The 53,155-nt window shown below is 64.6% G+C and carries 50 protein-coding genes and 2 tRNA genes; 26 read left to right on the top strand and 26 right to left on the bottom strand.

What is annotated here, in order from left to right:
* The coding region (locus WBG82_RS05485) for an aminotransferase class III-fold pyridoxal phosphate-dependent enzyme (protein ID WP_424422344.1) at positions 1–565 on the bottom strand (565 nt) is incomplete at its 3' end.
* A gap of 211 nt (positions 566–776) precedes the next feature.
* On the opposite strand from WBG82_RS05485, the gene WBG82_RS05480 reads away from it, so the two are divergent.
* A complete protein-coding gene (locus tag WBG82_RS05480; protein ID WP_424422342.1) occupies positions 777–1,616 on the top strand; it encodes a helix-turn-helix transcriptional regulator in 840 nt (279 codons plus the stop codon).
* 100 nt (positions 1,617–1,716) lie between these two features.
* Entirely contained in the window at positions 1,717–2,751 is a 1,035-nt protein-coding gene (locus tag WBG82_RS05475; protein ID WP_424422340.1) for an aromatic ring-hydroxylating oxygenase subunit alpha, read from the top strand.
* A 26-nt stretch (positions 2,752–2,777) separates the two neighbouring features.
* Here the strand turns inward: WBG82_RS05475 and WBG82_RS05470 are convergent.
* The 6 genes from WBG82_RS05470 to WBG82_RS05445 all read right to left on the bottom strand — a co-directional run bounded on the left by WBG82_RS05470 (position 2,778) and on the right by WBG82_RS05445 (position 7,282).
* Positions 2,778–2,847: transfer RNA gene (locus WBG82_RS05470), tRNA-Gln, on the bottom strand.
* Positions 2,809–3,639, bottom strand: a complete 831-nt coding sequence (locus tag WBG82_RS05465; RefSeq protein WP_424422346.1) for an SDR family NAD(P)-dependent oxidoreductase — start codon at positions 3,637–3,639, stop codon at positions 2,809–2,811. The genes WBG82_RS05470 and WBG82_RS05465 overlap by 39 nt, the downstream gene beginning before the upstream one ends.
* Positions 3,640–3,643: 4 nt before the next feature.
* Positions 3,644–4,066 (bottom strand): MaoC family dehydratase, encoded by a 423-nt coding sequence (locus WBG82_RS05460; protein ID WP_424422338.1) that lies wholly within the window; start codon positions 4,064–4,066, stop codon positions 3,644–3,646.
* Between the two features lie 10 nt (positions 4,067–4,076).
* A complete protein-coding gene (locus WBG82_RS05455; protein WP_424422335.1) occupies positions 4,077–4,520 on the bottom strand; it encodes a MaoC family dehydratase N-terminal domain-containing protein in 444 nt (147 codons plus the stop codon).
* Between the two features lie 5 nt (positions 4,521–4,525).
* Positions 4,526–5,710 (bottom strand): lipid-transfer protein, encoded by a 1,185-nt coding sequence (locus tag WBG82_RS05450; RefSeq protein WP_424422333.1) that lies wholly within the window; start codon positions 5,708–5,710, stop codon positions 4,526–4,528.
* A 12-nt stretch (positions 5,711–5,722) separates the two neighbouring features.
* Positions 5,723–7,282 (bottom strand): acyl-CoA synthetase, encoded by a 1,560-nt coding sequence (locus WBG82_RS05445; RefSeq protein ID WP_424422331.1) that lies wholly within the window; start codon positions 7,280–7,282, stop codon positions 5,723–5,725.
* Between the two features lie 126 nt (positions 7,283–7,408).
* On the opposite strand from WBG82_RS05445, the gene WBG82_RS05440 reads away from it, so the two are divergent.
* Positions 7,409–8,047 carry a TetR/AcrR family transcriptional regulator gene (locus tag WBG82_RS05440; RefSeq protein ID WP_424422329.1) on the top strand — a complete coding sequence of 213 codons (639 nt, stop codon included), beginning with the start codon at positions 7,409–7,411 and terminating at the stop codon, positions 8,045–8,047.
* Positions 8,048–8,098: 51 nt separating this feature from the next.
* On the opposite strand, the gene WBG82_RS05435 is transcribed toward WBG82_RS05440, so the two are convergent.
* The 7 genes from WBG82_RS05435 to WBG82_RS05405 form a co-directional block, all read right to left on the bottom strand.
* Entirely contained in the window at positions 8,099–9,583 is a 1,485-nt protein-coding gene (locus WBG82_RS05435; protein ID WP_424422327.1) for a flavin-containing monooxygenase, read from the bottom strand.
* Positions 9,584–9,751: 168 nt separating this feature from the next.
* The gene (locus WBG82_RS05430; protein ID WP_424422325.1) at positions 9,752–11,272 is read right to left on the bottom strand and encodes a nitronate monooxygenase; all 1,521 of its coding nucleotides are present in this window, start codon (positions 11,270–11,272) and stop codon (positions 9,752–9,754) included.
* 10 nt (positions 11,273–11,282) lie between these two features.
* Positions 11,283–11,663: a DsrE family protein gene (locus WBG82_RS05425; RefSeq protein ID WP_324299675.1), complete on the bottom strand. Its 381-nt coding sequence runs from the start codon at positions 11,661–11,663 to the stop codon at positions 11,283–11,285.
* 5 nt (positions 11,664–11,668) lie between these two features.
* Positions 11,669–12,082, bottom strand: a complete 414-nt coding sequence (locus WBG82_RS05420; RefSeq protein WP_424422321.1) for a DsrE/DsrF/TusD sulfur relay family protein — start codon at positions 12,080–12,082, stop codon at positions 11,669–11,671.
* Positions 12,083–12,159: 77 nt separating this feature from the next.
* Positions 12,160–12,486: a hypothetical protein gene (locus WBG82_RS05415; protein ID WP_424422318.1), complete on the bottom strand. Its 327-nt coding sequence runs from the start codon at positions 12,484–12,486 to the stop codon at positions 12,160–12,162.
* A 27-nt stretch (positions 12,487–12,513) separates the two neighbouring features.
* Positions 12,514–14,265, bottom strand: coding sequence for an NADPH-dependent assimilatory sulfite reductase hemoprotein subunit (locus WBG82_RS05410; RefSeq protein ID WP_424422316.1), 1,752 nt, complete (start codon positions 14,263–14,265; stop codon positions 12,514–12,516).
* A 10-nt stretch (positions 14,266–14,275) separates the two neighbouring features.
* Complete coding sequence (locus WBG82_RS05405; RefSeq protein ID WP_424422313.1) at positions 14,276–16,123, bottom strand: assimilatory sulfite reductase (NADPH) flavoprotein subunit; 1,848 nt, start codon at positions 16,121–16,123, stop codon at positions 14,276–14,278.
* Between the two features lie 237 nt (positions 16,124–16,360).
* Here WBG82_RS05405 and WBG82_RS05400 point away from each other — a divergent pair, with 237 nt between their 5' ends.
* Both WBG82_RS05400 and WBG82_RS05395 read left to right on the top strand, forming a co-directional pair.
* Positions 16,361–17,254, top strand: a complete 894-nt coding sequence (locus WBG82_RS05400) for a LysR family transcriptional regulator (RefSeq protein WP_424422311.1) — start codon at positions 16,361–16,363, stop codon at positions 17,252–17,254.
* Positions 17,255–17,412: 158 nt separating this feature from the next.
* The gene (locus WBG82_RS05395; RefSeq protein ID WP_424422308.1) at positions 17,413–18,942 is read left to right on the top strand and encodes an FAD-dependent oxidoreductase; all 1,530 of its coding nucleotides are present in this window, start codon (positions 17,413–17,415) and stop codon (positions 18,940–18,942) included.
* 31 nt (positions 18,943–18,973) lie between these two features.
* Here WBG82_RS05395 and WBG82_RS05390 read toward each other — a convergent pair whose 3' ends face one another.
* From WBG82_RS05390 to WBG82_RS05380, 3 genes are all read right to left on the bottom strand, one after another.
* Positions 18,974–20,338 (bottom strand): glutamine synthetase family protein, encoded by a 1,365-nt coding sequence (locus WBG82_RS05390; protein WP_424422306.1) that lies wholly within the window; start codon positions 20,336–20,338, stop codon positions 18,974–18,976.
* 2 nt (positions 20,339–20,340) lie between these two features.
* The gene (locus WBG82_RS05385; protein WP_424422304.1) at positions 20,341–21,711 is read right to left on the bottom strand and encodes an aspartate aminotransferase family protein; all 1,371 of its coding nucleotides are present in this window, start codon (positions 21,709–21,711) and stop codon (positions 20,341–20,343) included.
* Positions 21,712–21,809: 98 nt separating this feature from the next.
* Entirely contained in the window at positions 21,810–22,418 is a 609-nt protein-coding gene (locus WBG82_RS05380) for a helix-turn-helix domain-containing protein (protein ID WP_424422302.1), read from the bottom strand.
* A gap of 101 nt (positions 22,419–22,519) precedes the next feature.
* On the opposite strand from WBG82_RS05380, the gene WBG82_RS05375 reads away from it, so the two are divergent.
* The gene (locus WBG82_RS05375; protein WP_424422299.1) at positions 22,520–23,272 is read left to right on the top strand and encodes a TSUP family transporter; all 753 of its coding nucleotides are present in this window, start codon (positions 22,520–22,522) and stop codon (positions 23,270–23,272) included.
* Positions 23,273–23,391: 119 nt separating this feature from the next.
* Here the strand turns inward: WBG82_RS05375 and WBG82_RS05370 are convergent, their stop codons facing one another.
* Both WBG82_RS05370 and WBG82_RS05365 read right to left on the bottom strand, forming a co-directional pair.
* Positions 23,392–26,469 carry a hypothetical protein gene (locus WBG82_RS05370; RefSeq protein ID WP_424422296.1) on the bottom strand — a complete coding sequence of 1,026 codons (3,078 nt, stop codon included), beginning with the start codon at positions 26,467–26,469 and terminating at the stop codon, positions 23,392–23,394.
* A gap of 29 nt (positions 26,470–26,498) precedes the next feature.
* On the bottom strand, positions 26,499–27,764 hold the full coding sequence (locus WBG82_RS05365) for a surface lipoprotein assembly modifier (protein WP_424422294.1): 1,266 nt from the start codon (positions 27,762–27,764) through the stop codon (positions 26,499–26,501).
* Between the two features lie 393 nt (positions 27,765–28,157).
* Here WBG82_RS05365 and yghU point away from each other — a divergent pair, with 393 nt between their 5' ends.
* The 6 genes from yghU to WBG82_RS05335 all read left to right on the top strand — a co-directional run bounded on the left by yghU (position 28,158) and on the right by WBG82_RS05335 (position 32,264).
* Positions 28,158–29,027 carry a glutathione-dependent disulfide-bond oxidoreductase gene (gene yghU, locus WBG82_RS05360; protein WP_424422292.1) on the top strand — a complete coding sequence of 290 codons (870 nt, stop codon included), beginning with the start codon at positions 28,158–28,160 and terminating at the stop codon, positions 29,025–29,027.
* 166 nt (positions 29,028–29,193) lie between these two features.
* Positions 29,194–29,547: an ArsR/SmtB family transcription factor gene (locus WBG82_RS05355; RefSeq protein ID WP_424422289.1), complete on the top strand. Its 354-nt coding sequence runs from the start codon at positions 29,194–29,196 to the stop codon at positions 29,545–29,547.
* A complete protein-coding gene (locus WBG82_RS05350) occupies positions 29,544–30,020 on the top strand; it encodes an ArsI/CadI family heavy metal resistance metalloenzyme (protein WP_424422286.1) in 477 nt (158 codons plus the stop codon). Before WBG82_RS05355 ends, WBG82_RS05350 begins: the two co-directional genes overlap by 4 nt.
* Before the next feature lie 5 nt (positions 30,021–30,025).
* A complete protein-coding gene (locus tag WBG82_RS05345; protein WP_424422284.1) occupies positions 30,026–31,039 on the top strand; it encodes a TauD/TfdA family dioxygenase in 1,014 nt (337 codons plus the stop codon).
* Complete coding sequence (locus WBG82_RS05340; RefSeq protein ID WP_424422281.1) at positions 31,036–31,545, top strand: arsenate reductase ArsC; 510 nt, start codon at positions 31,036–31,038, stop codon at positions 31,543–31,545. The genes WBG82_RS05345 and WBG82_RS05340 overlap by 4 nt, the downstream gene beginning before the upstream one ends.
* Positions 31,542–32,264: an aquaporin gene (locus tag WBG82_RS05335; protein WP_424422278.1), complete on the top strand. Its 723-nt coding sequence runs from the start codon at positions 31,542–31,544 to the stop codon at positions 32,262–32,264. The genes WBG82_RS05340 and WBG82_RS05335 overlap by 4 nt, the downstream gene beginning before the upstream one ends.
* Positions 32,265–32,363: 99 nt before the next feature.
* Here the strand turns inward: WBG82_RS05335 and WBG82_RS05330 are convergent, their stop codons facing one another.
* Together WBG82_RS05330 and WBG82_RS05325 are read right to left on the bottom strand one after the other, a co-directional pair.
* Positions 32,364–34,190 carry a sensor histidine kinase gene (locus WBG82_RS05330; RefSeq protein ID WP_424422276.1) on the bottom strand — a complete coding sequence of 609 codons (1,827 nt, stop codon included), beginning with the start codon at positions 34,188–34,190 and terminating at the stop codon, positions 32,364–32,366.
* Positions 34,191–34,201: 11 nt separating this feature from the next.
* Positions 34,202–34,897 carry a response regulator gene (locus tag WBG82_RS05325; protein WP_424422274.1) on the bottom strand — a complete coding sequence of 232 codons (696 nt, stop codon included), beginning with the start codon at positions 34,895–34,897 and terminating at the stop codon, positions 34,202–34,204.
* 222 nt (positions 34,898–35,119) lie between these two features.
* On the opposite strand from WBG82_RS05325, the gene WBG82_RS05320 reads away from it, so the two are divergent.
* A complete protein-coding gene (locus WBG82_RS05320; protein ID WP_424422271.1) occupies positions 35,120–36,310 on the top strand; it encodes a hypothetical protein in 1,191 nt (396 codons plus the stop codon).
* 89 nt (positions 36,311–36,399) lie between these two features.
* A complete protein-coding gene (locus tag WBG82_RS05315; RefSeq protein WP_424422269.1) occupies positions 36,400–37,839 on the top strand; it encodes a hypothetical protein in 1,440 nt (479 codons plus the stop codon).
* Between the two features lie 65 nt (positions 37,840–37,904).
* On the opposite strand, the gene WBG82_RS05310 is transcribed toward WBG82_RS05315, so the two are convergent.
* Positions 37,905–37,980 (bottom strand) — tRNA-Ala (locus WBG82_RS05310).
* Between the two features lie 120 nt (positions 37,981–38,100).
* The gene (locus tag WBG82_RS05305) at positions 38,101–38,487 is read right to left on the bottom strand and encodes a TIGR02300 family protein (protein ID WP_424422266.1); all 387 of its coding nucleotides are present in this window, start codon (positions 38,485–38,487) and stop codon (positions 38,101–38,103) included.
* Between the two features lie 204 nt (positions 38,488–38,691).
* On the opposite strand from WBG82_RS05305, the gene aroA reads away from it, so the two are divergent.
* The 12 genes from aroA to WBG82_RS05245 all read left to right on the top strand — a co-directional run bounded on the left by aroA (position 38,692) and on the right by WBG82_RS05245 (position 50,252).
* Positions 38,692–40,047 (top strand): 3-phosphoshikimate 1-carboxyvinyltransferase, encoded by a 1,356-nt coding sequence (gene aroA, locus WBG82_RS05300; protein WP_424422263.1) that lies wholly within the window; start codon positions 38,692–38,694, stop codon positions 40,045–40,047.
* A complete protein-coding gene (gene cmk / locus WBG82_RS05295; RefSeq protein WP_424422261.1) occupies positions 40,044–40,685 on the top strand; it encodes a (d)CMP kinase in 642 nt (213 codons plus the stop codon). Before aroA ends, cmk begins: the two co-directional genes overlap by 4 nt.
* A 201-nt stretch (positions 40,686–40,886) precedes the next feature.
* Complete coding sequence (rpsA, locus tag WBG82_RS05290; RefSeq protein WP_424422258.1) at positions 40,887–42,596, top strand: 30S ribosomal protein S1; 1,710 nt, start codon at positions 40,887–40,889, stop codon at positions 42,594–42,596.
* 79 nt (positions 42,597–42,675) lie between these two features.
* Entirely contained in the window at positions 42,676–43,623 is a 948-nt protein-coding gene (gene sppA, locus WBG82_RS05285; protein ID WP_424422256.1) for a signal peptide peptidase SppA, read from the top strand.
* 107 nt (positions 43,624–43,730) lie between these two features.
* The gene (ihfB, locus tag WBG82_RS05280; RefSeq protein WP_324301769.1) at positions 43,731–44,078 is read left to right on the top strand and encodes an integration host factor subunit beta; all 348 of its coding nucleotides are present in this window, start codon (positions 43,731–43,733) and stop codon (positions 44,076–44,078) included.
* A 48-nt stretch (positions 44,079–44,126) separates the two neighbouring features.
* Positions 44,127–44,399, top strand: a complete 273-nt coding sequence (locus tag WBG82_RS05275) for a DUF1049 domain-containing protein (RefSeq protein WP_424422253.1) — start codon at positions 44,127–44,129, stop codon at positions 44,397–44,399.
* Positions 44,400–44,469: 70 nt separating this feature from the next.
* Complete coding sequence (pyrF, locus tag WBG82_RS05270) at positions 44,470–45,183, top strand: orotidine-5'-phosphate decarboxylase (RefSeq protein ID WP_424422251.1); 714 nt, start codon at positions 44,470–44,472, stop codon at positions 45,181–45,183.
* Entirely contained in the window at positions 45,183–45,845 is a 663-nt protein-coding gene (locus WBG82_RS05265) for a phosphoribosylanthranilate isomerase (RefSeq protein WP_424422249.1), read from the top strand. The genes pyrF and WBG82_RS05265 overlap by 1 nt, the downstream gene beginning before the upstream one ends.
* A gap of 16 nt (positions 45,846–45,861) precedes the next feature.
* Positions 45,862–47,136 (top strand): tryptophan synthase subunit beta, encoded by a 1,275-nt coding sequence (gene trpB, locus WBG82_RS05260; RefSeq protein ID WP_424422246.1) that lies wholly within the window; start codon positions 45,862–45,864, stop codon positions 47,134–47,136.
* Positions 47,133–47,975, top strand: a complete 843-nt coding sequence (trpA, locus tag WBG82_RS05255) for a tryptophan synthase subunit alpha (RefSeq protein WP_424422243.1) — start codon at positions 47,133–47,135, stop codon at positions 47,973–47,975. The genes trpB and trpA overlap by 4 nt, the downstream gene beginning before the upstream one ends.
* 17 nt (positions 47,976–47,992) lie before the next feature.
* Positions 47,993–48,913, top strand: a complete 921-nt coding sequence (accD, locus tag WBG82_RS05250; RefSeq protein ID WP_424422240.1) for an acetyl-CoA carboxylase, carboxyltransferase subunit beta — start codon at positions 47,993–47,995, stop codon at positions 48,911–48,913.
* 10 nt (positions 48,914–48,923) lie between these two features.
* Positions 48,924–50,252: a bifunctional folylpolyglutamate synthase/dihydrofolate synthase gene (locus tag WBG82_RS05245; RefSeq protein ID WP_424422237.1), complete on the top strand. Its 1,329-nt coding sequence runs from the start codon at positions 48,924–48,926 to the stop codon at positions 50,250–50,252.
* A 2-nt stretch (positions 50,253–50,254) separates the two neighbouring features.
* Here the strand turns inward: WBG82_RS05245 and WBG82_RS05240 are convergent, their stop codons facing one another.
* From WBG82_RS05240 to WBG82_RS05230, 3 genes are all read right to left on the bottom strand, one after another.
* Complete coding sequence (locus WBG82_RS05240) at positions 50,255–51,910, bottom strand: wax ester/triacylglycerol synthase family O-acyltransferase (RefSeq protein WP_424422235.1); 1,656 nt, start codon at positions 51,908–51,910, stop codon at positions 50,255–50,257.
* A gap of 149 nt (positions 51,911–52,059) precedes the next feature.
* Positions 52,060–52,380: a thioredoxin TrxA gene (gene trxA, locus WBG82_RS05235; RefSeq protein WP_324300760.1), complete on the bottom strand. Its 321-nt coding sequence runs from the start codon at positions 52,378–52,380 to the stop codon at positions 52,060–52,062.
* Positions 52,381–52,501: 121 nt separating this feature from the next.
* Positions 52,502–53,155, bottom strand: a 654-nt coding sequence (locus WBG82_RS05230) for a PD-(D/E)XK nuclease family protein (RefSeq protein ID WP_424422233.1), incomplete at its 5' end; no start/stop codon positions are given.

Raw genomic sequence — 53,155 nt, 5'->3', positions numbered from 1 at the left:
CCGGCGCGCGAAGATGATGGATGAAGCCGGCCTCCCTGAGCCAGCCATCGCAATAGCTCCGGTCGCTCAGCGATGCCGTCAGATAGGTGCTGCCATGATAGGCGCGGTCGCGGGAGATGATGTGCCGGCGCGATGTCTGCCCGAGCTGCTCGAAATAGTGGTGGGCGATCCGGATGGCCGAATCGGCAGCGGTCGAACCGCCCGTCGTGAAGAGGACGCGGCTGAGCGAGCGCGGCGCGTGATGGGCAAGCGCGGCGGCGAGCGTCGCCATGGCGGGCGTCGTCAGATCGTCGAAGGGCGAATAATAGTCGAGCTGGCGGATCTGATCGGCGATCGCCTCGGCCATCTCTTCGCGGCCATGGCCGATATTGACGCACCACATGCCGCCAAGACCGTCGAGAAATTTCCGGCCATTCTCGCCGAAGACATAATTGCCCTTGGCGCCGACGATCACCGTCCGCTCGGAGTTTTCCATCAGCCCGAGATTGGTGAAGGGGTGGAGATTGTGCCGCCTGTCGATATCCGCGGTCGCCATCGGCTGGGCCTTGATGCCGGCGAGGGTCATGTCGTGCTCCCGGTACCCACGAGGGGCACTCGCTCAAAACGTCATTCATGTTCGGGCCTGAACGGCCGATGACATTTCTATCGCAGGACATGAGCCCCGATCTGTGTCCTTGGTAGGCTATTCGGGCGGACAGACGGCAATGCGTGAGCCGGGAAGGCTGGACAATCGGCCTCTCCCGCTGAACTATTTCCGGGACGAATGGAAGGTATGCATGGATTCCGGAATCGACCTCAAAGGCACACTCCCGCTCACGCTCGCCGCATCATGGAGCCGGCATCTGGGCGATGCGCTCACCGAGACGGACGCCGTCGAGAGCATTCGCAAGCTCGGCCGGGGTCTCGGCGCGCTCGTTCCCGATACGACGCTTTATGCGGGCTTCTATCTCCGGGATGCGCCGCCTCTCGTCATTGACCTTGACGGCGAATATGAATGGAACCGCGACTACAAGGAGGGGCAGTACCTGCTCGATCCGAGCTATGAGCAGTTTCTGAAACGCAGGCAGAGCGTCTGCCTGTCGCCCAAGGAAATGTTCCCGCCGGATTTCCGCGACAGCGCCTATTACATTTCCTACTACCGGCCCTATGGCATGATCGACGAGATCTGCTACCTGCTCTACCTGACCGATGATTTCGCGGCCTATTTCTCGCTCATGCGTTTCGTTGGCGCGCCGCATTTCAACGCGAGCGAATTTCGCCGGCTCGTCGCCGTGACCGACAGCGTCGAAATCGCGGCGCGGCGCATATGGGGTCTCTATCAGGAGCAGAACCGCAGCGATGCCGGCCCCTCCCATCGGCTGCACCAGATGCTCTCGGCCGCCTATGAAAGTTTCGGCGCCGAAGCCCTGAGCGAGCGCGAAAAGGAGGTCACGCGGCTTCTCCTCAAGGGGCTGCCGCCGAAGTCGGTCGGCCGCATGCTGAAGATCGCGCCAGGCACGGTGCGCAATCACATCAAGCGCATCTACATCAAGCTCGATGTGCGCTCGCAGGCGGAATTGCTCGCCCTGTTCTTCGAGACGCTGCAGGAAGCGGCGATGCTCGAAACCTCCGCCTGACTATCCCAACGAGGATATACCGCGCGCGCCACCCCGCCGATACCGTCACCCGGTCAACAGAATGGCGGCTCCACATCCGCTGGCCGGAGGAGAAAAGAAAATGACGGCAGGCACCACATCGCCTGATCCCGAAACGCTGCCCGCGCAACTCTATTGGAGCGCGGAAGCCTGGGAGGTAGAACGGCGCGAAATCTGGGCGAAGAGCTGGGTGCTTATCGGGCGCGTCTCGCAGCTCGAAGCGCCCGGAGACTATATCTCCGCGACCATCGCGGGCTATCCGGTCTTTGCGATACGCGGCAAGGACGGGGTGTTGCGCTGCTTCCACAATGTCTGCCGTCATCGCGCCTCACCGCTTGTAGGCGGAGACTGCACCGGCCATACGGACCGGCTCTCATGCCCCTATCATCGCTGGCTCTATGATTTCGAGGGCAATCTCCGTGGCGCGCCGGACATGGAGATCGACAAGAGCGCCTATGGCCTCGTGCCCGCGCGCTGCGAAACGTGGCGAGGGTTCGTCTTCGTGGCGCTCGATGCGGATGTCGAGCCGCTCGATTCATGGCTCAGCGACATCTCGACCGTCGCGCTTCGCCATCCGATCGAAACCATGAAGCTCGCCCGCCAGTTCTCCGTAGAAGCCGATATCAACTGGAAGACCTATTGCGACAATTACGCCGAGGCATGGCACATCCCGACCATACATCCGGGCCTCTATGGCGCGATTGACATGCGCGGCTATCGCATCGACGCGATCGGCCTGCGCGTGCAGCGGCACTATGCACCGGCGCGCGACGGCGGGCAGACGGACGGGCTCTGGGTATGGCGTCTGCCGGGGCTCTTCTTCAACATGTATAACTGGGGCATGAATATCGGGCAGGTCGAGCCGCTGGGCCCGACCAGAATGCGGCTGACCTATCGCTACCTCTTCAACGAACTCGATCCGGCAAAGGAGAAGGAGCGCGACGAACTGATCGAGTGGGCCTATACCGTGGCGAAGGAAGACCTCACCATTTGCCAGGCCGTGCAGTCGAACCTTCAGGCCGGTATCTACGACCGGGGACGCCTCTCCTCGGTGCATGAGAACGGCGTCATCCAGTTTCAGGAGCTTGTGAGCGCCGCTCATGCGCGGCAGGCTTAGCGGCGCGAAGCAACGCCAGGGGGCAATGGGGCGGGCGTCGAACCCGCCCCATCTCGTTCAGAGCGAGACGCCGCCGCCGACGATGACGACCTGTCCGCTGATGTAGTTCGATTCCGGCGTGCAGAAGAGATAGACGCCGTCCGCCGCTTCCTCCGGCGTGCCGGCACGGCCGAGGGGGATCATCTGCTTTTCCATCGCATCGATGAAGGCCGGCTGCACGCCCACGGCGATCTTGCGCCCCTCGACGTCGATGCTCGCGCCCGCTTCCGTCAGCGGCTGTGTCAGGCGGGTCTTGATGAAGCCGAAGGCCACGCAGTTCACATTGACCTTGTACCTGCCCCATTCCTTCGACATGGTCTTCGTCATGCCGACGAGGCCCGCCTTCGCCGACGAATAGCTCACCTGTCCCGTATTTCCGCCGAGCCCCGCAACCGAGGAGATGTTGACGATCTTGCGGAACACTTCCCTGCCCTGCTGCGCCTCATTCTTCGCGAAGACGCGAATGGGCTCGGCGGCGGCGCGGAGGATGCGGAAGGGCGCCGCCAGATGCACGTCGAGCATGGCCTGGAACTGCTCGTCGCTCATCTTCTGAATGACATTGTCCCAGGTGTAGCCCGCATTGTTGACGATGATGTCGAGACCCTTGTAGCTGTCGAGCGCCGTCTGCACGAAGCGCTCGCCGAAATCCGGCGCCGTGACGCTCCCCACGCATGATGTCGCCTCGCCGCCCTCCTTGCGGATTTCGGCAACGACCTCATCCGCCGGCGCCTGATCCATATCGTTCACGACGACGCAGGCGCCCTCGCGTGCGAGCTTCAGCGCCAGCGCACGGCCGATGCCGCGGCCCGAGCCTGATATGAGCGCAACCTTTCCCTGGAGTTTCTTCATCGCTTCATTCCTGATCCTGTAGTGCGAGCACCGCTTCGCCGAGAAGTTTCACATCGCCGCTCTGATCGCTGGCGACGAGTTCGAGCCTCACGCGCCGTTCATCATCGGCGACAAAACGCTCGACGAGCTTCGCCGTGCAGGTGATCTCGGCGCCGAGATGCGTAATGGTGGCGAAGCGCGTGCCGAAGCTCCGCAGCACCGATTGCGGCGCGAGATCCGTGAGAAGGCGCCCGAGAAAAGCCATCGACAACATGCCATGGGCGAAGACATCGGGCATGCCTGCCGACTTCGCGAAATCGATGTCGACATGAATGGGGTTGTGATCGCCGGAGGCGCCGCAATAAAGCGCGAGCATGTGGCGCGTGATCCTGTCGGCGGTGATGCTGCCGACCATGGCGCCTTCCGGCGCCGTCGCGAGATCCGTCATCGTTTTTCTCCTAGGCGTTTCGCACGACGATCGACCGGCGCATGTCGGCGACATGGACGCCATGCTGGTTGCGAGCCTCGGTCTCGGTGATGATGAATTCGAGCATGCCGCCCTTCTTGTCGTAGATGTCGGAAATGCGGGTGCGGAAGGTGATGCGATCGCCCGCACAGACAGGCGCGCGATAGACGAAATTCTGTTCGCCATGCAGAACCCGGCCGAGATCGACGCCAAGCAGGTTGAGGAAGTCCATGGGATCGTCGCGATCCATCTCGAGGCAGAAGAGGAATGTGGGCGGCACGGGCAATGACGCATATCCCGCCTTCCGGGCCGCTTCCTCGTCGGAATAGATGGCGTCCTTGTTGCCGGTCGCCTTGGCGAAAAAGCGCAACCGCCCCTTCTCGACCTCGGCGGTTGTCGGGGCGAATTCATGCCCGATGAATTTGCGGTCGATCATGGCGCTCACTCCTTGCGCTCATAAAGGGTGACGACGCAGGCGCCGCCCAGCCCGAGATTGTGCTGAAGCCCGATACGCGCGCCCTCGACCTGACGCAGGCCCGCGGTTCCGCGAAGCTGCCAGACGAGTTCCGCGCACTGGCCGAGGCCAGTCGCACCCAGCGGGTGCCCCTTGGAGAGAAGCCCGCCAGAGGAGTTCGTCACTACCTTGCCGCCATAGGTGTTGTCGCCATCCCAGATGAATTTTTCGGCCGCGCCCTCGGCGCAAAGGCCGAGGCCCTCATAGGTGATGACTTCATTCGTCGTGAAGCAGTCATGAAGCTCGACGACATCGACATCATCGGGGCCGATGCCCGCCTGCTCATAGACGAGCCGGGCGGCCTCCTTCGTCATGTCGGCGCCGACCGCCTTGATGAGGCTGCGCTCGGCGAAGGTCGAGGGCCGGTCGGTCGTCATCGCCTGCCCGGCAATGACGATCCGCGCATCGAGCCCGTGCTTGCGCGCAAACTGCTCGCTGCAGAGGATGGCCGCGGCCGCGCCGGAGCTTGGCGGGCAGCATTGATGCCGGGTCAGATTGAGAAACATCGTCGGCGATTGCAGTACGTCTTCCACGCTGAGCGGCGTTCTGAAGATCGCGCGTTCGTTGTGCCGGGCGTGGGTGCTCGCCTTCTCGCGCACCTTGGCGAAAGTCTCGCTGCGCGCCCCATATCTCTGCTGATATTCATATCCGGCGCCGCCGAAGAGACGCAGCGCCATGGGCACGGTCTCGGCGCCCTCGAAGGCTTCGTTCGCAACGTCAAGAAAATCGTCGAGCGGGCCGGGGCGATCGTTGAAAAGGGTCGAGAGCGCGCCCGGCGCCATCTGCTCGAAGCCGAAGGCCAGCGCACAATCGACGATGCCGCTCTCGACGGCCTGGCGCGCCAGAAAGAGCGCCGTGGAGCCGGTCGAGCAATTGTTGTTGACGTTGACGACCGGGATGCCCGAAAGCCCCACCTTGTAGAGCGCGGCCTGACCTGCGGTCGAATCGCCATAGACCCAGCCCGCATAGGCCTGCCTCACATGCTCATAGGAGAGGTTCGCATCCTTGAGCGCGAGACGGATCGCCTCCGCCCCCATTTCATTATATGGCGCTGCGGCTCCCGGTTTCACGAACGGGATCATGCCCACGCCTGCCACGACGACACGGCTCATTTGATTTGTCCTTCAGCTGACATTCCGGGCTTCACCGGCCCAGAAGCGTTTGCGGAGTTCGGCTTTGAGAATTTTTCCGGCGCCCGATTTCGGTAAGGGTTCGGCGCTGAACTCGACGCTGCGCGGGCATTTGTAGCCCGCGATGAGCGCCTTGCAGTGCTGCATCAGATCGTCGGCCGAAACCTGGCGGCCGGGCCGCGTGACCACAATGGCATGGACACGCTCGCCCCATTTTTCGTCGGGCACGCCGATGACAGCGCATTCGACGACGGCCTCGTGCTTCATGAGCGCGTTCTCGACCTCGGCGGAATAGACGTTCTCGCCGCCCGAGACGATCATGTCCTTCACGCGATCGACGATGTAGAGAAATCCGTCCTCGTCCAGATAGCCGCCGTCACCCGTCCTCACCCAGCCATCGACGAGCGTGGCGGCGGTCTGTTCCGGCTTGTTCCAGTAGCCCAGCATTGCATTCGGGCCACGCACCGCGACCTCGCCAACCTCTCCGTACTGACGCTCCTCGCCATCGGCGTCGATGATCTTCACCTCGACGCAGATGCCCGGACGCCCTGCCGAGCGCAGCTTGCCGGCTCGTGGCCCTGCCAGCACATGCCATTCGGGCCCGAGGAGGGTTGCGAGCGGAGCAAGCTCCGTCTGGCCATAACCTTGCGTGAAGGCGACGCCGGGAAGCGCCTTCAGCGCCGCCTCGAGCAGCGCTTCCGCCATCGGCGATGCACCGTAAAGAAGGCCCTTCCATGAGGAGAGGTCATGCTTTCCGAAGTCCGGGCAATCGAGCAGCATCCGGATCATGGTCGGCACGAGCAGGGTGTGGGTCACACGCTCCTTTTCGACGAGGCGCAGAAAGGCCGAAGGCTCGAAGGACGGCATGAACACATGCGAGCCGCCGAAGATGGAAGCCGCATTGCCGAGCCCGACATCGGCAAGGTGGAACATGGGCGCCGCATGGAGATAGCGCACCGAGGAATCATAGTGGATGCCCGCGCCGACACAGAGAGCGCCGGTCCAGAGGTTCTGGTGGGAAAGCATCACGCCTTTCGGGAATCCGGTCGTGCCGCCGGTGTAAAAGATGCCGGCGAGGTCGCCGCCCGACCGGAGCGCATCAGACGCAGGCGTGGCATCGGCGATCAGCGCCTCGTAATCCATGAGGCCATCCGGCGCCGGCTTGTCGCCGGCATGGATGAGGCAGGCAATGCCCTCGCAGACATCCTTGATCGCGCGGCCCATCTCGAGAAAGGCGTCGTCGACGATGAGAACCGTGACGCCCGCATCCTCAATCGAATAAACGTGCTCGGAGACGGACCAGCGCGTGTTCATCGGCACGATGGCCGCGCCCGCCCAGTAGACCGACGCACAAATCTCGAAATAGCGGTCGGAGTTCATCGCCAGCACGGCGATGCGATCGCCCGGCTCGATGCCGAGATCGAGAAGAGCGCCCGCGAAGCGGGAGACCCGATCCTTCACCTCCGCCCAGCTATGCCTGCGGTCACCACAGATCGTGGCGACGGCATCGGGCGTCGTTGCCGCCGCCCGATGGATGGCCTGTGTCAGATACAACGTTTCCCCCCGCCGTTCCGGCCTTTCGCCAAAATTCTACTGCTGAGTAACTTATATTCCCTGTAGTATCTTGTCAAACAGGGGGCCGGGTTCCTATGCTCGCGAACCCCAATCGGAGAAAACAGGATGCCGGGCGCGGCGATCACCTCACCCTGGAAAAAATCGCGGGAACGAAAGCGCGAAAGGGAGCTGAAGCAGGACGCGGTCCTGGCGGCTGCCGCGCATGTTTTCGCCGAATATGGCTATCACCGCGCGTCGCTCGACGAAGTGGCGCAGCTTCTCAACGTGACGAAGCCGACGCTCTATTATTATTTCAAGAACAAGGAGGCGATGCTCTTCGCCTGCATCGAGCATGTGCTCGACCGGCTCGATGACGAGGCGGCGGTGGCAGGCGAGGAAGAGGCGATGACGACGGGCCTCCAGCGCCTCGTCGCCTATCTGCGGCGTTATGCGCGCCTCATCGATACGGATTTCGGGCGCTGCGCCGTCCGCATCAGCGATACGGAACTGTCGGATGCGAGCCGCAAGAAGATCAGGCGCATCAAATCCGACATCGACCACAAGATCCGCGAACTCGTTTCGGACGGCATCGCCGATGGCTCCATCGCCTCATCCGATCCGAAGGTGACGGCTTTTGCGCTGGCCGGCGCGCTCAATTCGCTCGGCCATTGGCGCAATCGCGACGCCGATCTTTCCGAACAGAGGATCGTCGATGAATATATCAGCCTGCTGACGAACGGGCTCATCCCGCGAAAGCAGGCATGAAGGACCAGCAGGGCGCGCTGGCTCGCGCGCGCCCTGCCTCGCATTCAATCCTTACTGGGCGGGCACCGCCTGGCGCTGGCGCAGCGTATAATCCTCCAGCGCCAGTTCGGCCGTCGCCTTCGCATAATCGCGCGTATGGGACGACCAGTTCTGGGTGATGCGGCCATCGGCGGTCTTGTACCAGGAATTGCAGCCGGGATCGGCCCAGGTTGTCTTGGCCAGCGCCGTCTGAAGCTCGCGATTGAAGCGCTCCTGCGCCGCCTTCGTCACCTCGATCGAAACGGCGCCCGCAGCCTGCATCTGCTGGAGGGCGCGCACCGCATATTCGACCTGGCGCTCGATCATGAATGTGATCGTGTTGTGGCCGAGATTGGTGTTGGGCCCGTAGAGCATGAACATATTGGGGAAGCCCGCGGTCGTGATGCCGAGATAGGCCTCGGGCGCCTCTTTCCAGACGTCGTTGAGGCGCTGGCCCTCGCGGCCGACGACATCCATCGACCAGTGCCAGCCGGTCGTCTCGAAGCCCGTCGCATAGATGATGACGTCGAGATCGTGGGCCGCGCCGTCGGCGGTTTCGACGCCTTTCGGCGTGACGCGCGAGATGCCCTCCGTCACAAGCGACACGTTGGGGCGCATGAGGGCCGGATAGAAATCATCCGTGATGAGGATGCGCTTGCAGCCGATCGGATAGTCGGGCGTCAGCTTCTTGCGAAGCTCGGGATCGGGCACCTGTTCTTCCAGATGGTTGAGCGCGACGCGCGTATAGGCGGCGCGGCCCTCCTTCGTCCAGCTGAAGACCTGCCAGAAGAGATAATCCGCACCCGCATAAATCTGCTCGCGGCCGAGCTGGGCGACATGCGGCTCGGTCATCATCAGCGCCTTCTCTTCCTCGGTGATCGGGCGGTCGAGGCGCGGAATCACCCAGTTCGGCGTGCGCTGGAAGACGGCGAGATGCGCCGCCTCCTTGGCGACCTCGGGAATGAGCTGCACGGCGCTCGCCGCCGAGCCGATGACGCCGACGCGCTTGCCCTTGAGGCTGACCGAATGGTCCCAGCGCGCGGAATGGAAGGCGGGGCCCGCGAAGGTCTCGCGGCCCGCGATCTCCGGGATGGTCGGACGGTTGAGCTGGCCGAGCGCCGGCACGATCGCCTGCACCTCGATCGTCTCGCCCGCGCCCGTCTCGATGCGCCAGAGCGACTTCGCGTCGTCCCACTGGGCCTTCCTCGTCTCCGCACCGAGCTTCAGATGCGGGGCGAGGCCGAAAGTGTCGACGAGATATTCAGCGTAACGCTGCACCTCGGCCGCGCGGGGGAAGATGTGGCTCCAGGCGAGGCTCGGCGCGAAGGAGAACTGATACATCGCAACCGGCGTGTCGCAGGCGCAGCCCGGATAGGAATTGTCGCGCCAGGTGCCGCCGACCTTGTCGGCCTTTTCCAGAATGACGATGTCCTCAAAGCCGGCTTCCTTGAGCTTGATCGCGGCGCACAATCCACCGAGACCCGCTCCGATCACCGCCACTGACGGCTTGCCACCCATGATCTCCTCCCGAAAGTCTTGTTGTTTTGTCCGCTCCATGAGCGATGGACACAAGCTTAAGGGATAGTGCCGCCCCATTCCTAGAGGCAAAGGAAACCGCGCCGGCGGGGCTTGCCGCCGGGCGGGCGGGTGGCTCCGGCGCCCCGGCCGGGGAGAGGCGCGGTTACGCTACGTTTCGGCCGTTTCGTGCAGCGCCAGCATCTCGGTCAGGCGCGCATGGAGCCCGTCGGCGCGGATTTTCGGCAGCGTCTCGCGAAGCTTCCGCGCGACCCAACGCTGCCCCTTGGCAAGGAAAGCCACACGCGCATCATTGCCCTCGACAGCCATCAGCTTGATATAGAACTCGCCCGTTCGCGGCGAAGGCAATTCGCCGAGCGCAGCAATCTCGTCGAGCAGCAGACGGCAGCAATAGGTCTCGTTGGCATGAAGCTCGCGCATGGCGGCCTGCGCGGCCGGGTCCGCCAGATCGACGGCGAGCCGGGCGGCGGCGCGCGCGCCCGCGCGTTCCGCTTCCAGAAGCATGTTCAGGAAGGCGACAAGCTCGGCATGGGAGAGAAATCCCATATAGGCGTCGTCGGCTTCGCGCGCATAGCAGACGGGCGAGGCAGGCTCGCCAGCCGGAGCATCCGCCCCGCTTGCGGCCGCGCGCAAGGCGAGCGCCTCGCCCAGAATTCCGGCGATGCGCTCCTTCGCCGGGACGATGTCCGTGATCCGGCCCGTTCCCTCGCCCGCATAGATCGCCATGGTCTCGAGATCGCCGGTCGTGGAGCGCAAGGGGGAATCGGTGCTGAAGCGATAGAGCGCGCGGCCGAAATCCTCGCCGACGGTCTGAAGGCGCGGCTGGAAGGGATCGCCATGGCGCCCCTCGGTCACGCTGTTCTTCAGCACACGCACATAAGCGCCGGCCGGCCAGTTGATGTGAAACGCCGTCGTGCGAAGCGTGTCGGCGGATGAGCCTTCCACGATCCTCTGCTTGTGATAGTCATGCGCGAAGGATTCGCGCGTGGCGAGGAGCGCGGTTCCAAGCACCACGCCCGCGGCGCCGTGATCGAGCGCCTCGACGAAATCCTTGCCCGTCGCGATGCCGCCCGCGACAAGGACGGGCACATCGCCCGAAATCTTCAGCACATCGGCGAGAAGTCTCATGCGCGCCTCCTCACCGCGCACATGGCCACCCGCCTCGACGCCTTGCGCAATGAGCATCTGGGCGCCCGCTGCCAGCGCCTCTTTGGCGTCGCGCAGGGAGCCGACCTGGCAGACGACCAGGATCCCGCTATCGCGCAACCGCGTAATGGCGAGCGGGTCGACATCCCAGAAAAGGCAGACCGAATGAACCTTTTCCTCGATGCAGACCTTGAGTTCCTCCTCGAAGACAGCGGGCGGCGTGGCGGCGGGGATGAGATTGACGCCGAAATCCCGCTTCGTAGCCGCCCTCACCTCATTGATCTGCCTGCGTATGAAACGCGGCGATTCCCGGACCATGCCGAGAAAGCCATAGCCACCTGCCTCGCTCACCGCCGCGACCAGCTCGGAGCGGGCGACGCCGCCCATGCCGGCAAGCACGACGGGAACTTCGCAGCCGAGAATGTCGCAAGCCCTGGTCCGGAACACGGACCCCGCATTGTCGATGATGGAGCGCGCGGAAGACGCGCCCACCCGATCCGTCCGTTCCGACCCAGTGCCGCTCATTTCGTCCGTCCTACCAGTGCCAGACCTGATCGTGCTCGTCGAAGAGGCCGGCCACGGCTTCGCGCGCGACGACCTTCACGCCCTGCACGAGAGCCGCCTGCCCAAGTCCGCGGCGGTCGAGATCGTCACGGACAGCATAGACCGGCACGCCCTTTCCGGCGAGCTTCTCAAGCTCGTGGCCGATGCGGGGCGGATGGGTCTGGGTCCAGCCGCCGAAGCGAAGCCCGCTCGCATCCTGCCCCTTCACCGCGTAGTTGACGGCGTTACCGGTCAGGAGCACCGAAAGGTCGCCGCCCGCATCGCGCATGGAGTGGGTCAGCCAGATGATCGTATCGTCCTGCTCCTCGAGAGTGCCGCGGAATGCGGCCTCTATGATCTGAAGTGCCTTCATCACATTCACCTTGTTCCAATGACGAGCGAATTGTCGGAAGCGGCCGCGAGTTTCCAGAAATCGGCGGGGCCGCCGCGCCGCACGCCGGCCACGACCTTGTCGATGCCGCGCTCGTCGGCGCACAGGCCGCAATTCACCCAGTTGACGGTGCCGCCATTCTTGGCGGCCTTGGCGATGATCTCGCTCACCCAGATTTTCGGGAGCGGGTGGTTCTCGGTGTCCACGTCGGTGCCGTGGACGCCGTTGCCATGCGGCTTCTGCTGCTCGAAGGACAGGTGCACGCCGCCCTCATAGGCGAAGACATTGAGATTGTAGCCGCGGCCGGCCGCGATCTCGAGCAGACGGAAGAAGGTCGTGGAACGCGCGCTCTCATAGGGTGGGTCCATGATCGCGAATGCGAGTGTCTTAGGATTGCTCATCTGATTTCTCCCAGAGCGGTTCCGGGAAAGCGCGCTGGCGCCTTTCCGTCCGGAACCGCATCAACGTAAAAAGCCGTTCAGTGCCACAGGGCCTTGGCGCCCGCCGCGAGCGCGTCGACGACGCTTTCGAGCGGGGCCGCCTTGATGCCGTCGGCAAGGACACCCTTGTCGAGCGCGCGCTCGCGAAGCGAGAAGTCGTCGGCGAGCACGCGAACGCCCGCCCCGATCGCCTTGCGGAGCGCCGCATTGTCGGCGCCGACGCGGGCCGGCAGAACGCCGTTCTGAACGAGGAAGAGCGTCACATCACGCCCTTTCGCCTTCAGATCGGTGGCCAGCCGGTAGAAGCTCTCCGTATCGCCGCACTCGAACGGATCGCGCGACGAAATCAGCATGTAACCGCTCATTTGATCCTCCTTGCGACGGCAGTGCCGTCAGCTATTGAAATCCTTTCCGCCCGTCACCGCGCGCACATAGCCGGCGCGTATGACGAAATCGCCGAAATGTTCCTTGTCGTGACGATCCCTGGCGAAATGCGCGATAATCTTGCCCAGTTCTTCCAGGATGCGCGCCTCGCCGACATTCTCCAGATAGAGGCGATTGAGCCTCTGACCGTGGAATCCGCCGCCCAGATAGAAGTTGTATTTTCCGGGGGCGCGGCCGGTGAAGCCGATCTCCGCGATATAGGGCCGGGCGCAGCCATTGGGGCAGCCCGTCATGCGCATGGTGATGGGCACGTTCTCAAGCCCGTGATCGGCGAGGATGCGCTCGACCTTGGTGACGAGGGTCGGCAGATAGCGCTCGCTTTCGGCCATTGCGAGGCCGCATGTGGGAAGCGCGACGCAGGCCATCGAGTTCAGCCTGAGCGCGCTCGCATGGATGGAGGAATCGAGGCCATAGGCTGCGAGCATGTCGGCGATATGCGGCTTTTCCGCATCGGCGACATTGGCGACGATGAGGTTCTGGTTCGGCGTCAGGCGCAGCTCGCCCTTGTGAACGAGCGCCAGCTCGCGCAGCGCCGTCTTGAGCGGGCGCTGAGGCGTGTTCCGGATGCGGCCATTCTCGATGAACATGGTGAAGTGCCACATGCCATCCGAGCCCTGCACCCAGCCATAGGTGTCGCCATTGCTCGTGAACTCGAAAGGCCGCGCTTCCTCGAGCGGAAAGCCGACCCTGCTCGCGAGCTCGGCCTTGAACCAGTCGGTTCCCCTGTCTTCGATGGTGTATTTGAAGCGGGCATGCATGCGATCGACGCGATCGCCATAATCGCGCTGGATGGTGGCGGTCGCGACCGCGATGTCGAAGAGCTTCTCCTTTGGGAAATATCCCACGACATCGCCGAGGCGCGGGAACGTCTCCGGCGCGTTGTCGGTATTGCCCATACCGCCGCCAACGCTGAGATTGAAGCCGAGCAGCTTCTCGCCGTCGGCAATCGCGATGAGCCCGACATCCTGCGCATAGACGTCGATGTCGTTCACCGGCGGGATCACGAAACCGAACTTGAACTTGCGCGGCAGATAGGTGCGGCCATAGATCGGATCCTCCGGGGGAGTGTCCGCGTCGGAGGCCGCGACTTTCTCTCCATTGAGCCAGATCTCGTGATAGGCGCGCGTCTTGGGGATGACGCGGTTCGATGTGCGCCGGGCGAGATCATAGACTTCCGCATGAAGCGCGGAGAGATGCGGATTGACCGAGCACATCACGCCGCGCGTGTCGTCGCCGCAGGCCGCGATCGTGTCGAGCAGAACCTCGTTGAGCCCCTGAATGGTGCTTCTGAGGTTGGGCTTCAATATCCCGTGAAACTGGAAGGTCTGGCGCGTGGTCATGCGGAGCGTCGCGCCGCCATAGAGTTCGGAAAGCTCGTCGATCTTCAGCCATTGGCGCGGGCTGCACACGCCGCCCGCCAGGCGCACGCGAACCATGAACTGATAGGCGGGCTCCAGCTTCTGGCGGCGGCGCTCCTCGCGCAGATCGCGGTCGTCCTGCTGGTAGATGCCGTGAAACTTCATCAGTTTCGTGTCGTCGCTCGTAACCGAGCCGGTGAGCGGCGCGGCGAGGCTCTGCTCGATCGTGCCGCGCAGATAGTTGCTCTGGTCCTTCAGGCGCTCGTTCGGATGGAGCTTCTCGAGCGGCTGCGAGATGTCGTGGCTGCGATCGACGGCGGAGAGTTTCGTTTCGGTACTCATGACGTTTTCCTCAATAGACGTCGCGCTGGTAGCGCCCGCCGCGCTGCAAATCGCGCAGATATTCCTCGGCACCTTCCCGCGTCATGGCGCCGTTGCTCTCGACGATGGAAAGCAGCGCCTCATGAACGTCGGGCGCGAGCTTCTCCGCGTCGCCGCAGAGATAGAGATGAGCGCCTTCCTCGAGCCATGCGAAAAGCTCGGCGCCGCGCTCGAGCATCACATGCTGGATGTAGCGCTTCTCGGCCTGGTCCCGGGAGAAGGCGACGTCCATGCGGTCGAGCACGCCTTCCTTGAGCCAGCCCTGCCATTCGGTCTGATAGAGAAAATCAGTGCGGAAGTTCCGCTCGCCAAAGAAGAGCCACGCCTTTCCCTGCGGGCCTTCGGCCTCTCGATGCTGGACGAAGGCGCGGAAGGGCGCGACGCCGGTGCCCGCGCCGACCATGACGATCGGGGCCTGCCGGTCCTCGGGGAGCCGGAAATTATCGTTGTGCTGAATATAGACCGCGACGGAATCGTCGGGCTTGATCCTGTCGGCAAGGAAGCATGAGGCGACACCCGTTCTCTCGCTGCCATGAAGATCGTAGCGAACGGCTGACACGGTGATATGCACTTCGTCGGGCACGGCAAGGTGGCTCGACGCGATCGAATAGAGCCGCGGCTGCAGGCCGCGCAGGCCGGCAAGGAGCCGTTCGGCGGTGAGGCCCGGAACGGGATGGCGGCGCATGACATCGATGATGTGGTGCGTCTTCATGAAGGCCGTCAGCGCGGCGCGATTTGCAACATCCGAAAGCGTGCGCAGCTCGTCGGCGGCCGAAAGCTCGCCCCAGTGCTGGATGAATTTCGGCGTGAGCGCCGTGATCTCGTAGTCGCGGGAAAGCGCATCCGCGAGCGAAACCTCGCCACCCTTGGTTGCGACGGCTTCGCCGCCCGTCAGGCCGTTCAGTTCCAGCAGCTCCTCGACCAGAGCCGGGTCGTTGCGGGCGATGATGCCGAGCGCATCTCCGGGCTGATAGACGAGGCCGGATTGATCGAGCGCGAATTCGATGTGGCGCGTTTCCTTGCTGGAGCCGCGCCCCGTGATGGCGAGATTTTCGATGACCGGCGCGAGGAACGGATTGCGCTTGTCATGGGCCGCGGAGGCGACCGCCGCGCCCGCTGCGGGCAGCGCGACCTTCGCCGTTCCAGCACCTGCCGGGGCGGCTTCGGCGCGCAGCTTCTCCAGCACGGCCTCGATCCAGGCTTCCGCCGGTTCTTCGTAATCGACGTCGCAATCGACGCGCTCATGGATGCGGGCGGCGCCGAGTTCCTCGAAGCGCCGGTCGAGAATCTTCGCCGCCTCGCAGAAGAATTCGTAGGTGGAATCGCCAAGACCCAGAACGGCGAAACGCACGCCGTCGAGTTTCGGCGCCTTGCGGCCATTGATGAATTCAAAGAAGCCTGCCGCTGGCTCCGGCGCGTCGCCTTCGCCATGCGTACTCGAGACGAGGAGGATGAGCTTTTCGTCCTTGAGGCCGCGCGTCTTGTAGGCCGCGAGATCGCTCGCGCTCGCCTTGAGGCCGAGCCCTTGCGCCCGCGCCTCGATGCGCCGCGCGAGTTCCGCCGCATTTCCCGTTTCGCTCGCATAGAGGATCGTCAGCGTCACGGCATCGACGGACGGCGCCTCGGCGGCGAGCGCCGGGGCGGAAGCGGCCTCGGCCACAAGACCCGCTCCCGACAGGCGCGCCTGCGCCACGCCGGCGAGATAACCGCTCGCCCAGAGCTGCTGATCCGGCCTCAGCGCGGTCGCCAGCGCTTCGAGCTGCTCCATTTGCCGGTCGGTGAGGCCAATGCCGGGGAGGATGGACAGGGGCATATTCATAAGGTGCTCAACTCCGGCTCTGGATAAATTCACATTCCGGTTTGCGGAAACGGCATATTTTTCCGCGAGATTTATTTTTCTGTATTGATATACAAAAAAATAATGTAATTTTGGGGTGCAATCCGCGCTCGCCGGCGTTTATGACCAATACCCCGTCGCAAATGGGAAAGTGGCACTTGGCTTATAGGCCCGCAAACGAATATTATTCGTGTTTAAGCCCAATATTTTTGGTGAGAAATGGATATCGATCTGGCACGCACGTTTCTGGACGTCGTTGCGACGGGGAGCTTCGTCAGGGCGGCCGAGCGGCTCAACATCACCCAGACAGCCGTCAGCGCCCGCATCAAGGCACTGGAAGAACAGATCGGGCGCAGCCTTTTCGTGAGGAACAAGGCGGGAGCGCGGCTCACCCCCGCCGGCAACGAGTTCATCCGCTATGCGGCCTCGATGGTGCAGCTCTGGGAGCGGGCGCGCCAGCAGGTCGCCCTGCCGCCGGGGCGCGAGGCGATCGTCACCATCGGCGGGGAACTCAGCCTCTGGAACCCGCTGCTCCTCAACTGGCTCATCTGGATGCACCGGAACGCGCCCGAGATCGCGCTCAGAACCCATGTCGATCTCGGCGAGCGGCTGATCGAGAAGGTTCAGACCGGCGTTCTCGACCTTGCGATCATGTACGCGCCCTCACAGCGGCCGGGCATGAAGTTCGAACTGCTGCTGGAGGAAAAGCTCATCGCCGTCAGCACCGAGCCGGGTGCGAGCGACATGCAGAGCGGCGACTACATCCATGTCGACTGGGGCCCCGATTTCGCCGCGCATCACGAGATCGTCTTCCCGCATCTTCGCGACACCGGCATGTTTGTGGGCCTCGGGCCGCTCGCGCTTCAATACATCCTCACCATCGGCGGCAGCGGCTATTTCCGTATGCGCGCCGTCAAATCCCATCTCGAAAGCGGAAGGCTCCACCGCGTGGCGAACGCGCCTGAATTTTCCTTCTCCATCTACGCGCTCTCCTCCGCGCAGCCGGACTCGCCCGCCCTGCAGACGGCGCGGGAGGGGCTGCGCATGGCGCTCATGGCGGAGCGGGACGAAGGCGAGAGCCCGGCGCGGACCGGGGACGCACCCGTCCATTGACGCCGGCGGGAAGCGCCGCCTCTCCCTTGCAAATCCCTGATGGCGGTACACCTTCGCGGGTCTATGCTGGCTTGCGCGACGGGAACGGGAACCATTCCGCCCTCGCAGCCGTCTATCTGCCATGAAGAGGCCATCCATCGGCCGCCAGGGAGGAAAAGATGACGGAGCAGCCAGCACCCAGCGGCCCCGACCTTGCGCGAGGCATCGCGCTCGCCGAACTCGGCGATGGAAAACTGCTCGGCCATGTCGGCGACCAGGACGTTCTGCTGGTGCGCGCGGGCGACGAGATTTTCGCGATCGACGCCTATTGCAGCCATTATCACGGTCCGCTGGCGGAAGGGCTGGTCGATGGCGAGGGCATTCGCTGCCCCTGGCATCACGCCTGTTTCGATCTGCGCACGGGCGAGGCGACGCGCGCGCCCGCCTTCGGTCCGCTCGCCTGCTGGCGGGTCGAGCGGCAGGACGGACGTGTCTTCGTCAGAGAGAAACTCCCGCAGCCCCAATGGCGCGCGAGCGCGCCCGCTTCAGCCCCGGGAAAAATCGTCATCGTCGGGGGCGGCGCGGCGGGCTTCGCCGCAGCGGAAATGCTGCGGCGGCGGGCTTTTGCCGGCTCAATCACCATGCTGAGCAGCGAGGCGGCGGCGCCCGTTGACCGGCCGAACCTCTCCAAGGATTTTCTCGCCGGCAGCGCGCCCGAAGAGTGGGTGCCACTACAGCCCGACAAATTCTATGAGGAGGCGCGTATCGGATTGCGGCTCGGAACCGAGATCGCCTCGATCGACACGGGCGCGCGCCATGTCGTGACCGCAAGCGGCGAAAGGATCGGCTACGACCGGCTGCTGCTCGCAACCGGCGCCGAGCCCGTCCGGCTCCCCATAGCCGGCGCGGAACGATCCCATGTGCATGCGCTGCGCGACCTTGGCGATTGCCGCGCCATCATCGCCGCCGCCGGGGGCGCGCGGCGCGCGCTCGTCATCGGGGCGAGTTTCATCGGGCTCGAGGTTGCGGCGTCGCTGCGCGCCCGTGGCATCGAGGTGCATGTGGTGGCGCCGGAGAAGCGGCCGATGGAACGCATTCTCGGACCGGCGATGGGCGATTTCGTCCGCGCCCTGCATGAAGAGCATGGCGTGATCTTCCATCTCGGCGAGACCGTGGCCGCCATCGAGGGCAGAAGGGCGACGCTCTCGGGCGGCGGCAGGCTCGATGCCGATGTCATCGTCGCCGGTGTCGGCGTCCGGCCGCGCCTCTCGCTCGCCGAAAAGGCGGGTCTTGCGCTCGATCGCGGCATAGCGGTGAACGGCCATCTCGAAACGAGCATCGCGGGCATCTACGCCGCGGGCGACATCGCGCGCTGGCCCGACCCCCATTCCGGGCAGAACATTCGCGTCGAGCACTGGGCCGTTGCGCAGCGTCTGGGGCAGACGGCCGCCCTCAACATGCTCGGAGAGGCACGGATGTTCGATGCCGTGCCGTTCTTCTGGAGCCAGCATTACGACGTGCCGATCAATTATGTCGGCCATGCCGAGCAATGGGACGAGATCGAGACCGAAGGCAGCATCGAGGCCAGAGACTGCCTGCTGAAATACAAGCACAAGGGCCGCGTGCTCGCCATCGCCTCGATCTATCGCGACCTTGCAAGCCTCGAAGCGGAACTTGCGATGGAGCGCGAGGCGGCCTCGCGCTCCTGAGCGCGCCGCCCCGCGATCCGGCCCTGATGCGTCAGGCGTTCCTCAGATACCAGTCGAAATCGAGATCGCTCACGGAAGCGAAGAAGCGGTCGCATTCCGCTTCCTTGATGGTGAGGAAGATGTTGGCGAATTGCTCGCCCAGCCGCTCGCGCAGGAAATCGGACCGGCGCGCCACTTCGAGCGCCCGCCACCAGTTCATCGGCAACGTCGCTTCCTTTTGCCCATAGCCATCGCCGACGATCGGCGCGCTCGGCTCGATCTTCCTGTCGATGCCTTCCGCGATGCCCGCCAGCACCACCGCAAGCCCGAGATAGGGATTTGCGTCCGCGCCCGAAACGCGATGCTCGAGATGGCGCGTTTCCGGCCGGCCAGCCGTCACACGTAACGGCACGGAGCGGTTGTCGAAAGCCCAGGCGGGCGCGAGCGGCGCATAGGAGTTGCGGCGGAAGCGGCGGAACGAATTGGCGTTCGGCGCGAAGACGGCCATGCTCTCCGCCATGGTCTGCTCGAGCCCGCCGATCGCATGGCGCAGATGCGGCGTGAGCGCCGTGCCCTCGCCCGCGAAGAGATTGGGGTTCCTGTCATCGGCGAGCGAGACATGCACATGCATGCCGCTGCCCGACAGTTCCGCATAGGGCTTTGCCATGAAGGTCGCGACATAGCCATGGCGATCGGCAACGCCCTTCACCAGCCGCTTGTAGAGAACGGCATCATCCGCCGCGCGCATCGCATCGCCGCGATGTTCGAGCACGATCTCGAACTGCGCGGGCGCATATTCCGAAATGAGCGTGCGGGCGGGGAGCCCCATCTTCCTCGCGCCGGCAAAGACTTCGTTGAGGAAGGGCGCGAAATCCTCCAGATCCTGCATGAGATAGGCCTGGAGATGGGAGGGCGCGAAGCCGTTTGCGGCGGCGGGCGGCTTCGGCCTGCCGGCAAGCACCGCCTCGCGGTCGATCAGGTAGAATTCAAGCTCGATTGCGACGACGGGCCGGAGCCCCTTTCCTTCGAGTGCGGCGACGGTGCGGGCAAGCGCATGGCGCGGATCGGCGGGCGTCGGCGAGCCGTCGCGTTCCCAGGATTCCAGAATGAGCTGCGCGGTCGGCACATCGTGCCAGGGCGCATGCGTCAGCGTGCCCGCGACGGGGAAGCAGGGACGATCGGAATCGCCCTCCTCCCAGACTAGCCCGGTTTCGAGCACGTCGGCGCCCAGAATGTCGAGCGACTCGATCGAGCAAGGCAGCGGCCGCCCGTCGCGATAGGCGCCGGGAAGCTCCTCAGGCCGCAGCACCTTGCCGCGCGCGACCCCCGAGGGGTCTGTGAGAAAAGCCTGGAACTGGACGATCTCCGGATGAGCCGCGAGAAAATCCGCCGCTTCCTTCTCATTCGCACGCGCCATCGTCACAACTCCCTTTCGCCGCAGAGCACGGACAAAGCCTCGCCGAAACCGGAGACGAGCCTTTCCACATCGGCTTCGCTCGTCGTTGGTGCGACGAGCGTCATGTTGTGGAACGGCGTCACGAGCACATTGCGGTTCAGCAGGAAAAGATGGATCGCGCGCTCGACGGCATGGTCGATGGCGGCGGCGGCCTCGGCGCCGTTTTCGAGCGGTCGCGGGGAGAAGACGAGTTCGGCGCGGGCGCCGATCTGCGTCACCGTCCAGGGGAGGCGGCGTCGCGCAAGCTCGCCGCGAAGCCCATCCGCAATGCGCTCGGCGAGCCGCGTCATATGCGCGTAAGCCTCGGCCGTCATCACCTCGGCGAGGCAGGCCCGCATGGCGGCGAGCGCCAGCATGTTGCCGGAAAGCGTGGTGCCGATGCCGGAATAGCCCGGCGCCTTCGTGTCGAGCACGCGCTGCATCTCGCCTTCCACGCGCGCCGTGAAACCGAAGACGGCGGCTGGAAGGCCGCCCGCGACCGGCTTTCCTAGAACGAAGAAATCGGGGTCGAGGTCATGGGCGCGGGTGAAGCCGCCCGGCCCGGTCGAGATGGTATGCGTCTCATCGAGGCAGACGAGCGCGCCGTGGCGGCGGGCGGCGGCAAGGAGCCCCTCGATGAAGCCGGGCTTCGGCAGCACCATGGCGGTGTTGGTGAGCGCGGGCTCGGTGAGCACGAGCGCGATGTCGCCAGCCGCAAGCAGCCTCTCCACCGCATCGAGATCGTTGAAGGGCGCGGCGACGCTCGTCGCGGCGATGTCCTGCACCTGACCGAGCAGGCTCGGCTTCACCTTCGTGACGCCGCCCTCGAGCTTGACGAAGGCATCCTCGACCTGGCCGTGATAGCAGCCGTCGAAGACGAGAACCTTGCGCCGGCCGGTGATGGCGCGCGCCCAGCGCACGACCGCGCGGTTCGCATCGCTCGCGGTCGCCGTCACCTGCCAGAAGGGGAGCCCGAAGCGCGCAGAGAGAAGCCCGCCCACCTCGGCGGTGAGATCGGAGGGGAGCATCGCTGTCAGCCCCCGCGCCGCCTGTTCGGCGATCGCCTTCGCCACGGGCGCGGGCGAATGGCCGAACATGGCGCCCGTGTCGCCGAGGCAGAAATCGGCATAGCTGTGGCCATCGACATCGATGACGGTCGAGCCGCGCGCCTCGCGCACGAAGAGCGGGAAAGGCGTCTCCCAATCGAGCATCCAGTGGAGCGGCACGCCGCCCGGAAAATGCTTTCCCGCCTCTTCCGCCAGGCGGCGGGAGACGGGATGCCGCGCCGCGAAATCCGCGCGCTCGGCTGCACTCATGGCTTCGGCCCGTTGCCTGATTTCCGGCGAAATGGGCATGTGTGGGTCTCCGCAGGGGGGAATGACCGACGTTTGTAACCCGGCCCGCCATCGGCCGCATAGGGGGCGCAGCGCGGCGGTGTCGGCGGGAGGGCGGGTCAGTAGGAGGGCGGCGTCATGATCCAGAGGACGCGCGTATCGACCTTGCCGGGATTATGACAACGATGGGGGCCGGAGCGGCGAAAGGTGAAGCTGTCGCCTTCCGACAGGACGAAGTGCTGGCCCTCGACCCAAAGCTCGAGCGTTCCTTCCAGAACGAGGCCCGCCTCCTCGCCCTTGCGGATGCGATCCTCCTCGCCCGTCCAGCTACCGGGCCTGAAGGTCGTCATGATGAGTTCGAGCTGGCCCGACAGGTTGGGTGAAAGCAGTTCCTCGTGAACCCCGGTATCGCCAAACGTCAGCGAGCGGCGATTGCCGCGCCTGACGATGAAGCCCCGCTCCTCTTCCGGCGCCTCGCTGCCGCCATGAAAGAACCAGCTCACCTGAACGCCGAGCGCGTCGGCGATCTTCTGCAGGGTCGGGATCGAGACGGACGAGATATTCCGCTCCACCTGGCTGAGATAGCCGACCGAACGCCCGATCCGCTGGGCGAGCTCCACGATGGTGCAGTCCCGCACCTTGCGAAGCTCGCGGATCTGGTCGCCGATCCGCGGGGCGCCGGATGGCGAGGGCTCGGGGCCCGGCTGTGGTTTTTTCGGCTCAGACACGCGATCTCGAATGAAAATCGTTTCATGTGCGTGAAAATACAGTTGCACATTTTCACGACGAGGTATAGTCGTCGCGCCGAAAAACAGGGCGGGAGCCAGAAATGTGGTCTTTCGGCATGGTCGAACTGGCGGCCTGCATGGCCGTTGTGTTCGTGGCGGGCATCGTTCGGGGCTGGTCGGGCTTCGCCTTCGCCATCGTTTCCGGCGCGGGCCTCACCCTGCTCCTGCCGCCGCAGGTCTTCGTGCCGGTCGTCCTCGTGATCGAACTGGCGCTCGGGCTCCAACTCGTTCCAAGGGAACTCAAGAACACCGCCTGGCCGGTCATCAGCCCCATGGTCGTCAGCGCGACGGCGGGCACCGTCATCGGGATCATCATGCTTCAGAGCCTGCCGGTGCTACTCTGCAAGATGCTGCTCGGCGCGGCCATTCTGGGATCGACGCTCACCATGCTCGCCGCGCCGCAGCTCACGCTCGGGCCCGCGCGATGGATGCCGCTTGCCGCGGGCAGCCTATCGGGCTTCATGAACGGGGCCTTCGCCATGGGAGGCCCGCCCGCAGTGCTGTTTCTCTCCGCGCGGCTTCCCGATGCGCCGAGATTGCGCGGGTCGATCATCCTCTATTTCTTCGTGATCGACATTCTCGCGCTCGGCTATCTCGGAGCGACGGGCGGGCTCGGCTCGCACATACTCCTTCAGTCGGCGATCCTGCTGCCCGCATCGCTGCTGGGCGTCGAGGTCGGAAAGCGCGTCTATGAGCGCGTCGCGCCGGAGCGTTTCCGCCCCACATTGCTTACGGGCCTTGCGGTCATCGGGTTCATCCTCACGGCGAGCGCGGCGAGGCAGCTCATCGGCTAATCGCATTCCCCGGCCCCGCTAGGGATCGGAGATCCTTCCTGAAATATTGCGCCGTCCACGGATGACAGGAAACGAAAAGGGCCGGAAGATTTCTCTTCCGGCCCTTTTGCGCTCGGGGGTCAGTTCTGCTTCGTGAAGACGCCGATGCCGTTGATCGCCGCCGCGCCGGAGCCGAAGCCATAGGTGACGCCCATCAGCGGGGCATTGACGCCGTAGCCCTGGGCATCGATCGATGCGCTGCAGCCCGACGCGCAGATGCTCGCGCCTGCTGTCGCCGTCACCGGGGCGGTGCCGATGAACTGCGCGATATTGTTCATCGAGATGGTGGAGCTTGCCACATCCGTCGTGCCGCCCGATGTCTTGATGTTGTAGTCCGCATCGCCCGGCATCGAGACGGTGAGATCGAGGCCGAGCTTGGAGCTGTAGCCGTTCCAGCCCACGGCCAGGGAGCCCGTCAGCGTGCCCGGCGCCGAGCGGCCATCCTTGAAGGTCGGCGAGGTCGCGCCCGCGAGCTCATAGGTTGCCGTTCCATTGGCGGGCACGCTCGCGGTCGGCGCGACACTCGTGACCATATAGTGAAGGCTGCGATTGCCCTCGACATTGGCGCCGGAATTGGTGCCGGTTCCGCCCGACGTTCCGCCCGTCCAGCGGCCCCACATCGCATCGGCGTTCTGACCGAGATCGGCCATGCCGGCGGTACCGATATTGGCGTTGGCGTATTTGACGAGCGCGCCGCTCGCCTCGAAGCCCAATGCCACATTGGAGAAGCCCGTGCCGCTACCCGTCGGCCCGATATACATGCCGTTGTAATTGCCGTTCGAGTAGGGCGACGAGAGAGCGCCCGGCGTGACGGAGGTCGGGCTCACGCCCGTCGTCGTGAAAGCGGCCCCGCCAACAATGTAGGTGTCGTTCGCGCCGGACTGCCACACCTTGTAGGTGATGGCGGCCGAGCTTCCCCCCTCGCCCGCCAGCATGCCGCCGATCGAGATGAAGCAGGTCGAGCTTGTCGCCGGGCAGGCGCGTCCGCCCGCTTCGAGCGTCGATGTGTTGCTGCGCGTGATCTGGCCGACGACATTGCTCGCCGAGGCGGCGGTCACGACGGTGAAGGGCGACAGCGAAAGATTGTCGAGCCCGCCTTCCGTCACATAGCTGTAGGTGCGGTCGCCCGGCATGTCGATGGCGATATCGAAGCCGACTTTGGGCGAGGCGCCGCCGAAGCCGACCGCCATGCTGCCGCTGAACGTTCCCGGCGCCGAGCCGCCATCGAAGAATGTCGGCGCGGTGTAGGCGGCGAGCGTGTAGGTCGCCTTGCCGTAAACCGGGATATTCGTCAGAGGCGCGCCGATCGCATAGTGAATGGACTGGAGGTTGGGGAAGAGATCGCCGCTCTGCTGATAGGTGCCATAGACGAGGTAACCCGTCATCTTGCCACCATTGAACCGGCCGATGGTCACGTCCTCATTGCCCCACAGATCGGCCACGGCATTGGTGCCGCGCGAGCCGGTATCGCCGCCCGAATAGACAGTGTCCACCGTTTCGAGAGCGCCGTTTGCGTCGAGGCCTACCGTGCCGGCAACGGCGAAGCCACCATCGAGCGTCACCGTGTAGGGCCCCGCGCCGAGTGGCGCGGTGATCGCGCCGCTGGAGACGCCCGACGAGTTGTCGCCGCCGCCCGTCACACCGTCACCCTTGAAATAGGCCGCGCCGTAAATCGCGTGATCGGCGGGTCCGCCCGTGTCGCCGATCTGATAGGAGAGGCCGATGCCTTCCGCATTGTCGCCTGCAAGGAAACCGCGAACGGAAGCCGCGCACTGGCCGGCCTGCTGGCAGGCGCGGCCGCCATCGGCCATGGCGAACTGGCCATAGAAGACCGGACCCAGATCGTCCCAGTTCGCCTTTGCGAGTTGCACTTCAGACGAAGCGACATTCGTCGTGCCGCCCGTCGTCCGCAGGATGTAGATGTGGTCGTCCGGCATGTCGACCGCGAGATCGAGACCGATGCGCGTCACAAGGCCGAAGCTGACCGCAATATCGCCGGTCAGCGTTCCAGGCGCGCCATTGCCATCGCCGAAGGTCGGCTTCGTCGCGGCCTCGAGCGAATAGGTCGCCGTACCGCTCGTGATGGGCGTCACCGTCCCGATGCCGATGGCGTAGTGGAAGCCTTGCTGGCCGCCATATTTGAAGGCAGGCGCGGCGTAGTATTGCCCTGCCGTCGTGCCGCCGTTCCAGCGACCGACGGTGACGAGCTCGTCGCCGGCAAGTTCGGCCGTCAGATTGGTTCCGCGCTCGGGCTTTTCTTCCGTGAGCCACTCATATTTGTCGAGCTCGCCATCGGTGAATTCGGCTGATGCGCCGCTGCGGACATCGAGGCCGATATCGTTCGACGCATAGGCGACCGCATAGGGACCGCTGCCAAGCTCCGCCGATACGGAGCCTGACGACACGCCGGGCGTCAGATCGACATGACCGTCGCCATTGTCGCCGCCGCCATTGTCGCCGCCGTCGTCACCGCCGCCGTTATCACCGCCTCGACCATCGTCGCCACCACCACCAATGGCGCCGATCTCCTCTAGCGTGGCGAGGAGGACCGGCGGCGCGCTCTCGCCATCGCCGCGCGTATCCGCGGGCGAATAGTCGAAGCCTCCGGCCCCATCGCCCCGCGCATATCGCGGCGCTTCTGTCGCGGGAGGCGTGAAGGTGCCCGATATGCCGTCGCTCGATGCGACATAGCCCTCGCCCGCATTGAATGCGCGCGTCTCGCCGCCCGATGCGACCGTCACCGCGCCCGCATTGACGCGGCCATCGAGACCGCCGCCCGCGGAAGCGAAGGCGGAATAGGCGCCCGCGCTGCTCGAAATGGTCACGCCATCGCGCGACACCGAGATGGGCGTGCCCTTGCTGTCGACGCGGATCGAGCCCGAGACGAGCTCGAAGGCGACGCTTCCGCCATCCTCCACGATACGGAAGCTCGATCCTTCAGGCAGCGTGATCGTGCTGCCATCGGCAAGCTGCAATTGCAGCAGCGGGCCGGTGACGGCAATGACCGCCCCCGGCGCAAGCTCCGCGCTTCCTCCCGGCTCGCCATTGATCGTGATGCCGTCACCGCCGAAGAGGACGGGCACGGCATGCGCCGGAACCAGAGGGAGCGCGACCGCCATGCTCGTCGTCAGCAGAAGGCGGTTGAAAAACCTGCCCATGGAATTTCTGTTCATGTTGCAGCCCACCCTTAGAAGTCGACACTGATCGAGACTGAAGAGACGACGCGGTCGTAGTCGTAGAGAACGATGTTGCTGTCGGTATTGGTGTAAGCGACCTCCGCGCCGAGGGTCAGGCCCGGCCCGATCGCGTAGCGCGCGCCGACCGCCGTATCGACACGCACGGTCGAACGCTTCTCGAGAAACAGCGGCTCGGGGTCCTTGTAGTTGTCGGCCTCGATCGCGGCGCTCGCATAGCCCGTCAGGCTCTCCGTCAGCGCAAGCTCGCCACCGATGCGGGCACCAATGAATTCATAGGTCAGATTGTCGAACCTGCTGTCCGTGGTCCTTTCGAGGCCGCCATAGATGCCGGCGAACAGATAGGGCTTCAGCGAGCCGCCGAATTGCTGGCCGATCGTCGCGCCCGCCATGTAGCGGTTCGCGTTCTGCGCCTCGTTGTCCGGGTAGTGAAGATATGAATAGAGGAGATAGAGGCCGAAATCGGTCTGCGAACTCGTTCTGTAGGTCCACTGACCGAGGCCGCCGATCGCATGGCGATAGACCTCATCGTCGATCCAGAAGGACTGAAGCTGCGCCGTCAGCGAGAAGGTGCCGTGATCCGGCGTCACCTGCGCATAGCCGAGGTTCAGGCCCACAATCGCCTGGTTGAACTCGTCATGGTCGGCATTGCGGCGCATGGAGGCGGTGAGATCGGCGATGAGCCGCTTGTCGATGGCGAGGCCATGCGTCAGCGTCGTGCGGCCCATCAGCTCCGCGAAGCCGTCATCCTGCGCCTGCGCGTTCGGCGACAGGTTGCCAAAGCCGAGACCGGCGAAAGCCGGAATGAGAATGCGCGAATCGTCGGTCGAATTGTTGACGTTGGTGTCGTAGCCGAAGCTGAGCTTGACCGTGCCTGCGATCTCGGTGCCGCCGCCGGAAAGCCCCGTATCGAGCGCCGCCACATAGCGGTCCACGACTTCACGAACCGCCGGAGGAACCTCGGCTCCGCTCACCGTCGCAAGCTCGCGGCGCGCAGCCTCGGGCTCGTTGAGCACAATATAGGCACGGCCGAGTTCCGCCCGCGCCTGCAGGTGATCCGGCCGGACGGCGAGCACGCGCTCGAAGGCCGCCACGGCGTCGCTCGCATGTCCCGCATCGATGGCGGCGATGCCAAGCGCATAGTCGAAGTCCGGATCGCCGGCGCGCGCCCGCTCCTGCTGCTTGAGTTCGGCGTAACTTTCTGCCGGATCGCTTCCGTCGCTGGCCCATGAAGGCCCGCTCCACAGTGCCACAGCCATTACGCTGCCCATCGCAATGCCCAGCCAAAGCCTCATACGACATCCCCCTGAACGCGCTGCCTCCGCCGTTCCGCAAGACCTCCACACATGGCCGTTGCGGGGTTCGTTCCCCGGAGGCGAACCGAAAGAATTCGAGCACTTTTGGTTCAGATCGGGCGCCGGCAACATCCCCCGAACGAGGGGTGTCGGGATCGCGTCCACCGGCGGGGGCGGCCTTGCACGGGCTCACGACGCAGGGCCGGGCAGCGGGAATTACCCGCTGCCGCATGGCTGATTTTGTGCAACAGCGGCAAGGTTCAGGGAGGCGAGGCGCGCATCCATTGGCCGAAAAAGTTGCCATTGCCGCGCATTGGGGCCAGCTTCAGCACATCCGACCCATCGAGGAGACCGGCAATGACCAGCACCCCCTATACGCCTCCCAAAGTCTGGACATGGGACCAGAACAAGGATGGCGGCCGCTTCGCCAAGATCAACAGGCCCATTTCCGGCGCGACGCATGAGAAAGCGCTGCCGGTCGGCAAGCATCCGCTCCAGCTCTACTCCCTTGCGACGCCGAACGGCGTGAAGGTGACGGTGATGCTGGAGGAGCTGCTGGAGGCGGGCCATAGCGGCGCCGAATACGACGCCTGGCTCATCAACATCAATGAGGGCGACCAGTTCGGCTCGGGCTTCGTCGAGGTCAATCCGAATTCCAAGATCCCGGCGCTCCTCGATCGCAGCACGACGCCGCACACGCGCGTTTTCGAGAGCGGCGCGATCCTGCTCTATCTCGCCGAGAAATTCGGCAATGCCTTCCTGCCCAGGGACCCGGCGAAACGGGCTGAGTGTTATTCGTGGCTCTTCTGGCAGATGGGCTCGGCGCCCTATCTCGGCGGCGGCTTCGGGCACTTCTATGCCTATGCGCCAATGAAGTTCGAATATGCGATCGACCGCTTCACGATGGAGGTGAAGCGCCAGCTCGACGTTCTCGACCGGCGGCTTGCCGAGAGCGAGTACATTGCGGGCGATGCCTACACCATCGCCGACATCGCGATCTGGCCCTGGTATGGCTCGCTTGCGAAGGGGCTGCTCTATGAAGCGGGCGAGTTCCTGAGCGTGAAGGACTACAAGCATGTCAACCGCTGGACCGACCAGATCGCGGAGCGCCCCGCGGTGAAGCGCGGGCGCATGGTCAATCGCGTCTGGGGCGATCCGGCAAGCCAGCTTGCCGAGCGGCACGATGCGAGCGACTTCGACAAGGCCGCCACGGCGGGCGCAAAGTAGCCGCCGGAATTCGCCGCGCCGGAGCGGCATGCGCATTCCGCGTCGTGATGATATCAGGTCCGGACCATCAACATCGCCCGCGCCGCCATGCGCGGGCGATTTCGTTCCCGCTGCGCGCCGCGATCCGCCCCTTGACAGTGGTTTTCATTTCGATAATAGTCGAATAATGGAAATGATGGACGCCATAGCCGCTCTTGCGGCGCTCGCCCAGGAAACGCGGCTTTCGATCTTTCGCACCCTCGTGCGCGCCCATGCGCCTACGGGAGACGGCGGCGGGCTCCCCGCAGGCGAGATTGCGGAAGCGCTGGACGTGCCGCCCGCGACCCTTTCCTTCCATCTGAAGGAACTGGCGCGCGCCGGCCTCGTCACATCGCGGCGCCAGGGGCGTTCGATCGTCTACAGGGCCGATCTTTCGGCCATGCGCGATCTCACCGATTTTCTGCTCAAGGATTGCTGTCAGGGCGCATGCGGGGTCGTCGGGACGCCCGCTCGCCAACGCAAAGCGGAGTGTGTGCGATGAAGAGACTGCATGTAAGCTTCGGGGTCGCCGACCTCGAGAAATCCGTCGCCTTCTATTCGACACTTTTCGGCGAGGAGCCGACGGTGCGCCGTCCGGGCTATGCCAAATGGATGCTCGAGGACCCGCGCGTCAATTTCGTCGTCGAGACGATTTCAGGCGACCGGGGTTTCGGCCATGCCGGAATTCAGGTCGACAATGCCGACGAACTCGAACCGATTTTCGATCGCCTGAAAGAGGCCGAAGCGCCCTATCTGCCGGAAGGCGTGACGACCTGCTGCTATGCGAAGTCGGAAAAGAGCTGGACGGCCGATCCCGACGGCGTGCGCTGGGAAGCCTTCTTCACTCACCACGTCATGGAAGAATTCGGAACCGGGCCCGAACTCGAGACGATCGCGACGGAGACAGCCTCTGCCTGCTGCATCCCGGAGCCGAAGGCCGAAGCCGAAAGCAAAAAAACCGCCTGCTGCGGCTGAACCAAATGCCGATCCTCGACACGCCCGATGCCTGGATAGGGCCGGAGATCCAGTTCGACGAGAACTGGATCTACCGGCTTTCCCCGGAGGACATCGCCGAGCTTCGCGCGGCCCTCCTCAAGGCACGCGCGCGCGAACCGGACTTCCATCGCTGGAGCCGCGAGGACTTCCCGCTACCGACGCTCGCAATCCGCATAGGCGGCTGGCTCGCGGAACTCGACCGCGGACGGGGCTTCCTTCTCATCAAGGGCTTTCCCGTCGGTGAGCATACGAAGGAAGACTGCGCCGCCGTCTATTGGGGGATCGGCCTCCATATGGGCCGCGCCATCTCGCAGAATACGGATGGCGATCTCATCGGCCATATTCGCGACACGGGCGCCGACCCGAAGCAATATGGCGTGCGCCTCTACAAGACGCGCGCCGAACAGGATTTTCACACGGACGGCGCCGACATCATCGGCCTGTTCTGCCTGAGGCCGGCGAAATCGGGCGGCGTCAGCCGCATCGTGAGTTCGGTCGCGATCTACAACGAAATGCTGACCCGCAGGCCGGATTTGGTGCCGGTGCTTTTCGAGCCCTTCCCGTTCGACACGCAAGGTCAGCACAGGCCGGGCGCGAAGCCTTGGTTCGAGATTTCGATCTGCCACCTCATCGACGGCCGGCTGAGGACGTTCTTCATTCCCTGGTACATTCGCGAAAGCCAGCAGCATGAGGAAACGCCGCGCCTGACGCAGGCGCAGAAGAAAGCCATCGCCTTCATCGAAGAGACGGCGAACGATCCCCGCTTCTATCTCGACATGAATTTCGAGCCGGGCGACATGCAGTTCCTGAAGAACGCATCGGTGCTCCACAAGCGTACCGCATATGAGGACTGGCCGGAGCCCGATCTCAAGCGGCACCTGCTCCGGCTGTGGCTCGTCGAGCCGAACTTCAGCGCGGGCGAGGAAAGCCTGCGCGCAGGCATCGCGCGCAATGCCGATACCGCCGCCGCGCATACCCAACTGGAAAAACGGCAGTGAGTCTCAAGCCGAGTTACAACATACTCTTCCTCTGCACCGGCAACTCCGCGCGAAGCATTCTCGCGGAGGTCTATATGAATGCGCGCGGCGGAGGACGCTTTCGCGCCTTCAGCGCCGGAAGCCAGCCGACGGGCAGGGTCAATCCCCACGCCATCGAGACGCTGCGCGCGGCCGGCCTCCCGGTCGAGAATCTTCGCTCCAAGTCCTGGGACGAATTCGCCGCCCCCGGCGCCCCGCGGATGGATTTCATCATCACGGTTTGCGACAACGCCGCAGGCGAGGTTTGCCCCGTGTGGCCGGGCCATCCGGCGTCGGCGCATTGGCCGTTCGAGGACCCCGCCGCCGCCACGGGCAGCGAGGAAGCGATCCGGCGCAAATTCGCCGAGGTCTTCGCCGCGATAAGGCAGCACATCGACCTGCTTGCGGACCTGCCGCCCGGCAACCTCGACGGGCAGGCGCTCAGGAAAAAGCTCGCCGAGATCGGAGAGGCGGGGAGCCCGGCGTGACCACATCGCCCACCTCAAGGCTAGCCGCCGAGGCCCTGGGCACATGCCTTCTCGTCGCGACGGTCGTCGGGTCGGGGATCATGGCCGAGCGGCTCGCCGGTGGAAACGCGGCTGTCGCGCTCCTCGGCAACACGCTTGCGACCTCGGCCATGCTCTTCGTTCTCATCGAGATTTTCGGGCCCGTCTCGGGCGCGCATTTCAATCCGGCGGTAACGCTCGTCTTCTTCATCCGGCGCGAAATCGGCGCGGCGCTTGCCGCTCTTTATGTCGCCGTTCAATTCCTGGCGGCAGCGTCCGGTACCGTGCTCGCGCATCTCATGTTCGAGGTTCCGCTTCTGGAGGCGTCGCAGCATGCGCGGGCGGGCTTCGGCCAGTCGGCCGGAGAATTCGTCGCGACATTCGCCCTCGTGATGGCGATTCTCGGCGCGCTTGCGAAGGCACCATCGAGGCTTGCATCCATCGTCGCGCTGACGATTGCGGGCGGCTACTGGTTCACTTCATCGACGAGCTTCGCCAACCCGGCCGTCGCGCTCGCGCGTTCGCTGACGGACAGTTTCTCGGGTATCCGCATCGCGGATGTGCCCGCCTTCATCGCGGCCGAAATTGCGGGCGCGCTTTGCGCGGCGCTTCTCGCGCGCTGGCTCTTCACGGAGGCGCCTTCGGGCGACAAGCTGCAAGCCGCCGCGGCACTCGATCGCGCCGCAGGCTCGAGGGAATAGCGCAACCTGCCCCGACCCGGCGTCCAACGCACCGTCCAACTTGCCGACGCATCGCGGCCATCATCCGGATGCGATGACCGCCGAGTTGCCTCGAGTGCCCTAGCTCGAAAGGCGGAAAGGAAGCCTCAGCTCCAGGCGGGCGTGGCGTTCTCCGAGATCGAGGCGAACAAGAGCGCCAAACTTTTCAGCTCGTCTTTGCATGTTGGCGACACCATGCCCCTTGCCCGCTGCCGCCGATTCGGCCAGATCGTTTTCGATGATGATGGCAGCGCCGTTATCGCGAGGCATCCCGCGAATAGAAATCCGAGTTGCGGGTCCATGCTTCAGCGCGTTGGTGACGGCTTCCTGCAGAATTCTCAGAACCGAGAGCGCGTTTCCCGGCGTTACGCCCGTGATCTGCGGTATCGCCTCCATCGACCACTCCAGCTTGACACCCAGCCGGCGCAATCGAGGCTCGAGCCGCTCCCGCCAGCCCGCAAGCGCGACAAGCAGGTCACTGTCGCCGATATCGAGCGACTGGATGACGAGCCGAAGGTCGTCCAGCGCTTCCCGGGCGGAGGCGCTTATGAACGGCGCGTTTACTTCGTTGCGCTCCGCGAGGGCTATGATCGACACCAGATGGCCGCTCAGCCCGTCATGGAGATCGGACATCAGTCTTTGCCTTTCGCACTCGAGAACGCTCTGCTCCGTCCGCTGCCGATCCCTCTCATGCAGCTCGTTCAGCTCCTTCTCCTGCTCGGCAAGGCGCAAAAGCAGGACGTCGTTTGCTACATCGACCTTGTTCAGACTCTCGGCCAGACGGCCCATCAGCAAGATCGTGATCGCAACAAGGATCATCGTCCGCATATAGGGCATCAGCATGAACACGCCATCATTGAGGCCAAGCCCCATAAGGACGTCATGCGCGCCGAACCACGCGCTCAATGCAAAGGGAACGGACAGGAACGCTCCCTGCCATCCGCCCCGCATGGCGAAATCCCGGATGAGGATCGCCGCGGCGATCCCATAGGTGACGATGGTCACAGCCGAGCCAGCCACAATGGCGACAGGTAGGCCGACGAGACCTGTCAGTCCGAGCAGGAACAAGTTCAGTGGAACGAGCCAGATGGAAAGCCGCAACCAGGATGGCGCGCTTCGCCCCGTCAGCGCCAGCGCCACGCCCATTGCCATCAACCCCACCGCCGCGACGCCGGGAAGAAGATAAAGCCGGCTGTCGCCAAGCAGTTGTCCCAGGATCGGCGACTGGGAAAGAACGATGACGAGGCTCCAGCCGGTGATGAGCGTCAGCCACTGAAACACCGGATCGTGACGCCGGAACAGCAGGATCGTGATGAAGCCCATCACCGTGACGGCATGGAGGGCGAAGGTCATCGCACGCCATTGCTCGATCAGCAGGTCGGCAATCCGCTGATACCCTCTGATGTCCTTCGACGTGGAAATGTAGATGCGCGAGAGATAGCCCGAGAGCCAGCCATCAGTTCGCATCATTCGTATTTCGAGATCGTTTGACGCCGCCGCCTTGATGAATTGCCGCGGCAGGGATGCCGCGTATGCGTATCCGCTTCTGGAACTCGACCACGATGAGTGCGGCATCACGGGCAGCAGATGCCCGTTCAAACGAACCTCGATGGTTTGCCTCACCACCGGAATGAAGAGCGCGAGCGGCGCGTCCGGCAAATCGCCCAGAGTGAATGTCAGACGATAAAGCGCCGCACCGGGGCCTGATGCCGATTCATGGACCCAGCGCGAAGGCAGGCTGACGACCTGCGGCGATTTTCCTGTCTGCGAAAACTCGGCAGTGTCGAAGCTGTAAGAGTGGCGCGGCACCGGCAATTGCACGAATTGCGGAAGCGCGGCGACGATCACGATTATCCCGAGAAGCGCCAGCACGGCCGCGCGCCGCGCCTTCGGAATCGGTGCGGCCATGCGGGCCGCGCTCATAGGCGGATGATCCCCTGTCTCGCCGCCTCGAAGACCGCCTCGGAGCGGTTCGAGACCTGCAATTTTCTGTATATGTTGCGGATGTGAACCGGAACGGTCTGCCTCGAAATGCCAAGGCTTGATGCGAGCTCGTCGCTGGTAAAGCCCTTGGCTATTCCCCAGAGTATATCCATCTCCCTTGGCGTCATTTTCGGCGCGTCTTCACCCGTCGTGCTTCGTTCCGCCCGTTCGGCCAGGCGCTTGACGAGAACGCGCGCAATTCTCGATGAAATGGGAGAGCGGCCGGCCATCAGATCATTGATCGCATCGACGAGATCGACCGGATCGGCATCCTTCAGGAGATAGCCCGATGCTCCGGCCTCAATCGAATCGAGCACCGTCTGGTCGTCGGCCAGAACGGAAATGACCATTGCCTCGGCACGCGGTTGCAGCGCTCTCAGCGCGCCGATGGCCTCGATCCCGTTGCCATCGGGCAGGTTCAGATCGGTAATCAGGAGGTCGATTTCATGTGCCCTTATCGCGGCCATCGTTTCGAGCAGGGTCGCACACTCCGCGACGACCTGTCCGCCATCCCACTCGGCGATCAGATGAACGAACCGCTCGCGTATCGCGTCATCGTCCTCCGTCACGATGATCCTGCAACCGGAGACAGAGCGTTCAGCGGAACTTCCATCTCCCTTCGAGATCGTCATCTCAACTCATCCCCCGTCCCAACCGTTGTCCTTCGATCAAGGCACGCCCGTTTGCGTCAGTGTACTTCGCTTCCGTCAGAGTCCGGAACGCCATGAAGATCCGTACAAGCGGTTCGGACTTCCCGCAATTCTTGCCCATACCCTTTTCTTGGTATTGAGCTTCGAGGGCATTTTCGATCGCCTTTGCCACTCTCTCACACACCAGATTGAAGGGGAATCAGGGTGGCTATGACAGCAAAGACGAAGATGCTCAGATTGATCCATTGCACGACCTCGGCAGTGGCAATTCTGGCCCTTGTATCGGGCCCTGTCGTCGCGGCCGAGAGCTGCTCGGCGCAATCCGGTGATGTCACGGCGGGGATCGGCAATTTTCAGGCAGATGCCGACAAGGCATCCAAGGATGTGGAAAAGGACTATGCGGACGCCACATCCAGCAGCTACGCGAAAGACCTGTTCGAGAAGTTCGATGCGCTCAACAGCAAGGCGCAGCAGGCCTCCGATCTCATCAACAAGACCTACAACCTCGCCGGCTATACGAAGCCGCTGAGCGAGGGGAGCATTCAGAAGAATGTTCCGCCGCAGGTCACCGTCACGATGAGCAATGCCAATGAGCTCGCCCAGGCTGCGATGAATGAGGAGAACACCAAGCTCGACATCGCGGAGCTGCGCTGCAACCAGTCGACGGAGGATGCAGCGCTACGCGCCTTTCTGGACCAGGCGGACAGCGCCACGGTTTCAAAATACAAGTCGGCGAAGAAGTCCGCCTGCAGAATCATCCATACGCTTGCCAGCCTTCAGGACAAGCGCCAGAAGCTCAACGAAATCCGGGAGAACGGCTATCCCCTCTTCCACCTCCACGCCAAGGAGAAGAAGAGCTACGACGGGCACAGCCGAACCATTCAGTTCAAGGTCGATCTCCGGCTCTATCCCGAATATCCGGATGATGCGGGCGGAAACGACAATCCCACCCAGCAGCCCATCCTTCTTGGTCAGCTGCAAAAAATCAATCTGTCCTACAACACCTATTTCAAATGGAGCGACAACAACTGGACGAAGCTCAACCTGTTCCAGAATCTCGTCGACGAGCATGAGAAGAGCGAATTCTGCTGGGGCAAGATCAAGATTACCAGCAGCGTGAAGGCGAAGCTCTGCTCCCAGGTCGGGCTGAAAGGCGATGACAAGATCAGCGTGAAGAGCCGGGCCAAATTCGACTATAGCGGCGAGACGCATGCGGTCAGCCTTGGCACGGTCACCGTTCCCGCTCCCTTCGGATATCTCGCCGACCTTTCGGACATGAAGGAGAAGAAGATGCAGGACCTGACGTCCAAGGTTGCGAAGCGCGTCACCTCTCTCTTCAGCGGCTTTGAAGATCTCAAGAAAAAAGCCGACCAATGGCAGAAGTCGTGCAGCTGACCGCTTCGCCGCCTTCCATGACAAGAACCGGGGGACGCACGGAAAGATCCATTTCCGTGCGTTCTTCCGTGTTTGCCGGAGCCGGGCGCGTGCTTCTGTCGGCCGGCCTTTGCCTCATGCTTTCGGGTTGTTTCGGCGGAGTGCCGCGGATCGCGGACCGCCCCGTTCCCTTTCAGAATCTGGGGCATGACTGGCGCAGGCATTTCGAGTACGGGCTTCAACTGCTCGAGGAAGACAGCCTTGCCGCCAACAAGAATGTTCTGGCGCGCGCCGCATTCTCAAGCGCGGCGCGCTTCTCCCGTGACTATGCTCCGGCCTATGTCGGACTGGGCATTGCCGAAATGGCGTTGGGCAATTTTGCCGAGGCACAGATTGCATTCCTGAACGCTGCCCTGATCGACGATCGCAGCATGTACTGGGCCCTGTCGGCCATTGCGGCGCTGAAGAACGGCGACGAGATCGTTGCCCGCTCGCTCTTCGATGCGATGCAGGCCGCCCCGGCTCAGGACGACGATCCTGCGAGCCGCTTCGTCCGCGCCATCTATCTGCCGGATGACAAGACCTTTTCCAGCCGTATCAGGACTATCCCCTATGCGTCCGACGCCAAGGCGGCAGATGACGAGCTGGCCTGCGAAAAGAACACGAGGGACGAGATCTGCCGCGATCTCAACATCGTAGCGAATGTCTATTTCGTGCGCCGCTATTCGACGGATTCCAGAACAAGGGGAACCGACTTCTTCAATGATCTGACGGTGCTGCTCGGAGCGTCGCGCACACAAGACTGGCAAAAGGAGAATGGAAGCTCGACGGTCAGTGTGCTGAGCGAGGTTTCCCTGTCGATTCCTGAGATCGAGTATGCCGTGCGCCTTACGCCGCAGAACGTGAATAGCAGCGTCTATGTGAACGCGGCGCCCTCGATCGTCACCTCGGTCGGAGAGGAATCCGAGATCCATGAAGGCTCGAACAGAACCATCCTCTACAACTCCACCGGGTATGCCGACGAGTACACGGCCGAAACCGGCATGACGCTCAACCTCAAGCCCGAGGTCGCGACGCCGCACTATGTGAACCTGAAGTTGCGTTTCGAGTTCAGTTCCATCGGGACGCTCGAGCCCTCATCGATGGCGCAGGTGCTCGATGTGTCGAAGAACACCTACACGATCACCGGCTATTTCCCTTACGGGAAGCCCATCGTCCTTGGAACGATCTCGAGCGGGACACAGAAATACGATGCGACGGGACAGAGCGGATTGAACCGCATTCCGCTTGTCGGCGGCGCCTTCGGCAAATCCGAAGACCGCATATCCGCATCAGACACAATGGTCATCGGCGTTCTTTCCGAACCGACGGCATTCCACGGATCGCGCGAAAGGCGAGTGCTCGAAGCCATGCGGTCGATGGGGGTGAAGATCGCGCCGGAAAGCGCGATCGAGCGGCGGAAAGATCTGCACCGGGCGCCCGACATCCACACCTTCGGGCTGGGCTTCTTAAAGGCGCATGTCAAATCCGGAACGGACCAGCAATTCTAGCGTTCGACATGCAGGTCTTCGCGACCTGAGCCGTGTTCCGGATTTCAAACTGTTTGAAGGAGGTTTGGTGGAGCCAGGCGGAATCGAACCGCCGACCTCTTGAATGCCATTCAAGCGCTCTCCCAACTGAGCTATGGCCCCGCCGATTTCGCGCGGGGTTTGGGGAACCCCGCAGCGGTGGCGGAACTTAGGGCGCGTTTCTTCATTGATCAAGCAAAACCTTGAACCGGAAGAAAAAAGCGCCCCGCCGCCGCCTGAATTCTACTCGTCGTCCTCGCTGACGCCGCGAATGATTCCCGAGACGTCGTCTTCCTCGTCCTCGTCGTCGGGCAGGAAGGCATCGTCATCGGCGCCGGTGTCGTCCTCGATCTCCTCGAGCATATCGTCGCCGAGACCCTCCGCCGCCAGCTCCTCATCGCGAAGCTCGTCGAGCGACACGTCCGCATCCTCATCGGAGACGATCGACGCACGCGGCGCGACCTTGTCCTTGGGCTTTTCGACGGGCTTGGCACGACGGGCCTTGGCGCCCGCGTCCGGCACGAATTCGTGCTTGCACTTCGGACAGACTGCCGGGCTCTTGTTCAGATCGTAGAACTTCGCGCCACAGCTCGGGCAGTCGCGCTTTGTACCCAACTCCGGTTTCGACAAGCTGAATTCTCCTCGCGGTATTCCGCGTCTCTGGCTCGCTTTTCAAGGGCTTGCCCACCGCTCTCGCGGCAGCGCCCCGAAGGATTTTCCCATTGCCACGATAAGTTGCTCCTGTCAAAACCTATTCGCGAGCGCCAGTGCGCCGCCTCACGGCCCTGCGCTTCGCCGGGACCCTCTTTCCCCGAATTTTGACGGATCCGACCCTTGGCGCATGCACCACAAAACCCGAATTCGAGCCTGATAGCCGAGCCTTCCCACGCCCTTGCCGGACGCCTCAGGGTTCCGGGCGACAAGTCGATTTCCCACCGCGCGCTCATCTTCGGCGCGCTGGCCGTCGGCGAGACGCGGATCACGGGCCTCCTCGAGGGCGAGGACGTGCTCGCCACCGCCCAGATCATGCGCCAGTTCGGCGCCGAGGCGACGCGCACGGGCGAGGGCGCTTGGAGCGTCCGGGGGGTGGGCGTCGGGGCGCTGCGGGAGCCCGCCGAAGCTCTCGACTTCGGCAATTCGGGAACGGGGGCCCGCCTCATCATGGGGCTCGTCGCCGGCCACCCGATCACCGCGACCTTCATCGGCGATGCGTCGCTCTCGCGCCGCCCCATGGGCCGGGTCATCGCCCCGCTGACGCAGATGGGCGCGATCTTCCATGCGCGAGAGGGCGGGCGGATGCCGCTCACGCTCACCGGCGCGCGCCACACCATGCCCATCACCTACGAGAGCCCTGTCGCCTCCGCGCAGGTCAAATCCGCGATCCTGCTCGCCGGCCTCAACGCCCCCGGCATCACCACCGTCATCGAGAAGGTGCCGACCCGCGATCACACCGAGCGGATGCTGCGTGCCTTCGGGGCGAAGGTCGAAACCGAATCACGCGAGGATGGCGCTGTCGCCATTCACCTGACCGGCCAGCCCGAACTCGTGCCCTGCCCGATCGTCGTGCCGGGCGATCCTTCCTCGGCCGCCTTCCCGGTCGTCGCGGCCCTCATCGTGCCGGGCTCGGAGATCACTGTCGAAGGCATCACGCTCAATCCGCACCGTGCGGGCCTCTATACGACGCTCATTGAAATGGGCGGCGACATCGAGATCATGAATCAGCGCGAGGAAGGCGGCGAGCCCGTGGCCGATCTGCGCGTCCGCGCGAGCGAGCTTCGGGGCATCGAGGTGCCGCCGGAGCGCGCGGCCTCGATGATCGACGAATATCCGGTGCTCGCCGTCGCCGCCGCCTTCGCCAGCGGCAACACAGTCATGCGCGGAATCCACGAACTGCGCGTCAAGGAGAGCGACCGCATCGCAGCAACCGCGGCGGGCCTCAGGGTGAATGGCGTTAAGGTCCACGAAACGGAGGATTCGATGACGGTCGAGGGGCGCTCCGGCCATGTCGAGGGCGACGGCACCGTCGCGACCCATATGGACCACCGCATCGCGATGTCCTTCGTCGTGCTCGGGCTCGGCGCGCAGAGGCCGGTCACGATCGACGACGCCTCGATGATCGCGACGAGCTTCCCCGATTTCGCCGGGCTCATGCGCGGGCTCGGCGCGACGCTTGCCGGGCAGGGCCAGTGAGCTTCGTCATCGCCATCGACGGCCCGGCCGCATCCGGCAAGGGAACGCTTGCGCGCCGGCTGGCTCAGCATTACGGCCTCGCCTTTCTCGACACGGGCTCCCTCTACCGCGCGGTCGGCGTGTCGGTGATCGCGGCCGGAGGCGACCCGGCCGACGAGCGGGCGGCCCTTGCCGCGGCGCGGGCGCTCGACATGTCGCGGATCGACGAGCGCGCCATCCGCACGCGCGAGGCGGGCGAGGCGGCCTCCCTCGTCGCCGTCATGGCGCCGGTGCGCGCGGCCATCCTCCAATTCCAGCGCGATTTCGCCGCCAGGCCGCCGGGCGGGCAAAGGGGCGCCGTGCTCGACGGGCGCGACATCGGCACCGTCGTTTGCCCCGACGCCGATGTGAAAATCTTCGTGACCGCGAGCCCCGAGGTTCGCGCCCATCGCCGCTGGCTCGAACTCAAGAATTCGGGCGCCGATGTCTCCGAGGCACAAGTCCTTGAAGATACAAGGGAAAGGGACCGCCGCGACGCCGAAAGGGCGACGAGTCCCATGCGCCCTGCCCCCGACGCGCACTTGCTCGATACCACCGATTTGAGTATAGAAGCGGCGTTCGGCGAGGCCGTCCGGATCATTGACAAGTCAACGAGTTAAGCGCGTTTGCCGCGATTGCGGCACGGGCTTCGCGCGTTGGCTTTTCGGTGTTCGGCAGCGGTCCCGGCAACGCTCACTTTTATTTGGAAACCTCTAACCGCCTGCTCATGTCCACACGCTCCCGGGCATATCACGACCCAGGGAGAAGACCGCCGGATACAACCGTCGGCCGGAACAAGCACCGCCAGGAGACTGAACACATTGGCTAACACAGAAAGCGCGCTCAACCCGAGCCGCGAAGACTTCGCCGCCCTCCTCGAAGAGTCTTTCAGCTACAACGAGATGCAGGAAGGCGCGGTCATCAGGGGCACGATCGTCGGTATTGAAAACGATCTCGCCATCATCGATGTCGGCCTCAAGACCGAAGGCCGCGTCGCCCTCAAGGAATTCGCCACGCCCGGCAAGCCCGCCTCCGTCAAGGTCGGCGACACGGTCGAAGTCTATCTCGAGCGCATCGAGAACTCGGCCGGCGAAGCCGTGCTGTCGCGCGAGAAGGCCAAGCGCGAGGAAAGCTGGATCCGCCTCGAAGCCGCCTTCGAGAAGCAGGAGCGCGTCGAAGGCCAGATCTTCGGCCGCGTGAAGGGTGGCTTCACCGTCGATCTCGACGGCGCCGTCGCCTTCCTCCCCGGCAGCCAGGTCGACATCCGCCCCGTGCGCGACGTCACCCCGCTCATGAACATTCCGCAGCCCTTCCAGATCCTCAAGATGGACAAGCGGCGCGGCAACATTGTCGTTTCCCGCCGCGCGGTGCTCGAAGAGACGCGCGCCGAGCAGCGTCAGGAACTCGTCGAGAACCTCAAGGAAGGCCAGGTGCTCGAAGGCGTGGTCAAGAACATCACCGATTACGGTGCGTTCGTTGATCTCGGCGGCGTCGACGGCCTGCTCCACGTGACCGACATCGCATGGCGCCGCGTCAACCACCCGACCGAAGTTCTCTCGATCGGCCAGACCGTGAAGGTCCAGGTGATCAAGGTGAACCAGGAGACGCAGCGCATCTCGCTCGGCATGAAGCAGCTCGAGGCCGATCCGTGGGAAGGCGTCGCCGCCAAATATCCGGTCGGCGCCAAGCTCAAGGGCCGCGTGACCAACATCACCGATTACGGCGCGTTCGTCGAACTCGAGCCGGGCGTCGAGGGCCTTGTCCACGTCTCCGAAATGAGCTGGACGAAGAAGAACGTGCACCCCGGCAAGATCGTTTCGACCTCGCAGGAAGTCGAAGTGATGGTGCTCGAGGTCGATCCGGTGAAGCGCCGCATCTCGCTCGGCCTGAAGCAGTGCCTCGACAATCCGTGGACGACCTTCGCGGAGAAGTTCCCGATCGGCACCGTGGTCGAAGGCGAGATCAAGAACATCACCGAGTTCGGCCTCTTCATCGGCCTCGACGCCGATGTGGACGGCATGGTCCACATGTCCGACCTCGACTGGAACCGGTCGGGCGAGGAAGCCATGGCCGACTACCAGAAGGGCCAGGTCGTGAAGGCCGTGGTGCTCGACGTCGACACCGAGAAGGAGCGCATCTCGCTCGGCATCAAGCAGCTCCAGGGCGATCCGATGGAAGCGCTTGGCGACATCCGCAAGGGCGCCGTCGTCACCTGCACGGTGACGGGCGTTCAGGAGAACGGCATCGAGGTGTCGGTCGGCGAGGACGGCCTCTCCGCCTTCATCCGCCGCGCCGAACTGTCGCGCGACCGGGGCGATCAGCGTCCGGAGCGTTTCGCGGTCGGCGACAAGGTCGATGCCCGCGTGACGCAGTTCGACCGCGCCGCGCGCAAGATCGCACTCTCGATCAAGGCGCTCGAGATCGCGGAAGAAAAGGAAGCCGTCGCACAGTATGGCTCGTCCGATTCGGGCGCGTCGCTCGGCGACATTCTGGGCGCGGCGCTCAACCGCGCGCAGGACGAGAAGAAGTAAGCATCTCCGCGTCGCTCATGACGCGAAGGGACAATTGGGCTAGACTCCGGCTCCGTTTCAGACGTCTGGAGATGCCCTCTTGTCCTACGATGCAGATGCACTCACAGACAGGCGGCGCCTCAAGCGCCGCCTGTTCTTTTGGCGCTTCGGCGCCATCGCCGCGGGCGCCGCGGCACTGATCGCGCTTTTCGGCGGAACCGGCATCCTCCCCCACCGCGCCCAGATCGCGCGTGTCGAGATCAACGGCATCATCACCGACGATCGCGACCTGCAGAAGCTCATGGGCACGCTCGCGGACGACCGGGCCGTGAAGGCCGTCATCCTCTCCATCGACAGCCCCGGCGGCACGACAACCGGCGCCGAGGCGCTCTATGAAAGCGTGCGCCGCCTCGCCGCGAAGAAGCCCGTCGTCGCCACGCTCGGCACGGTCGCCGCTTCGGGGGGCTATATCGCCGCCCTTTCGGCCGACCATATCGTCGCGCGGGGCAACACGCTCACGGGCTCGATCGGCGTTCTCTTCGAATGGGCGCAATTCTCCAGCCTTCTCGACAAGATCGGCGTCGAGATGCGGGAGGTGAAGTCCGCGCCGCTCAAGGCCGAGCCCAATCCCTTCCACAAGCCGAGCCCGGAGGCCCTGGCGGTCACGCAGGGGCTCATCTCCTCCTCCTATGACTGGTTCCTCGGGCTTGTCGCCGAGCGGCGCAAACTCGATGCCGCCACCGCCAGGAAGCTCGGCGACGGGCGTGTCTTCACCGGCTGGCAGGCGGTCGAAAACCGGCTCGTCGATGAGATCGGCGGCGAGGAGCAGGCGCTCAAATGGCTGGCCAGCGCAAGGAACGTTCCGGCAGGCCTTCCGATCGAGGACTGGGCGCCGGAGCGCCCCGGCGAAGGCCTCACCCCGCTGGGGGCGCGGGCCGTCGGGCAGGCGCTCGCTGCGGGCGTCGAGGCACTGGCCGGAAAAACGCTGCAAACAAAAAGACTTACCCTTGACGGGCTTACAAGCGTTTGGCACCCTGAGCCGCGTTGACCGATGAGTTTCACACTGCCCTGGGGGGCGGGGTACGGGGAAGCGGGGTTGGACGTAACCTTGGACCATGCCTGCTCCCGGCAGTCCAAGCCCCGGACGCGCCAGACATGATCAAATCCGAACTCGTCGCCCGCCTCGCACAGGCCAATCCGCATCTCTATCAGCGCGATGTGGAGCGTATCGTCTCCACCATCTTCGATGAAATCAGCGCGGCGCTGGCACGCGGCGACCGGGTGGAACTCAGAGGCTTCGGCGCCTTTTCCGTGAAAAGCCGACCCGCACGCACGGGCCGCAACCCCCGCACCGGGGCGCCCGTCCATGTGGAGGAGAAGTTCGTGCCCTTCTTCAAGACGGGCAAGGAACTGCGCGAACGGCTCAACAATGCCGATATTCCGGAGCACAAGCTCCTCGCCGTCGAAGGAGACGAGGGCGACGAAGGGGACGATCACGAGTGATCCCCCGCCGCTCCCGCTTTTCGGGAGGGGCCATGGAGGAGCAAAGCCTTGAAACTTCTGCGCTGGATCGTCCTGCCGCCGCTCGCGCTCATCGTCATGGCGCTGGCCGTCGCCAACCGGCAGCGGGTGACGTTCAGCCTCGACCCGTTCAACCCGGCCGAGCCCGCCCTCGGCCTCGACATGCCGCTCGCGGCGATCGTGCTCGCCGCGCATTTCATCGGCATCCTGATCGGCGGTTTCGCCGCCTGGAGCCAGGCGAAGATCAAGGCGGCGCGGCGGGCCGCGCCCCCGCTGCCGCCCCGGCCCCCGGCGACCCTCTAGCCCCCAGCGCAGCATTTCGTGGACGGCGCGGCGGTGCTATAACCGCGGCGACTTCAACGAGGGACCCCGGATGAGCCCCAAAGGCCTGAGCATGAACCCGATTTTCTGCGCGCTCGACACGGTCGACGAGGCGCGCGCGACCTCGCTTGCGCGCGGGCTCAGGGGCTCGGTCGGCGGGGTGAAACTCGGCATGGAGTTCTTCTATGCGCGGGGGCCCCAGGGCTACCGCGCGGTGGCGGAAGCCGGCCTGCCGGTCTTTCTCGATCTCAAGCTCCACGACATTCCGAACACGGTCGCAGGCGGCATCCGCGCCGTGCTCCCGCTCAGGCCCGCCATCGTCAACGTCCATGCGGCGGGCGGGCTCGCCATGATGCGGGCGGCGGCCGGGGCGGCGCAGGAGGCGGGCGACGAACGGCCGCTCGTCATCGCCGTCACCGTGCTGACGAGCCTCGACGAAACGGACCTCGCGGCAACGGGCGTCGCGGGCGCGCCGGCCGATCATGTTCTCCGCCTTGCCCATCTCGCCGCGAAGGCCGGTCTCGACGGCGTCGTCTGCTCCGCGCATGAGATCGAAGGGCTCCGGCGCGAGCTCGGCCCCGACTTCAAGCTCATCGTGCCGGGCATCCGTCCTGCCGGCGCCGAAATCGGCGACCAGAAGCGCATCATGACGCCTGCCGAGGCGCTCGCGCGCGGCGCCGATGTGCTCGTCATCGGGCGGCCCATCACGGGCGCCGCCGATCCCCGCGAGGCGGCCGAAGCGATCAGCGCTTCGCTGGCTGCATGATGACCACGCAGAAAACGCCCGTCAGGGTGAAGATATGCGGGCTTTCGACGCCCGAAACCGTTGCCGCGGCGGTGGAGGCCGGCGCCGATTATCTCGGCTTCAATTTCTACCCCCGCAGCCCGCGCTATGTGACGCCGGAAGAGGCGGCAGCACTTGCCGCGCCCATGCCCCCTTCGGTTCTCAAGGTCGCCCTCACGGTCGATGCGGATGACGCCACGCTCGAGCACATCGTCGCCACGCTCAAGCCCGATATTCTCCAGCTCCACGGCAACGAAACGCCGGAGCGCCTGCGCGAAATCAAGGGCCGTTTCGGCATCACGCTGATGAAGGCGATCGCCGTCGCGGCGCCGGAAGACCTCGAGCGCATCGAGATTTACCGTGATTGCGCCGATTTGTTGCTGTTCGATGCCAAACCGCCTACATCTATGACGAATGCGCTGCCCGGCGGGAACGGGCTTGTCTTCGACTGGTCGCTCATCGCCGGACAGAAGCCGGACCTGCCCTGGATGCTTTCAGGCGGGCTCACCGCGGAAAATGTCGGCGAGGCGATCCGGACGACCGGCGCGGAGGCGGTCGACGTCGCCTCCGGCGTCGAGGACGAGCCGGGCCGAAAGAATCCGGAGCTGATCAGGAAGTTCGTGCGGGCGGCCAGAACCCTGTGAGGGGGCCGCCTCGTATATGCTTCGCCATGGGCCTGCCGGCCCGGCGAGGAATGACGGGAAAGAGATAAACGTGAGCGCGAGTTCCAAAGTGAATTCCTACAGATCGGGCCCGGACGAGCGCGGGCGCTTCGGCATTTTCGGCGGCCGCTTCGTCGCCGAGACACTGATGCCCCTCATCCTCGATCTCGAAAAAGCCTATGACGAGGCGAAGAACGACCCCGCCTTCATCGCCGAACTCAGGAATCTCAACACGCATTATGCCGGCCGGCCGAGCCCGCTCTATTTCGCCGAGCGGCTGACCGAGCAGCTCGGCGGCGCCAGGATCTATTTCAAGCGCGAGGAGCTCAATCACACGGGCTCGCACAAGATCAACAACTGCCTCGGGCAGATCCAGCTCGCCCGCCGCATGGGCAAGACGCGCATCATCGCCGAAACGGGCGCGGGCCAGCACGGCGTCGCCTCGGCGACGGTCGCCGCGCGCTTCGGCCTTCCCTGCGTCGTCTATATGGGCGCGACGGACGTGGAGCGGCAGAAGCCCAACGTCTTCCGCATGAAGCTTCTCGGCGCCGAGGTGGTGCCGGTGACGTCGGGCTCGGGCACGCTCAAGGACGCGATGAACGAGGCGCTGCGCGACTGGGTGACGAATGTCGAGGACACCTATTACCTGATCGGCACGGTCGCGGGCCCCCATCCCTATCCGGCGATGGTGCGCGATTTCCAGTCCGTCATCGGCAACGAGGCGAAGCAGCAGCTCCTCGAAATGGAAGGCCGCCTTCCCGATACGCTCGTCGCCTGTGTCGGCGGCGGATCGAATGCGATGGGCCTCTTCCACCCCTTCCTCGACGACGACGGCGTGGAGATCATCGGCGTCGAAGCGGGCGGCCACGGCATCGAGACGGGCGCGCATTCGGCCTCGATCCTCGGCGGCACGCCCGGCGTGCTGCATGGAAACCGCACCTATCTGCTGCAGGACGATGACGGGCAGATTCTCGAAGGCCATTCGATCTCGGCCGGTCTCGACTATCCGGGTATCGGGCCTGAACATTCTTGGCTGAGCGATATCGGCCGCGTGAAATACGTGGCCGCGACCGACAAGGAAGCACTCAACGCGTTCCAGCTCTGCTCCAGGATCGAGGGCATCATTCCCGCGCTCGAGCCTTCGCATGCGCTCGCCCATGTCATCAAGATCGCGCCGACGCTGCCCAGGGAGCACATCATCGTCATGTGCCTCTCCGGCCGGGGCGACAAGGACGTTTTCTCGGTTGCCGAGCATCTCGGAGTGAAGCTGTGAGCACGACACGCCTCGACAGACGCTTTGCAAAGCTCAAGGCCGAGGGCCGTCCGGCTTTCGTCACCTTCACAACGGCGGGCGATCCCGATTTCGACGGCTCACTCGAAATCCTGAAGGGCCTGCCCGCCGCGGGCGCCGATGTCATCGAACTCGGCATGCCCTTCACCGATCCGATGGCGGACGGGCCCGTCATTCAGGCGTCCTCGCAGCGCGCGCTGAAGGCGGGCGCGACGACGAAGCGGACGCTCGAGCTCGTGCGCCAGTTCCGCGCGGGCGACGACGAGACGCCCATCGTGCTCATGGGCTACTACAACCCGATCTATCACATGGGCGTCGAGAAATTCCTTGCCGCGGCGCGCGCGGCCGGTGTCGACGGGCTCATCGTCGTCGATCTTCCGCCGGAGGAGGATGACGAGCTTTGCGTGCCCGCGCTCAATGCCGGGCTCAATTTCATCCGCCTCGCAACGCCGACGACGGACGACAAGCGCCTGCCTGCCGTCCTCGCGAATACGTCCGGCTTCGTCTATTACGTGTCGATCACCGGCATCACCGGCGCGGCCGCGCCTGAAAGCGCGAAGGTTGCGGGCGCCGTGCAGCGCATAAAGCGGCACACATCGCTTCCCGTCGCCGTCGGCTTCGGCATCAGGACGCCCGAACAGGCCGCCGCGATCGCCAGGGCGGCGGACGGCGCCGTCATCGGCTCCGCCATCGTCGGCGCCATCGCCGCCGAACTCGACGCCGATCGCAAGCTCAAGGCAGGCGCCGCCGGGCGCGTGCTCGCCTTTGTGCGCGAGCTCGCCCAGGGCGTTCACAACGCACGGCAAGCCGCCGCGGAATAATCGGAGGAACGAGACCCATGAACTGGATCAGCAATGTCGTCCGCCCGAGAATCCAGCGCGTCTTCAAGAAGAAGAAGACCGAGACGCCCGACAATCTCTGGCGCAAATGTCCCGCCTGCAACGAGATGATTTTTCACCGCGATCTCGATACGGCGCTCGGCGTCTGCCCGCATTGCGATCACCACATGCGGCTCGGCACCAAGGAGCGCTTCGCCGCGATCTTCGACGAGGGGCAGTATCAGCTCGTGCCGGTCAATGGCGTGCCGCTCGACCCGCTGAAGTTCCGCGACCAGAAGAAATATCCCGACCGTCTGAAGGAAGCGCGCAGCAAGACCGGCCTCGAAGACGCGATTACCGTCGCGCATGGCCCGCTCGACGGCATAGAGGTCGTCGCCTCCATCCAGGACTTCGCCTTCATGGGCGGCTCGCTCGGCATGGCGGCGGGCGAGGCGATCATCAAGGCCGCCGAAACCGCGCTCGAAAAGCGCGCGCCTCTCATTCTCTTCACGGCAGCGGGCGGCGCGCGCATGCAGGAGGGCATCCTCTCGCTCATGCAGATGCCGCGCACGACGGTCGCGGTGCAGATGCTGCGCGAGGCGGCCCTTCCCTATATCGTCGTTCTCACCGATCCGACGACGGGCGGCGTGCTCGCCTCCTATGCCATGCTCGGCGATGTCCAGATCGCGGAGCCGGGCGCGCTTCTCGGCTTCTCCGGCCGGCGCGTCATCGAGCAGACGATCCGCGAAAAGCTGCCCGAGGGCTTCCAGTCGGCCGAATTCCAGTTCGAGCATGGCATGGTCGACATGATCGTGCATCGCCATCAGCTCAAGGAAACGCTGGCGCGGACGATCCGGCTTCTCACCCACAAGCCGAAGCTCGCGCCGATCACCTCCCCTTCGGCCGGCCTGCCTGCCCGCACGGCCGCGACGCGCCCCTGACGGCGGCAATGTGAGCAACGACACGCACCATCCCGATTCGAGCGACGTCATTCTCGAACGTGTGACGAGACTTCACACGAAGCTCATCGACCTCTCGCTCGACCGCACCTGGCGGCTTCTCGCCGCGCTCGGCCACCCCGAGCGCGCGCTGCCGCCGACCTTCCATATCGCGGGCACGAACGGCAAGGGCTCCGTCTCGGCCTATCTGCGCGCCATGCTGGAGGCGGCGGGCCTCGGCGTCCACAGCTACACGTCGCCCCATCTGGTGCGCTTTCACGAGCGCATCAGGCTCGCCGCGCGGCCCAGAAGCGCGCCCATCGACGAGGCGGAGCTTTCGCAGCTTCTCGACGAATGCGAGAGGATCAATGCGGGCGCGCCCATCACCTTCTTCGAGATCACGACCTGCATGGCCTTCCTCGCCTTCGCGCGCCATCCCGCGGATGCGCTGGTGCTCGAAGTCGGCATGGGCGGACGGCTCGACACGACCAATGTGGTCGATCATCCCGCCGTCACCATCATCACGCCGGTCGATTACGATCATCAGCAGTTTCTCGGCGACACGCTCGACAAGATCGCGCGCGAGAAGGCCGGCATATTGAAGCCGGGCGTGCCCGCGATCATCGGTCCGCAGACGGATGAAGGCCGCGCCGCCATCGAGGCCGAGGCGGCGAGGATCGGCGCGCCCCTCTTCATCCATGGCCAGGATTTCGGCGCGCATGAGGAACAGAGCCATCTCATCTATCAGGACGAGAACGGGCTTCTCGATCTGCCGATGCCGCGTCTCGTCGGCCGGCACCAGATCGACAATGCCGCCATCGCCATCGCGGCGCTGCGGCAGGCGCGCGCGCTTGCCATCGGCGAGGATGCCATCGCCCAGGGATTGCGCAATGTCGAATGGCCGGCGCGGATGCAGCGCCTGACGCGAGGGCCGCTCGTCGCGCGCCTTCCCGCCCATGGCGAACTCTGGCTCGATGGCGGCCACAACCCGTCCGCCGGCCGCGTCGTCGCGCATGCCATGGCCGATCTCGCGCAGGCCGCGCCCCGCCCGCTCGTCATGATCGCGGGCATGAAGGAGACGAAGGACGCCAGGGGATTTTTCGCGCCCTTCAAGGGCCTCGCCGCGCATGTCGAAACGGTCGCCATTCCGGACGATCCGGCGTGCCTCCCGCCCGAGACGCTGGCGGAGATGGCGCGTGCCGCCGGCCTCGATGCAACGCCCGCCCCCTCGATCGAGGCGGCGCTCGCCCGCGCTCTCGCCATGACGGGGGACGAGGTTCCGCGCATCCTCATCTGCGGTTCGCTCTATCTCGCAGGCGCCGTGCTGCGCGACAACGGCTGAGGCTACTGCGCCGCTTCGACAGGGGCTGACGCTTCGGGCTCGGCGGGGTTTGCAGAACTCACTTTTCCCGGGCTCCTTGGCGCGGCCTTCTTGCGCGCGGGCTTCCTGGCCGCCGCGCGCTTCGGCTCCGGCGCATCGGCCGCGGGCTTCGCCTCGCCCGCCGGGGCTTTGCCGCCGGTGACGACGTCGGCGGGCTTTGCCGCGCGCGCGATACCCGCCCGCGCGCCTGCGCCCGTTTTCACCTCCTTGCCCTTCGTCGCGGCGAGAAGCTCGTTGAAGGATTCCTCGATGCAGCCCGCATAGAAGGCCGGGTCCGGCAGCATTTCGCGGCAGGATGTGAAGGAGATCGTGATCTCGCCACAATAGGAGAAGACCGGGTGAATGATCCCCATGCCATCGAGAATGGGGCCGAGGCCGAACTGCGTGACGAGCCGCGCGCCCGTCATGTAGAGCGGGATCTGCGGGCCCGGAATATTGGTGATGACGGTGTTGAAGATCGGCGTGATGCGGTTCGCGATGCCGAGATTGGTGTAGAGCCGCGCAGCCAGACCTGCGACGGTGGAGGGAATGAACTGCGAATAATCGGTGAGCGTGCTCGCGCCGATCGCATTCGTCATTTCCTTGGAATTGGTGGTCGATTCGAAAACGGCGACGAGGCGGTCCAGCGGATCGGCGATGTCGGAGCGCACGGCGACCGACATGGCGCTCACCTGATTGCCCGCCGCTTTCTTCTGATCGGGCGAGCGCACCGAGATCGGCGCCATGGCGATGAGCGATTGCTTCGGCAGCTCGTTCTTCGCTTCGAGATATTTGCGCAGGGCGCCGCCGATGATGGCAATGACGGCGTCGTTCACCGTCGCGCCCTCGACCGCGTTCTTGATCGCGCGAATGTCGTTCAGCCGGAAGGAACGGCCATCGAAAACGCGATGCGGCGAGACCTGGCCGTTGAAGCGCGTGCGCGGGACGGGGCCGACACGCTTCAGCTTTCCCGCCGTGAGGCCGATGCCGACGCGGGCTAGCGCCGGCACGGATTCGGCGACGACGCGGGCAAGCTTGAAGGGCTGGCGCACATTGTTGACCGTGGTGCGCGAGAGAAGCTCGACCGCCGTCGGCTCGCGCTCGGGGAGCCACGGGCTTTCGGGCGGCGCGGGCGTGGCATCGGGCGCGAGATCGTGGATCGCCGCCGTCATCTCGGCACCGGAGACGCCGTCGATCGCGGCGTGATGCACCTTGGACACGATGGCGAAGCTCCCTTTGGGCAGCCCTTCCACATTGTCGAGCCCCTCGATCACGGTGAACTCCCAGAGAGGGCGCGCAGTGTCGAGCGGGCGGGCATGGAGCCGCGCCACCTGAATGCAGAGCTGGCGCCAGTCGCCGGGCCTCGGCAGCGCGATGTGGCGCACGTGATATTCGAGATCGAAGTCCGGATCCTCGAGCCAATAGGGATGATCGAGATTGAGCGGCACACGGACGACGCGCTGCCGGAAGGCGCGCGCCAGATGCAGCCGCTTTTCGTAGTTCTTCAGAATTTCCTTGAAGCCGAGGACCCCGCCTTCCACCGTCGACTGATCGTAGATCGCGACGGCGCCGATATGCATGGGCGCGTTCGCCGTCTCGAAATAGAGAAACGACGCATCCATCGGGCTCAGCTGCTCCATGACCTTCCTCCCCGGGGCCGAAACAGGAAAATTCCCTGTTCAGGACTCAATCACATTTGGGCTGGCAGAGTCCAAGAAGATCGGGCGCGCGCAAAGAAAAAGGCCGGCTCGGGAGCCGGCCTTCTTGCTATTTCAGCGGCGAGAAACGCTCAGAGCGCGCTCTCGATCCATTCGACGATCTTGCCCTTGGGCAGCGCGCCGACCTTGGTGGCGGCGACCTGGCCGTCCTTGAAGATCATCATGGTGGGCACGCCGCGCACGCCATATTTGGTTGGCGTGTTGGGGTTCTCGTCGATGTCGATCTTCGCGACCCGGAGCTTGCCGTCATATTCCTTGGCGATCTCCTCGAGCGCGGGCGCGATCTGCTTGCAGGGGCCGCACCAGGTCGCCCAGAAATCGACCAGAACCGGGCCGGAAGCATCCAGCACGTCGGATTCGAAAGAGGCGTCGGTAACCTTGCTCGTCGACATCGTCAGTTCCTTTCATGGCGGTCCCGCGCATGCCGGGCCGGCCTTGTCCCCGCCCGTGGCGGGTTTGCTGTGAGTATGCGTTGTTGAGGAATCTAGGAACCGGACCCCTCAAGGTCAAGGATCACCGGGGCCCGGATGGCGCGGCGGCGGCCAGCGCCCGGTCGAGCAGCATTGGCGGAATTTCCATGAGGCTCGGGCCATCCGTCCAGAGAAGGGCGCAGACGATCTCGCGGCCGGGATAGATCTCGCCGAGAACCGCGCGATAGGCCGCCATCTGGGCGATATAGGCGGGGCTCACATCCTCCACCTTCCGCGCGCCCGGCCGGTTCGTCTTGTAATCGACGACGAGAATACGCGTCTCGCCGACCGAAAGGCGATCGATCTGCCCCGAGATCAGCGTCGGCTTGCCCGCGAACTCGATGCGGCCGACAACCGCCACCTCGGCCCGCGAGCCGGGGCTGAAGACGGGCGCGAAGGACGGCTCGCCGAGAACCGCGAATACCGCATCCGCGATTTCATCCTGCGTCGCCGGGTCGAGCCCATGCGCGGGCGCCGCGAGAAAGCGCCGCGCCGCTTCCTCGCGCAAGCCCTCGTCCAGATCAGGCAGCGTCTGCAACAGCCGGTGGATCAGCTTGCCGCGCTTGAAGCGTTCCGTTCCGTCGCCGGCGAGCGGCGAGAGCACGGGCGGCTCGGGCAGGTTCTCGGGCGGCAGACGGGAGGGCGCAAGCGGGCGCGAGGGCGTCGGCTCGGCGGGTGCCTTCTGCCGCGCCCAGTC

This window comes from Parvibaculum sp. (genome assembly GCF_049671045.1).
Classification (GTDB): Bacteria; Pseudomonadota; Alphaproteobacteria; order Parvibaculales; family Parvibaculaceae; genus Parvibaculum.
Note: the sequence above shows the minus strand (reverse complement) of the source record. Positions and strands in the feature narration are given on the sequence as shown.

Bases quoted from the DNA above. Each gene is read 5' to 3' on its own strand.
- WBG82_RS05355 (WP_424422289.1), top strand. From the start codon at position 29,194: ATGGAAATGATGGACGCCATAGCCGCTCTTGCGGCGCTCGCCCAGGAA.
- WBG82_RS05350 (WP_424422286.1), top strand. From the start codon at position 29,544: ATGAAGAGACTGCATGTAAGCTTCGGGGTCGCCGACCTCGAGAAATCC.
- WBG82_RS05375 (WP_424422299.1), top strand. From the start codon at position 22,520: ATGTGGTCTTTCGGCATGGTCGAACTGGCGGCCTGCATGGCCGTTGTG.
- WBG82_RS05400 (WP_424422311.1), top strand. From the start codon at position 16,361: ATGGATATCGATCTGGCACGCACGTTTCTGGACGTCGTTGCGACGGGG.
- WBG82_RS05455 (WP_424422335.1), bottom strand. From the start codon at position 4,520: ATGATCGACCGCAAATTCATCGGGCATGAATTCGCCCCGACAACCGCC.
- WBG82_RS05475 (WP_424422340.1), top strand. From the start codon at position 1,717: ATGACGGCAGGCACCACATCGCCTGATCCCGAAACGCTGCCCGCGCAA.
- accD (WP_424422240.1), top strand. From the start codon at position 47,993: ATGAACTGGATCAGCAATGTCGTCCGCCCGAGAATCCAGCGCGTCTTC.
- ihfB (WP_324301769.1), top strand. From the start codon at position 43,731: ATGATCAAATCCGAACTCGTCGCCCGCCTCGCACAGGCCAATCCGCAT.
- WBG82_RS05405 (WP_424422313.1), bottom strand. From the start codon at position 16,123: ATGAATATGCCCCTGTCCATCCTCCCCGGCATTGGCCTCACCGACCGG.
- WBG82_RS05480 (WP_424422342.1), top strand. From the start codon at position 777: ATGGATTCCGGAATCGACCTCAAAGGCACACTCCCGCTCACGCTCGCC.
- WBG82_RS05410 (WP_424422316.1), bottom strand. From the start codon at position 14,265: ATGAGTACCGAAACGAAACTCTCCGCCGTCGATCGCAGCCACGACATC.
- WBG82_RS05420 (WP_424422321.1), bottom strand. From the start codon at position 12,082: ATGAGCAATCCTAAGACACTCGCATTCGCGATCATGGACCCACCCTAT.
- WBG82_RS05345 (WP_424422284.1), top strand. From the start codon at position 30,026: ATGCCGATCCTCGACACGCCCGATGCCTGGATAGGGCCGGAGATCCAG.
- WBG82_RS05450 (WP_424422333.1), bottom strand. From the start codon at position 5,710: ATGAGCCGTGTCGTCGTGGCAGGCGTGGGCATGATCCCGTTCGTGAAA.
- WBG82_RS05395 (WP_424422308.1), top strand. From the start codon at position 17,413: ATGACGGAGCAGCCAGCACCCAGCGGCCCCGACCTTGCGCGAGGCATC.
- WBG82_RS05460 (WP_424422338.1), bottom strand. From the start codon at position 4,066: ATGACGGATCTCGCGACGGCGCCGGAAGGCGCCATGGTCGGCAGCATC.
- pyrF (WP_424422251.1), top strand. From the start codon at position 44,470: ATGAGCCCCAAAGGCCTGAGCATGAACCCGATTTTCTGCGCGCTCGAC.
- trxA (WP_324300760.1), bottom strand. From the start codon at position 52,380: ATGTCGACGAGCAAGGTTACCGACGCCTCTTTCGAATCCGACGTGCTG.
- WBG82_RS05240 (WP_424422235.1), bottom strand. From the start codon at position 51,910: ATGGAGCAGCTGAGCCCGATGGATGCGTCGTTTCTCTATTTCGAGACG.
- WBG82_RS05370 (WP_424422296.1), bottom strand. From the start codon at position 26,469: ATGGGCAGGTTTTTCAACCGCCTTCTGCTGACGACGAGCATGGCGGTC.
- WBG82_RS05325 (WP_424422274.1), bottom strand. From the start codon at position 34,897: ATGACGATCTCGAAGGGAGATGGAAGTTCCGCTGAACGCTCTGTCTCC.
- WBG82_RS05265 (WP_424422249.1), top strand. From the start codon at position 45,183: ATGACCACGCAGAAAACGCCCGTCAGGGTGAAGATATGCGGGCTTTCG.
- yghU (WP_424422292.1), top strand. From the start codon at position 28,158: ATGACCAGCACCCCCTATACGCCTCCCAAAGTCTGGACATGGGACCAG.
- WBG82_RS05415 (WP_424422318.1), bottom strand. From the start codon at position 12,486: ATGAGCGGTTACATGCTGATTTCGTCGCGCGATCCGTTCGAGTGCGGC.
- WBG82_RS05330 (WP_424422276.1), bottom strand. From the start codon at position 34,190: ATGGCCGCACCGATTCCGAAGGCGCGGCGCGCGGCCGTGCTGGCGCTT.
- trpB (WP_424422246.1), top strand. From the start codon at position 45,862: ATGCTTCGCCATGGGCCTGCCGGCCCGGCGAGGAATGACGGGAAAGAG.
- WBG82_RS05425 (WP_324299675.1), bottom strand. From the start codon at position 11,663: ATGAAGGCACTTCAGATCATAGAGGCCGCATTCCGCGGCACTCTCGAG.
- WBG82_RS05430 (WP_424422325.1), bottom strand. From the start codon at position 11,272: ATGAGCGGCACTGGGTCGGAACGGACGGATCGGGTGGGCGCGTCTTCC.
- WBG82_RS05390 (WP_424422306.1), bottom strand. From the start codon at position 20,338: ATGGCGCGTGCGAATGAGAAGGAAGCGGCGGATTTTCTCGCGGCTCAT.
- WBG82_RS05365 (WP_424422294.1), bottom strand. From the start codon at position 27,764: ATGGCTGTGGCACTGTGGAGCGGGCCTTCATGGGCCAGCGACGGAAGC.
- WBG82_RS05385 (WP_424422304.1), bottom strand. From the start codon at position 21,711: ATGCCCATTTCGCCGGAAATCAGGCAACGGGCCGAAGCCATGAGTGCA.
- WBG82_RS05440 (WP_424422329.1), top strand. From the start codon at position 7,409: ATGCCGGGCGCGGCGATCACCTCACCCTGGAAAAAATCGCGGGAACGA.
- WBG82_RS05465 (WP_424422346.1), bottom strand. From the start codon at position 3,639: ATGAAGAAACTCCAGGGAAAGGTTGCGCTCATATCAGGCTCGGGCCGC.
- WBG82_RS05435 (WP_424422327.1), bottom strand. From the start codon at position 9,583: ATGGGTGGCAAGCCGTCAGTGGCGGTGATCGGAGCGGGTCTCGGTGGA.